The 57,671-nt window shown below is 35.7% G+C and carries 47 protein-coding genes, 4 tRNA genes and 3 rRNA genes (1 of these 54 running past the window's edge); 20 read left to right on the plus strand and 34 right to left on the minus strand.

The window, feature by feature from the left end; translation table 11 throughout:
• Window positions 1-224: 224 nt before the first annotated feature.
• The 10 genes from BXU11_RS00005 to dnaE form a co-directional block, all read right to left on the minus strand.
• Window positions 225-310, minus strand: a tRNA-Leu gene (locus tag BXU11_RS00005).
• A 6-nt stretch (window positions 311-316) separates the two neighbouring features.
• Window positions 317-389, minus strand: a tRNA-Phe gene (locus BXU11_RS00010).
• 57 nt (window positions 390-446) lie between these two features.
• Window positions 447-553: ribosomal RNA gene (gene rrf, locus BXU11_RS00015) — 5S ribosomal RNA — on the minus strand.
• 154 nt (window positions 554-707) lie between these two features.
• Window positions 708-3,572: ribosomal RNA gene (locus BXU11_RS00020) — 23S ribosomal RNA — on the minus strand.
• 191 nt (window positions 3,573-3,763) lie between these two features.
• Window positions 3,764-3,837: transfer RNA gene (locus tag BXU11_RS00025), tRNA-Ala, on the minus strand.
• Between the two features lie 88 nt (window positions 3,838-3,925).
• Window positions 3,926-3,999: transfer RNA gene (locus BXU11_RS00030), tRNA-Ile, on the minus strand.
• Between the two features lie 129 nt (window positions 4,000-4,128).
• Window positions 4,129-5,642 (minus strand): 16S ribosomal RNA (locus tag BXU11_RS00035).
• Together the 16S, 23S and 5S rRNA genes with 4 tRNA genes alongside form the textbook arrangement of a ribosomal RNA operon.
• Before the next feature lie 997 nt (window positions 5,643-6,639).
• The gene (trxA, locus tag BXU11_RS00045) at window positions 6,640-6,957 is read right to left on the minus strand and encodes a thioredoxin (RefSeq protein WP_024980008.1); all 318 of its coding nucleotides are present in this window, start codon (window positions 6,955-6,957) and stop codon (window positions 6,640-6,642) included.
• A 265-nt stretch (window positions 6,958-7,222) separates the two neighbouring features.
• Window positions 7,223-8,125 (minus strand): outer membrane beta-barrel protein, encoded by a 903-nt coding sequence (locus BXU11_RS00050; RefSeq protein WP_078210560.1) that lies wholly within the window; start codon window positions 8,123-8,125, stop codon window positions 7,223-7,225.
• Window positions 8,126-8,300: 175 nt separating this feature from the next.
• Window positions 8,301-12,815, minus strand: a complete 4,515-nt coding sequence (gene dnaE / locus BXU11_RS00055; protein WP_078210561.1) for a DNA polymerase III subunit alpha — start codon at window positions 12,813-12,815, stop codon at window positions 8,301-8,303.
• A 351-nt stretch (window positions 12,816-13,166) separates the two neighbouring features.
• On the opposite strand from dnaE, the gene BXU11_RS00060 reads away from it, so the two are divergent.
• The 11 genes from BXU11_RS00060 to leuB all read left to right on the plus strand — a co-directional run bounded on the left by BXU11_RS00060 (window position 13,167) and on the right by leuB (window position 24,665).
• Window positions 13,167-13,352 (plus strand): hypothetical protein, encoded by a 186-nt coding sequence (locus tag BXU11_RS00060; protein ID WP_078210562.1) that lies wholly within the window; start codon window positions 13,167-13,169, stop codon window positions 13,350-13,352.
• A gap of 66 nt (window positions 13,353-13,418) precedes the next feature.
• On the plus strand, window positions 13,419-14,204 hold the full coding sequence (locus tag BXU11_RS00065; protein ID WP_078210563.1) for a GLPGLI family protein: 786 nt from the start codon (window positions 13,419-13,421) through the stop codon (window positions 14,202-14,204).
• A gap of 1 nt (window position 14,205) precedes the next feature.
• On the plus strand, window positions 14,206-14,535 hold the full coding sequence (locus BXU11_RS00070; protein ID WP_078210564.1) for a carboxypeptidase-like regulatory domain-containing protein: 330 nt from the start codon (window positions 14,206-14,208) through the stop codon (window positions 14,533-14,535).
• A gap of 7 nt (window positions 14,536-14,542) precedes the next feature.
• Window positions 14,543-15,121 carry a hypothetical protein gene (locus BXU11_RS00075; protein ID WP_078210565.1) on the plus strand — a complete coding sequence of 193 codons (579 nt, stop codon included), beginning with the start codon at window positions 14,543-14,545 and terminating at the stop codon, window positions 15,119-15,121.
• Window positions 15,122-15,232: 111 nt separating this feature from the next.
• Window positions 15,233-15,952 (plus strand): GLPGLI family protein, encoded by a 720-nt coding sequence (locus tag BXU11_RS00080; RefSeq protein ID WP_223253702.1) that lies wholly within the window; start codon window positions 15,233-15,235, stop codon window positions 15,950-15,952.
• 1 nt (window position 15,953) lies between these two features.
• Window positions 15,954-18,575 carry a carboxypeptidase-like regulatory domain-containing protein gene (locus BXU11_RS00085; RefSeq protein ID WP_078210567.1) on the plus strand — a complete coding sequence of 874 codons (2,622 nt, stop codon included), beginning with the start codon at window positions 15,954-15,956 and terminating at the stop codon, window positions 18,573-18,575.
• A 588-nt stretch (window positions 18,576-19,163) separates the two neighbouring features.
• Window positions 19,164-20,558, plus strand: coding sequence for a 3-isopropylmalate dehydratase large subunit (gene leuC, locus BXU11_RS00095; protein WP_078210569.1), 1,395 nt, complete (start codon window positions 19,164-19,166; stop codon window positions 20,556-20,558).
• Between the two features lie 92 nt (window positions 20,559-20,650).
• Entirely contained in the window at window positions 20,651-21,037 is a 387-nt protein-coding gene (locus tag BXU11_RS00100) for a GxxExxY protein (RefSeq protein WP_078210570.1), read from the plus strand.
• Window positions 21,038-21,222: 185 nt separating this feature from the next.
• Window positions 21,223-21,819, plus strand: a complete 597-nt coding sequence (gene leuD / locus BXU11_RS00105) for a 3-isopropylmalate dehydratase small subunit (RefSeq protein WP_078210571.1) — start codon at window positions 21,223-21,225, stop codon at window positions 21,817-21,819.
• Between the two features lie 109 nt (window positions 21,820-21,928).
• On the plus strand, window positions 21,929-23,491 hold the full coding sequence (locus tag BXU11_RS00110) for an alpha-isopropylmalate synthase regulatory domain-containing protein (protein WP_078210572.1): 1,563 nt from the start codon (window positions 21,929-21,931) through the stop codon (window positions 23,489-23,491).
• Window positions 23,492-23,603: 112 nt separating this feature from the next.
• The gene (gene leuB, locus BXU11_RS00115) at window positions 23,604-24,665 is read left to right on the plus strand and encodes a 3-isopropylmalate dehydrogenase (protein WP_078210573.1); all 1,062 of its coding nucleotides are present in this window, start codon (window positions 23,604-23,606) and stop codon (window positions 24,663-24,665) included.
• A 275-nt stretch (window positions 24,666-24,940) separates the two neighbouring features.
• Here leuB and BXU11_RS00120 read toward each other — a convergent pair whose 3' ends face one another.
• Both BXU11_RS00120 and BXU11_RS00125 read right to left on the minus strand, forming a co-directional pair.
• The gene (locus BXU11_RS00120; protein ID WP_024979997.1) at window positions 24,941-25,288 is read right to left on the minus strand and encodes an RNA-binding protein; all 348 of its coding nucleotides are present in this window, start codon (window positions 25,286-25,288) and stop codon (window positions 24,941-24,943) included.
• A gap of 148 nt (window positions 25,289-25,436) precedes the next feature.
• Window positions 25,437-25,910 carry a DUF6252 family protein gene (locus tag BXU11_RS00125; RefSeq protein WP_024979996.1) on the minus strand — a complete coding sequence of 158 codons (474 nt, stop codon included), beginning with the start codon at window positions 25,908-25,910 and terminating at the stop codon, window positions 25,437-25,439.
• A gap of 197 nt (window positions 25,911-26,107) precedes the next feature.
• On the opposite strand from BXU11_RS00125, the gene BXU11_RS00130 reads away from it, so the two are divergent.
• The 3 genes from BXU11_RS00130 (at window position 26,108) to BXU11_RS00140 (ending at window position 28,003) form a co-directional block, all read left to right on the plus strand.
• The gene (locus tag BXU11_RS00130) at window positions 26,108-26,662 is read left to right on the plus strand and encodes a 30S ribosomal protein S16 (protein ID WP_024979995.1); all 555 of its coding nucleotides are present in this window, start codon (window positions 26,108-26,110) and stop codon (window positions 26,660-26,662) included.
• Between the two features lie 15 nt (window positions 26,663-26,677).
• On the plus strand, window positions 26,678-27,202 hold the full coding sequence (gene rimM, locus BXU11_RS00135; RefSeq protein ID WP_024979994.1) for a ribosome maturation factor RimM: 525 nt from the start codon (window positions 26,678-26,680) through the stop codon (window positions 27,200-27,202).
• 87 nt (window positions 27,203-27,289) lie between these two features.
• Entirely contained in the window at window positions 27,290-28,003 is a 714-nt protein-coding gene (locus BXU11_RS00140) for a tRNA1(Val) (adenine(37)-N6)-methyltransferase (protein WP_078210574.1), read from the plus strand.
• Window positions 28,004-28,140: 137 nt separating this feature from the next.
• On the opposite strand, the gene BXU11_RS00145 is transcribed toward BXU11_RS00140, so the two are convergent.
• Both BXU11_RS00145 and BXU11_RS00150 read right to left on the minus strand, forming a co-directional pair.
• The gene (locus BXU11_RS00145; RefSeq protein WP_078210575.1) at window positions 28,141-30,627 is read right to left on the minus strand and encodes an erythromycin esterase family protein; all 2,487 of its coding nucleotides are present in this window, start codon (window positions 30,625-30,627) and stop codon (window positions 28,141-28,143) included.
• A 172-nt stretch (window positions 30,628-30,799) separates the two neighbouring features.
• Window positions 30,800-32,503 (minus strand): S41 family peptidase, encoded by a 1,704-nt coding sequence (locus tag BXU11_RS00150; protein ID WP_078210576.1) that lies wholly within the window; start codon window positions 32,501-32,503, stop codon window positions 30,800-30,802.
• Window positions 32,504-32,727: 224 nt separating this feature from the next.
• Here BXU11_RS00150 and BXU11_RS00155 point away from each other — a divergent pair, with 224 nt between their 5' ends.
• The 3 genes from BXU11_RS00155 to BXU11_RS00165 all read left to right on the plus strand — a co-directional run bounded on the left by BXU11_RS00155 (window position 32,728) and on the right by BXU11_RS00165 (window position 35,545).
• The gene (locus tag BXU11_RS00155; protein WP_078210577.1) at window positions 32,728-33,906 is read left to right on the plus strand and encodes an acyl-CoA dehydrogenase family protein; all 1,179 of its coding nucleotides are present in this window, start codon (window positions 32,728-32,730) and stop codon (window positions 33,904-33,906) included.
• 86 nt (window positions 33,907-33,992) lie between these two features.
• Window positions 33,993-34,775: a DUF3050 domain-containing protein gene (locus BXU11_RS00160; RefSeq protein WP_078210578.1), complete on the plus strand. Its 783-nt coding sequence runs from the start codon at window positions 33,993-33,995 to the stop codon at window positions 34,773-34,775.
• Window positions 34,776-34,783: 8 nt separating this feature from the next.
• Window positions 34,784-35,545, plus strand: coding sequence for an SGNH/GDSL hydrolase family protein (locus BXU11_RS00165; RefSeq protein ID WP_078210579.1), 762 nt, complete (start codon window positions 34,784-34,786; stop codon window positions 35,543-35,545).
• A 29-nt stretch (window positions 35,546-35,574) separates the two neighbouring features.
• Here BXU11_RS00165 and BXU11_RS00170 read toward each other — a convergent pair whose 3' ends face one another.
• From BXU11_RS00170 to BXU11_RS00210, 10 genes are all read right to left on the minus strand, one after another.
• The gene (locus tag BXU11_RS00170) at window positions 35,575-35,892 is read right to left on the minus strand and encodes a 2Fe-2S iron-sulfur cluster-binding protein (protein WP_035717200.1); all 318 of its coding nucleotides are present in this window, start codon (window positions 35,890-35,892) and stop codon (window positions 35,575-35,577) included.
• A 21-nt stretch (window positions 35,893-35,913) separates the two neighbouring features.
• Complete coding sequence (locus BXU11_RS00175; RefSeq protein WP_139363418.1) at window positions 35,914-36,384, minus strand: hypothetical protein; 471 nt, start codon at window positions 36,382-36,384, stop codon at window positions 35,914-35,916.
• A gap of 157 nt (window positions 36,385-36,541) precedes the next feature.
• Complete coding sequence (locus BXU11_RS00180) at window positions 36,542-36,781, minus strand: NifU family protein (RefSeq protein ID WP_024979985.1); 240 nt, start codon at window positions 36,779-36,781, stop codon at window positions 36,542-36,544.
• A 56-nt stretch (window positions 36,782-36,837) separates the two neighbouring features.
• On the minus strand, window positions 36,838-37,968 hold the full coding sequence (locus BXU11_RS00185; protein ID WP_024979984.1) for an Mrp/NBP35 family ATP-binding protein: 1,131 nt from the start codon (window positions 37,966-37,968) through the stop codon (window positions 36,838-36,840).
• Between the two features lie 127 nt (window positions 37,969-38,095).
• Complete coding sequence (locus tag BXU11_RS00190; protein ID WP_078210581.1) at window positions 38,096-39,397, minus strand: TolC family protein; 1,302 nt, start codon at window positions 39,395-39,397, stop codon at window positions 38,096-38,098.
• Window positions 39,390-41,813 (minus strand): ABC transporter permease, encoded by a 2,424-nt coding sequence (locus BXU11_RS00195; RefSeq protein ID WP_078210582.1) that lies wholly within the window; start codon window positions 41,811-41,813, stop codon window positions 39,390-39,392. The genes BXU11_RS00190 and BXU11_RS00195 overlap by 8 nt, the downstream gene beginning before the upstream one ends.
• Window positions 41,814-41,815: 2 nt before the next feature.
• Complete coding sequence (locus tag BXU11_RS18565) at window positions 41,816-42,367, minus strand: ABC transporter permease (RefSeq protein WP_369803187.1); 552 nt, start codon at window positions 42,365-42,367, stop codon at window positions 41,816-41,818.
• 14 nt (window positions 42,368-42,381) lie between these two features.
• Window positions 42,382-44,238 (minus strand): ABC transporter permease, encoded by a 1,857-nt coding sequence (locus BXU11_RS00200; protein ID WP_369803188.1) that lies wholly within the window; start codon window positions 44,236-44,238, stop codon window positions 42,382-42,384.
• 34 nt (window positions 44,239-44,272) lie between these two features.
• A complete protein-coding gene (locus BXU11_RS00205; RefSeq protein ID WP_078210583.1) occupies window positions 44,273-44,974 on the minus strand; it encodes an ABC transporter ATP-binding protein in 702 nt (233 codons plus the stop codon).
• 38 nt (window positions 44,975-45,012) lie between these two features.
• The gene (locus BXU11_RS00210; RefSeq protein ID WP_078211986.1) at window positions 45,013-46,254 is read right to left on the minus strand and encodes an efflux RND transporter periplasmic adaptor subunit; all 1,242 of its coding nucleotides are present in this window, start codon (window positions 46,252-46,254) and stop codon (window positions 45,013-45,015) included.
• Between the two features lie 230 nt (window positions 46,255-46,484).
• Between BXU11_RS00210 and BXU11_RS00215 the strand changes: the two genes are divergently transcribed.
• Both BXU11_RS00215 and BXU11_RS00220 read left to right on the plus strand, forming a co-directional pair.
• Window positions 46,485-47,846 (plus strand): sigma-54 dependent transcriptional regulator, encoded by a 1,362-nt coding sequence (locus BXU11_RS00215; protein ID WP_078210584.1) that lies wholly within the window; start codon window positions 46,485-46,487, stop codon window positions 47,844-47,846.
• Between the two features lie 174 nt (window positions 47,847-48,020).
• Window positions 48,021-49,178, plus strand: coding sequence for a PAS domain-containing sensor histidine kinase (locus tag BXU11_RS00220; protein WP_223253636.1), 1,158 nt, complete (start codon window positions 48,021-48,023; stop codon window positions 49,176-49,178).
• 11 nt (window positions 49,179-49,189) lie between these two features.
• Here the strand turns inward: BXU11_RS00220 and BXU11_RS00225 are convergent, their stop codons facing one another.
• The 4 genes from BXU11_RS00225 to BXU11_RS00240 all read right to left on the minus strand — a co-directional run bounded on the left by BXU11_RS00225 (window position 49,190) and on the right by BXU11_RS00240 (window position 51,806).
• The gene (locus BXU11_RS00225) at window positions 49,190-49,516 is read right to left on the minus strand and encodes an MGMT family protein (RefSeq protein ID WP_078210586.1); all 327 of its coding nucleotides are present in this window, start codon (window positions 49,514-49,516) and stop codon (window positions 49,190-49,192) included.
• Between the two features lie 12 nt (window positions 49,517-49,528).
• Complete coding sequence (locus tag BXU11_RS00230) at window positions 49,529-50,167, minus strand: LysE family translocator (protein WP_024979982.1); 639 nt, start codon at window positions 50,165-50,167, stop codon at window positions 49,529-49,531.
• 22 nt (window positions 50,168-50,189) lie between these two features.
• Window positions 50,190-50,867, minus strand: coding sequence for a tRNA (guanosine(46)-N7)-methyltransferase TrmB (gene trmB, locus BXU11_RS00235; RefSeq protein ID WP_024979981.1), 678 nt, complete (start codon window positions 50,865-50,867; stop codon window positions 50,190-50,192).
• Window positions 50,868-51,296: 429 nt separating this feature from the next.
• Window positions 51,297-51,806, minus strand: a complete 510-nt coding sequence (locus BXU11_RS00240) for a nuclear transport factor 2 family protein (protein WP_078210587.1) — start codon at window positions 51,804-51,806, stop codon at window positions 51,297-51,299.
• A gap of 158 nt (window positions 51,807-51,964) precedes the next feature.
• Here BXU11_RS00240 and BXU11_RS00245 point away from each other — a divergent pair, with 158 nt between their 5' ends.
• Window positions 51,965-52,504 (plus strand): porin family protein, encoded by a 540-nt coding sequence (locus tag BXU11_RS00245; RefSeq protein WP_024979979.1) that lies wholly within the window; start codon window positions 51,965-51,967, stop codon window positions 52,502-52,504.
• A 71-nt stretch (window positions 52,505-52,575) separates the two neighbouring features.
• Here the strand turns inward: BXU11_RS00245 and BXU11_RS00250 are convergent, their stop codons facing one another.
• From BXU11_RS00250 to BXU11_RS00275, 6 genes are all read right to left on the minus strand, one after another.
• On the minus strand, window positions 52,576-52,890 hold the full coding sequence (locus BXU11_RS00250; protein WP_024979978.1) for an HPF/RaiA family ribosome-associated protein: 315 nt from the start codon (window positions 52,888-52,890) through the stop codon (window positions 52,576-52,578).
• Between the two features lie 103 nt (window positions 52,891-52,993).
• On the minus strand, window positions 52,994-53,482 hold the full coding sequence (locus BXU11_RS00255) for a threonine/serine exporter family protein (RefSeq protein ID WP_024979977.1): 489 nt from the start codon (window positions 53,480-53,482) through the stop codon (window positions 52,994-52,996).
• Window positions 53,483-53,485: 3 nt separating this feature from the next.
• Window positions 53,486-54,256 (minus strand): threonine/serine exporter ThrE family protein, encoded by a 771-nt coding sequence (locus BXU11_RS00260; RefSeq protein ID WP_024979976.1) that lies wholly within the window; start codon window positions 54,254-54,256, stop codon window positions 53,486-53,488.
• 206 nt (window positions 54,257-54,462) lie between these two features.
• The gene (locus BXU11_RS00265) at window positions 54,463-55,020 is read right to left on the minus strand and encodes a type 1 periplasmic binding fold superfamily protein (RefSeq protein WP_078211990.1); all 558 of its coding nucleotides are present in this window, start codon (window positions 55,018-55,020) and stop codon (window positions 54,463-54,465) included.
• A gap of 10 nt (window positions 55,021-55,030) precedes the next feature.
• Window positions 55,031-57,418: a TonB-dependent receptor domain-containing protein gene (locus tag BXU11_RS00270; protein ID WP_223253637.1), complete on the minus strand. Its 2,388-nt coding sequence runs from the start codon at window positions 57,416-57,418 to the stop codon at window positions 55,031-55,033.
• A 71-nt stretch (window positions 57,419-57,489) separates the two neighbouring features.
• Window positions 57,490-57,671 carry the 3' portion of a hypothetical protein gene (locus BXU11_RS00275; RefSeq protein WP_078210588.1) on the minus strand. 163 nt of this gene lie beyond the right edge of the window, so the window shows 182 of its 345 coding nt (coding positions 164-345); its start codon lies off the right edge, out of view; the stop codon is at window positions 57,490-57,492.

The raw sequence follows: 57,671 nt of genomic DNA on the forward strand, positions 1-57,671 counted from the left end.
GCTGGATTTAATCGAGTATTAATTCTAAAAGTAATAAGTAACCCCCACAAGAGTCATATCATCCCACATGGTTCCCGCTATCCTCTAAATCTTGCTTGGGCTTTTTCGCCCAAGCAAGGATACCGCTGCTATCGGGGTTAAGGAGCTACAATGGGCCTATTTATAGCATTGTTACAACCAAAAAACTCCATTAGATATTCTCTAATGGAGTTTTTTTGTTTTTGTACTCAGAGCGGGACTTGAACCCGCACGAACATTGCTGTTCACTGGATTTTAAGTCCAGCGTGTCTACCAATTTCACCATCCGAGCAATTAGTGGTACCTCCAGGGATCGAACCAGGGACACATGGATTTTCAGTCCATTGCTCTACCATCTGAGCTAAGGTACCCTACTTTTAGGAGTAGTTATAAAAAAACCCTTCACTTTTGATGAAGGGTTTTCTAAAGAAAGGCGGCGACATACTCCCACAAATTGCAGTACCATCTGCGCAGGCGGGCTTAACTTCTCTGTTCGGAATGGGAAGAGGTGAGCCCCGCCGCAATAACCACCTTAAGGTCGTTTTGCAATGGGTAACCAGTTTGTACTGATTAACATTACATAATATCTTAACATACTGAGATAAAGAATATAAAAAGTTTCAACTTGCCTTGAGCGAAGTCGAAAGGAGAAAGTTCTCTCCGAGAGCTTTCGCCTCTCGGGAAAAGGTGTACATAAGCTTACGGGTTATTAGTACTACTCGACTATGACATTACTGCCTTTACATCTATAGCCTATCAACGTGGTCATCTCCCACGACCCTTAAAAGAAATCTCATCTTGTGGTGGGTTTCGCGCTTATATGCTTTCAGCGCTTATCCCTTCCAAACGTAGCTACTCTGCGGTGCCCCTGGCGGGACAACAGATACACTAGAGGTTTGTCCAATTCGGTCCTCTCGTACTAGAATCAGATCCACTCAAATTTCTAACGCCCACAGTAGATAGAGACCGAACTGTCTCACGACGTTCTGAACCCAGCTCGCGTGCCACTTTAATGGGCGAACAGCCCAACCCTTGGGACCTTCTCCAGCCCCAGGATGTGACGAGCCGACATCGAGGTGCCAAACCCCCCCGTCGATATGAGCTCTTGGGGAGATCAGCCTGTTATCCCCGGCGTACCTTTTATCCTTTGAGCGATGGCCCTTCCATGCGGAACCACCGGATCACTATGCTCTACTTTCGTACCTGATCGACCTGTATGTCTCTCAGTCAAGCTCCCTTATGCCATTGCACTCTTCGCACGGTTACAAGCGTACTGAGGGAACCTTTAGAAGCCTCCGTTACTCTTTGGAGGCGACCACCCCAGTCAAACTACCACCAAGCAATGTCCTCTCTATCGAGAGTTAGGCCTCAGATAAACAAAGGGTTGTATTTCAACAATGACTCCACAACGCCTAGCGACGCCACTTCACAGTCTCCAACTATCCTACACATCATTTATCCAAGGTCAATACTAAGCTATAGTAAAGGTGCACAGGTCTTTTTCGTCCCACTGCGGGTAAACGGCATCTTCACCGTTACTACAATTTCACCGAGCTCATGGCTGAGACAGTGTCCAGATCGTTACACCATTCGTGCAGGTCGGAACTTACCCGACAAGGAATTTCGCTACCTTAGGACCGTTATAGTTACGGCCGCCGTTTACTGGGCTTCAATTCAATGCTTCTCCGAAGATAACATCTCCTCTTAACCTTCCAGCACCGGGCAGGTGTCAGGCCTATACTTCATCTTACGATTTTGCAGAGCCCTGTGTTTTTGATAAACAGTCGCCTGGACCTCTTCACTGCGGCCCGATTACTCGGGCGACCCTTCTCCCGAAGTTACGGGTCTATTTTGCCTAATTCCTTAGCCATGAATCTCTCGAGCACCTTAGGATTCTCTCCTCGACTACCTGTGTCGGTTTACGGTACGGGTACTAATTACCTGAAGTTTAGAGGTTTTTCTTGGAAGCCCTTAGGCGCACTATCTCTTTGACCGAAGTCTCGAGTACTATCGTATTTCCCCAAGCCGCGTGGATTTGCCTGCGCAGCTTATAGGTAGGTACTTCAACGAACTATTCCGTCAGTTCGCGGCGCTTTCATCACTCCGTCACCCCATCACAGTAATCAGTAGTACGGGAATATTAACCCGTTGGCCATCGACTGTCCCTTTCGGGTTCGCCTTAGGTCCCGACTAACCCACAGCTGATTAGCATAGCTGTGGAAACCTTAGTCTTTCGGTGTGCGGGTTTCTCGCCCGCATTATCGTTACTTATGCTACATTTTCTTTTCTAACCAGTCCAGCATGCCTTACGACACACCTTCAACCCTGTTAGAATGCTCCCCTACCACTTACAATTGCTTGTAAATCCATAGCTTCGGTAATATGTTTATGCCCGATTATTATCCATGCTCGTCCGCTCGACTAGTGAGCTGTTACGCACTCTTTAAATGAATGGCTGCTTCCAAGCCAACATCCTAGCTGTCTGGGCAGACAAACCTCGTTCTTTCAACTTAACATATATTTGGGGACCTTAGCTGATGGTCTGGGTTCTTTCCCTCTCGGACTTGGACCTTAGCACCAAGCCCTCACTGTTATCAATCATTATATAGCATTCGGAGTTTGTCAGGAATTGGTAGGCGGTGAAGCCCCCGCATCCAATCAGTAGCTCTACCTCTATATAACTAAAATAACGCTGCACCTAAATGCATTTCGGGAGTACGAGCTATTTCCGAGTTTGATTGGCCTTTCACCCCTACCCACAGGTCATCCGAAGACTTTTCAACGTCAACCGGTTCGGACCTCCACACTGTGTTACCAGCGCTTCATCCTGCCATGGGTAGATCACACGGTTTCGCGTCTAACACTACTGACTAAAGCGCCCTATTCAGACTCGCTTTCGCTACGGATCCGTGGCTTAACCACTTATCCTTGCCAGCAACGTTAACTCGTAGGCTCATTATGCAAAAGGCACGCCGTCACCCCACGAAAGGGCTCCGACCGCTTGTAAGCGTATGGTTTCAGGATCTATTTCACTCCGTTATTCACGGTTCTTTTCACCTTTCCCTCACGGTACTGGTTCACTATCGGTCTCTCAGGAGTATTTAGCCTTAGCGGATGGTCCCGCCAAATTCAGACAGGGTTTCACGTGCCCGCCCTACTCAGGATACCACTATCCTTTACATTCATTACTTATACAGGGCTATCACCTTCTTTGGCTCTACTTTCCAGTAGATTCTAATTCTTTATGCAAGAAATCTCGTGGTCCTACAACCCCAACATTGCCGTAACAACATTGGTTTGGGCTAATCCGCGTTCGCTCGCCACTACTTACGGAATCACTTTTGTTTTCTTCTCCTCCGCCTACTTAGATGTTTCAGTTCAGCGGGTTTGCCCACCTATCGGTGTACTATGTCTTCAACATAGTGGGTTGCCCCATTCAGGTATCTACGGATCAATTCGTGTGTGCCAATCCCCGTAGCTTTTCGCAGCTTATCACGCCTTTCTTCGCCTCTGAGAGCCTAGGCATCCCCCATACGCCCTTATTTTGCTTATTGTACCAATCATAAAATTAATTATGACCGTTTTTTTTCGCTTTCTCTAATAAATCAGAGAAAACTGCTTTCTACTTTTTATTATTTCTTATCTCAATATGTCAATGAACTTTAAATAAGTATTAAGTATTCTGTATTAAGTACTAAGACCTTATTGTCTTAATTCTTGATACTATCATCTTGATACTATCTTGTGGAGAATAACGGAGTCGAACCGTTGACCTCCTGCGTGCAAGGCAGGCGCTCTAGCCAGCTGAGCTAATCCCCCATTTTTTGTAAAATTCCAAATTTTTAAATTCCAAATTCCAAAAAAAAAGGATTTCAACCTCTAGAATTTCCTAATTAAGTGTAAATAGTAGTCCCGGGCAGACTCGAACTGCCGACCCCTACATTATCAGTGTAGTACTCTAACCAGCTGAGCTACGAGACTCTGTTTTTTACTTAATTCTTTATTCAATTTCTTTAAATTAACAGCAAGAGTAATATAATCGGTGTCATAGCACCTTTAAAATCTTCTTCTTTTTCCTTAGCGTGCTTTACGCTAACACTAAGGCTCTAGAAAGGAGGTGTTCCAGCCGCACCTTCCGGTACGGCTACCTTGTTACGACTTAGCCCTAGTTACCAGTTTTACCCTAGGCAGCTCCTTGCGGTCACCGACTTCAGGCACCCCCAGCTTCCATGGCTTGACGGGCGGTGTGTACAAGGCCCGGGAACGTATTCACCGGATCATGGCTGATATCCGATTACTAGCGATTCCAGCTTCACGGAGTCGAGTTGCAGACTCCGATCCGAACTGTGACCGGCTTTGTAGATTCGCTCCTGGTCACCCAGTGGCTGCTCTCTGTACCGGCCATTGTAGCACGTGTGTAGCCCAAGGCGTAAGGGCCGTGATGATTTGACGTCATCCCCACCTTCCTCACAGTTTGCACTGGCAGTCTCGTTAGAGTTCCCGACATGACTCGCTGGCAACTAACAACAGGGGTTGCGCTCGTTATAGGACTTAACCTGACACCTCACGGCACGAGCTGACGACAACCATGCAGCACCTTGTAAATTGTCTTGCGAAAAGTCTGTTTCCAAACCGGTCAATCTACATTTAAGCCTTGGTAAGGTTCCTCGCGTATCATCGAATTAAACCACATGCTCCACCGCTTGTGCGGGCCCCCGTCAATTCCTTTGAGTTTCATTCTTGCGAACGTACTCCCCAGGTGGGATACTTATCACTTTCGCTTAGCCACTGAACTTGCGCCCAACAGCTAGTATCCATCGTTTACGGCGTGGACTACCAGGGTATCTAATCCTGTTCGCTACCCACGCTTTCGTCCATCAGCGTCAATCCATTAGTAGTAACCTGCCTTCGCAATTGGTATTCCATGTAATCTCTAAGCATTTCACCGCTACACTACATATTCTAGTTACTTCCTAATAATTCAAGTCTAGCAGTATCAATGGCCGTTCCACCGTTGAGCGATGGGCTTTCACCACTGACTTACTAAACCGCCTACGGACCCTTTAAACCCAATGATTCCGGATAACGCTTGGATCCTCCGTATTACCGCGGCTGCTGGCACGGAGTTAGCCGATCCTTATTCTTACAGTACCGTCAAGCTCCCTCACGAGGGAGTGTTTCTTCCTGTACAAAAGCAGTTTACAATCCATAGGACCGTCATCCTGCACGCGGCATGGCTGGATCAGGCTTGCGCCCATTGTCCAATATTCCTCACTGCTGCCTCCCGTAGGAGTCTGGTCCGTGTCTCAGTACCAGTGTGGGGGATCTCCCTCTCAGGACCCCTACCCATCGTTGCCTTGGTAAGCCGTTACCTTACCAACTAGCTAATGGGACGCATGCTCATCTTTTGCCGTTGTGACTTTAATGTGAAAATGATGCCATTCTCACATACTATGAGGTATTAATCCAAATTTCTCTGGGCTATCCCTCTGCAAAAGGTAGATTGCATACGCGTTACGCACCCGTGCGCCGGTCTCTAGTTCCGAAGAACTATACCCCTCGACTTGCATGTGTTAAGCCTGCCGCTAGCGTTCATCCTGAGCCAGGATCAAACTCTTCATCGTATATTGTGCGCTTAATAAATTAAGCTATTTTTATGCGAATCCAATTCTATCGGTGTTTATTCTAATCTCTCGATTATCTTACTCTTTTTTTCTTTGTCTTATCTTTCAATAAGACGGCTGTCAATTCAATATGTCTAGGAACGTATTCTTCTTGTTTTCTGCGCTTTTCGTTGTCGCGATTAGCGGGTGCAAAAGTAGAAATTCTTTTTTTAACTGGCAAGAAAAAAATGAAGTTTTTTTTGAGATTTTTATCTCGTTTAAATCATTCTCTCTTATCAATCTCTCAAGGAACTTCCCGTGTTTTGCGGGGTGCAAAGGTAAATAACTCTTTTATTTCTCACAAGCTTTTTTTGATTTTTATTTTTGAAAATCTCTTTTCTTTTGTATCAATCGCTTGCCAGTTTTTAAAAGAACGTTGCCGTTGTTGCGGGTGCAAAAGTAGACCCTTTTTTCGTTTAAACAAGGCCTTTTTAAAACTTTTTTTGATTTATTTTTTAATAATTCAATAAAGCTCTGATAATCATTATTTAACCAAAACTTTACGAATTGAAAAAACTTCATTATTCAACAACTAATCCTAAATCACTAGTAAAATACACTTTTCATACTCTATCTATACTTTATCCATACAGTATATATAGTCATAGACTACAGATTACAGAAGGCAGATTATAGAAGGTAGATTATAGAGCAAAACCACTCTTTACTTATCTCTTATACATTTGTAATCAAATTCACGATTGGTTCTTATGAATGACATTGCCCTAGCCCGGATGGGAGCGGCATCCTCTTGGGGCGGGGTTCGCCCTAAGAGATATAGCGGACAGCCGGAAATAGCTCCTGAAAAAGCAAAAGAACGTTATCAACCTCTGATCTACTAGAAATACAAACAAATCTTCCTCGAAAGCACGAGAACTTAACTGGAGCATAAATACATAAACAAAAAAAAGAGGCTTGACACAAGATCAAACCTCTTTTAATTCATTTTCTACAATGATTATAATAAAGCATCTAAGCTATCGGCATACGTTTGTTTTGGTGCTACACCTACTTGCTTTCCAACTACTTCTCCGTTATGAAAAACTAATACGGTTGGAATATTACGCACTCCGTATTTGGCAGCAAATTCTTGGTTAGCGTCTACATCTACTTTTCCTACCACTACTTTACCTTCATACTCATTACTCAATTCGTCGATGATTGGTCCTACCATTCGACATGGTCCACACCATGCTGCCCAAAAATCAACCATTACTGGTTTGTCTGATTTCAAAACTACTTCTTCAAAAGTAGCATCTGTAATTGCTAATGCCATTTTTTATTTGTTTAAATCCATCCTACTAAAAATGTTTTGGATGGTGATTGATATTTATTTTAATAAAGGACAAATTTAGGAATTAAATATTAATACTAGAGCTTCTTGAAATTAGTTTTGATTATACTTCTATTGCAATGCCCTATATGGCCAGACAACTGCACAAATTAAACTACTCGATTTCAAAAGATTCAGAAAACGATACGGCAAAAAAAAGAGTTACCACAATAGTAACTCTTTTTCAAACCTCTAATAAAAAAATGATTTACAAGCTGTATTTTAATCCTAACGTCAAGCCTATCCCGCTTATTCCTACGTATGAACTTAGTTCATCCATAGCTTTAGTAGCATCCAATCCATTCGGATTAGTCAAAGCATTGTTTGATTTAGTATCTAACTTACTCACATAATTGGTGTGGATTTGCGCTTTTGTTCTAGTTGCTAAAGCATCCACTCCATTCACTGTATATTCAGTAGTTTCTTTAGTTTTACCATGAACTGTAAAATTACGATACTCTAATTCAGCAAAAGCCGAAAGTTTTTTTCCGATTTTATATGAAGTTCCTACAATAGCTGAAAAACCTAAAGTAGGATTTGGTTTTACTACATCAACCATACGAACACTAGCTGTTCCAGCACCTGCAGGAACTACAGCATTGGTAGTTATTTCCAAATCACCATGTACTGGCAATAAAACTCCAACTTTTGTGTAAGGTTCAAATCCTTTGTGCTCCCCTAAAAACAACACCAAAGCAGGCGCTAAATCAAAAGCAGTAATTTGGCCCACAGCTTTAAAATTATAAATAGGCTTTCCTCCAGAGATAAAAATCTGATCTGTTACAGTCTGCGCCATTGTTTTGTCAGTACTGCTATAGTAATTGATTCCCATCTCGACACCTAATCTTGCATTAAAACGGTATCCTACTGTACCACTTGCTCTAAATCCTTGTCCAAAAGACCCAGTAACACTTTCTTCAGATATTAACTTTCCGCCTTGATATACTTTACTTAATGCATCATTACCTCCAACTGTTGGGAATTCTGTAGATGCTGTTTGATTAAAATAAGATCCTCCTAATTTGAAATACCAACTTTCTTTGTTTTCTGTTTGAGCAAATAATGTTGTTGTAACCAACACTAAACCTAATGCTAATAATTTTTTCTTCATAGTAATTTTAAAATTGTGAGACAAAAGTAGAATTAAAAACTATTGTTTATTTTTTACTATGCATGCATACTATTCGTAATTATGAAATTGTAGCGAAAATTTAGAATAAAATAAACATATACAGGATGTCGACTACATACTTTACATTATTATGCATTTTTTTAACCTTAAAAAATTAATTTAACTTGAAATTCAATTGCATTTTTTCCAATTCAAAAAGGAGTTCATTGGTAATTTTTATTTTTAACTTTCGGCTTGGCATGGCTAATTTGGTTACAATTTTAATTTCTTCTACTTCCTCGATTTTAGCATTAGATGTTGTAGATAAACTCTCGTCTTCATCAATATCATTGCTTTCATCAAACTCAGGTTGCGGCACTGTAATGGCTTTTCTCACTCGTTCCAACTCCATTACTTCAAAATTAACCGTATGTTCTCCTTTGTTTTGCTGAAACAATTCGTTCAATTTATAGATAAACTCAGGTTCGATATCTGTAATATTCAACAACAAAACCAATTTCTTAGCATACGCTTCTAACACATCTTGTAGTTGTTTCACCTCAACAAACTGAATTCTAGGCTCGGCTCGTTTGCCTGTTTCTTGATTTACCCATCCTTCTTTGACCATTATTTTAATGTACGTAAAATTGTTTTGAATAAAGAAATGACGGAATTTTAGGTATTCTTCGCCAAAAATTCGAAATTCAAAATTCTCGTCATAGCCTTCGAGTGTAAACATCCCCCAACCTTTTCCGTTTTTGGCTACTCGATGTTGTACGTTATTGATTATACCTGCAAAAGAAAGTGTCTTGGTAACATGTTGCTCTAAATTTTTAAGTGCTTCTAGTCGGGCATTGCAGAAATATTTCATTTCAAACTTATAGTCATCTAAAGGGTGCCCTGAAATATAAATCCCGACAACTTCTTTTTCTTTGGCGAGTTTTTCCATCGTACTCCAATCTTCGCAGGGAGGAACTACAGGCTCTGCGATTTGAACTTCGCTCGCTTCGCCAAACAAACTCACTTGAGAGGAATTTTCGTTTTCTTGGTATTTCGCTCCATAACGCATGGCTTTTTCATAAAAAGTAATACCATCGCCATCATCATGAAAATATTGCGCTCGCGTAGTACCTTCAAACGAATCGAATCCACCTGCCAAAGCCAAGTTTTCGATTGCCTTTTTATTGGCCGCTCTCAAATCGATGCGTTTGGCCAAATCAAAAATGGATTTGTATTTACCGTCTTTTCTGTTTTCTACAATCGTAGCCACCGCACCAGAACCTACTCCTTTAATAGCTCCCATTCCAAAACGAACGGCATAGTCTTCATTTACAGTAAATTTATAGAAAGACTCATTAACATCAGGACCCAAAACCTGCAATCCCATACGCTTACATTCTTCCATAAAAAACGATACCTGCTTGATATCATTCATATTATTTGAAAGTACCGCAGCCATATATTCTGCAGGGTAATGCGCTTTCAAATAAGCCGTTTGATAGGCAATCCAAGCATAACAAGTGGAGTGGGATTTATTAAATGCATAACTCGCAAAAGCTTCCCAGTCTTTCCAAATCTTCTCTAAAACCGTTGCGTCATGACCTTTGGCCGCCGCTTGCTCCACAAACTTCGGCTTCATTTTGTCCAATACGTCTTTTTGCTTTTTACCCATTGCTTTACGCAAAACGTCGGCCTCACCTTTGGTAAAACCAGCCAACGATTGAGACAAAAGCATTACCTGCTCTTGGTATACGGTAATTCCATAGGTTTCAGATAAATATTCCGCACAAGCCTCTAAATCGTATTTGATTTCTTCTTCGCCATTTTTTCTTCGAACGAAAGACGGAATATACTCTAACGGCCCCGGACGATACAAGGCATTCATCGCAATCAAATCCCCAAAAACAGTGGGTTTCAAGTCCTTCATATACTTTTGCATACCAGGTGACTCGTATTGGAATATCCCTACTGTTTCACCTCTTTGAAAGAGCTCATAAGTTTTAACATCATCAATAGGAAAAGTATCGGGGTCGAGCTGAATTCCTGTTCGGTATTTGACCAACTTAACCGTATCCTTTATCAATGTTAGGGTTTTCAACCCCAAGAAGTCCATTTTCAACAATCCTGCACTTTCAGCTACCGAGTTATCGAATTGTGTAACATACAAATCCGAATCTTTGGCTGTAGTTACCGGAACATAATTGGTAATATCTGATGGCGTAATAATCACCCCACAAGCGTGAATCCCAGTATTTCGCATCGAGCCTTCCAATATCTTGGCTTGCTGAATCGTCTCTCCAGCTAAATCTCCGCCATTGGCAATTGCAATCAATTCTTTTACAGCATCGAACTCGTCTGAACGCAATGCTTTTTTTACATCCTCTTCTTTTTCAGAAATAAAACGCGCCAAGTTCCATTTTGACGGCATCATCCCGGGAATTAACTTCGCGATTCTATCGGCTTCAAACAAAGGCAAATCCAGCACACGAGCGGTATCACGAATAGCCGACTTCGTAGCCATCTTACCATAAGTAATGATTTGCGCTACTTGATTGGCACCATATTTATTGATTACATAATCCATTACACGACCTCGACCTTCGTCATCAAAATCGATATCAATATCGGGCATCGACACACGGTCCGGATTTAGGAAACGCTCAAAAAGCAAATCGTATTTAATAGGGTCAATATTGGTAATCCCTAAACAATAGGCTACCGCCGAACCCGCTGCCGAACCACGCCCAGGTCCCACAGAAACATCCATTTTTCTAGCTTCGGCGATAAAATCTTGTACAATCAAGAAATAACCAGGATAACCCGAATTGGAAATGGTTAGTAATTCAAAATCCAATCGTTCTTGAATCGACTCCGTGATTTCACCATAACGTCGCTTTGCTCCTTCCATCGTAAGGTGTCGCAAATAGGCATTTTCACCACGAACTCCGCCATCAGCTTCATCTTCTGGCACTACAAATTCTTGTGGAATGTCGTATTTAGGTAACAATACATCACGATACAAGGAGTAAATTTCAACTTTATCTACAATTTCTTGAATGTTGATAATCGCATCAGGCAAATCGGCAAAGAGTTTTTTCATCTCCTCACCCGACTTATAATAATATTCCTGATTTGGTAATCCATAACGATAGCCTCGTCCTCTACCAATAGGTGTGGCTTGTTTTTCACCATCTTTTACACACAACAAAATATCGTGTGCATTGGCATCTTCTTTATTTAAATAATAGGTATTGTTCGTGGCAATGAGTTTAACCTTGTGCTTCTGAGAAAATTCAATGAGTGTTTTATTTACCCTATTTTCATCTTCTTGATTGTGGCGCATAATTTCGAGATACAAATCGTCTCCAAATTGTGCTTTCCACCAAAGTAAAGCTTCCTCTGCCTGGTTCTCTCCAACGTTCAGAATTTTACTTGGAATTTCTCCGTATAAATTCCCAGACAAAACCATTATGTCTTCTTTGTACTGTTCGACTATAGTTCTATCAATTCTAGGCACATAATAAAAACCAGCCGTGTAAGCTATAGAAGCCATTTTGGCCAGATTGTGATAGCCTTTTTTATTCTTCGCCAATAAAACTACTTGATAACCATTGTCTTTCTTGGTTTTATCCAAATGATTATCACAGATATTAAACTCACAACCAACAATAGGTTTTATCTCGATTTCAGTAGGTTCTTCTCCACTTTCTACCAATGCTTTGTTTTTTGCCGATGCCGTTTTGTTGTGATTCATAACGGCGCTCACAAAATGGAAAGCACCCATCATATTACCCGTATCCGTCATCGCAACCGCAGGGAAATTATTTTTGGCTGTAGCCGCCACCAAACCACCAATCGCAATGGTGGATTGTAAGACCGAAAACTGCGTATGATTATGCAAATGAGCAAAAGCTGCAGCGGAAAAATCTTTCTTTTCTGTTTCAGTTAAAATTGGCGCATCAGTAACAACACCCGAGGCTTTAAGTTGCTCCCGAATCGCATCAGAAGCCTTCTTAAGATTAATGTGCTTTAATCCAATTAGCGGAAAAGGTTCTGGATTTTTACTTTGGAATTCCTTGAAGTAAATAGGCTCTACCTCCAACTCTTCTTTGGTAAAAACTTCTTTTCTAATTAATTCCAGAAAACATCTTGTGGTTGCCTCAACGTCGGCAGTAGCGTTGTGTGCTTCCGCGAAAGGTTGGTCAAACAAATACTGATGCAACTCGGTAAGCGTTGGCAATTTAAATTTACCTCCTCTACCCCCAGGCAATTTCAGCAAAGAAGCCGTTACTTCTGTACAAGTATCTAGAATCGGCATTTCACCCATAGGCGAAGCAACACCCAAACGATAGAACTCGCAACCCATAATGTTGACATCAAAACCTACATTTTGACCGACAATAAATTTGGCTTTGCCCAAAGCAATATTGAACTTCTCCAATACTTCCGCCAACGGAATTCCCTCTGCTTGCGCCAATTCGGTAGAAATACCGTGAATTCGCTCCGCATCATAAGGAATATTGAACCCCTCTGGCTGCACCAAATAATCTTGATGCTCCACCAAATTCCCCATATCATCGTGCAACTGCCAAGCGATTTGTATACATCTTGGCCAGTTATCTGTGTCAGATAATGGTGCGCCCCAACGCTTGGGTAATCCAGTAGTTTCGGTATCGAATATTAAGTACATAAGTTAAAATAACAAAGATTAAAATTCCAAAATCCAATTTTGAAACTCCTTAAAACATTGGTTTTATGGAGTATAAAAAACAGTACAATACAAATTGGCGGAAGTTCAAATTTAGGTTTTTTTTAAAGAAACTAGAGGCAATTAGTTTTTTTATTCCCAAATGAATAATGACTAGTAGTTTGGTAAACTTATACCCCATTATTCAAAATTGTATCTAGCAAAAACATAAGAATTTTATTAAATATCACTAAAAGTGGGTATTGTAATATCGTTTTATTATCTATTATTTTGTAGGACTTTATGCTGTTTTAGAAATTATCGTGTTAAAAAACCTATTTAAAACAAAAAATTATGAAAAAAACAATTTTATTTATGGCGCTTGTAATGATGTCCTTAACTGTATTAGCAAATTCTCCAGATAGAGGTAGACAAGAATGGACTTATAGATGTTCAGACGGAACAGTTGTGCAATATGAATGTGGCGGTACTCAAAAACAAGCAACCGCAATGGGAAGAGCTTGGTGTAATAACAGATAAAAATTATAACTAATTAATTAACAAACAAAAAAAACAGCATAAAGTATTTTTAAACAAAATAGATATATGAAAAAAATAATTTCAATTACAATTCTTTTACTTTTTAATACTAGTTTTTCACAAAAAAAAGGGCTTGTCTATTACGGTTTTATAGAGTCTTTTAATTTAGGTAATGGTCGAGGGCAAGATGCTAATGCTTATATTGTATTCAATGATAAAATGTCTTATTATGTAACAGCAAAAGATAGCTTGGAAAACGGGGAGTCTAAATATTCTGAAAAAGTTATCCAAAGAGAAGATGGAGAGGGCGGGGCAATATATAATGGAATAAAAGTTAGTAAAGACGGAGACCAAGTTATTTATCATCCTTCAAAAAAAACAATGTGGTCGAGTCTTCTTTATGGCCAAGAAGTATATGTAAAAGAAACAACTCCAAATTTTAAATGGATAATTCAAAAAGAAACAAAAAAAATCGGGAAGTTCATTTGTAGAAAAGCAACAACATCTTTCCGAGGAAGAACCTATACAGCTTGGTTTGCACCTGATGTTCCTTTGCCTTATGGCCCTTGGAAATTTTGCGCTTTGCCAGGTCTAATTTTAGAAGTATATGATACAAACAAATATTTATACTGGTATTTTAAAAGTATTGAATTCCCATCGCAGAGCAAAGAAAGTGTTAAATATTTAAGAGTCCCTAAAGGAAAAAAAATAATGAATTATGAAGAGTTCTTAGTTTTTAAAGAAAATGCAAAACAAAAAAGTATTGAAAAAAGTATTATTTTAAAGAAACAATTTCCCGACGCAACGTTCAAGGAACCTACACTGAATAAAATGTTTATTGAATGTGAATAAAATGACTTCTAAACTCTTACTATTACTGCTTTTTCCAGTTGCACTTTTCTCACAAGAATTAAAAATTACAGGTACAATAAAAGACAACCAGAACAGAGGCATCGAAAGTGCTTCTGTTCTGGTTTTGGATGATTCTGAAAACACATTAGCCTTCACTTTCAGTGAGGAAAATGGAACTTTTACTATAGCTTTTGAAAAACCTACCCATAATACAATCACAATTGTTGTTTCAGGTTTGGGTTATGCTAAAAAAGAAATAAAAGTAGATTGCTCTTCAAAAAAAAAACCTAACTCAATTTTTTACACTAGAAGAAAAATCAGAATCTCTTAATGAAGTAGTGATTGAATCCAACCAGAAAATAAAAATTGAACGAGATACCACAACAATAAAAATAGCATCATTCATCAACAAAACCGAGCAAACTATCGAAGACATTCTAAAAAAAATAACTGGTATCGAAGTACAAAAAGATGGCTCTATCAAAGCGCACGGCAAAGACATTGACAAATTATTGGTTGAAGGAGAAGATCTCTTTGACAAAAACTACAAATATTTATCCAAAAATCTAGATGCTAAAGTACTCGATGCTGTACAAATTATTGATGGATTTGAAGACAATCCTATTTTGAAGAAAATGAATAATTCAGATAAAGTAGCACTCAACCTAAAGTTAAAAAAAGACAAACAAAATATATGGTTTGGCAATGTCACGGCTGGAGTTGGAATCGTTTCTGAAAACCGATGGAAAGAAGGAATTAATCTGGGATTGTTAAAAAAGAAAATAAAATTTTTCTATTTGGCAGATTATAATAATTCTGGAGAAAAAGCCACAGAACAAATTAGTGAAACCAGCATCAGCAATGCCTTGTTTGATGAAGACAGATTGCAAATGCACTTTGCCTTTAAAATAAAGTAATTAACCAAAAACAGCATAAGGTTGTAAATAATTTACTTCTATGAAAAAAATCATTTTACTAATCACATTTTTATCAACAATAAATTCATTTGCCAATTAAAGAAAGGTATAATACACTATGGTTATATAGAAGCACTCGCTAATGGAGATGCGAATGGACCAGACAGTAACGCTTATATGGTTTTCAACAAAGAACAGTCCTATTATGTCACGGCTAAGGATAGCCTTGAAAAAGACGAACAAAAATACGGACAAAAAATATATACAGACAAGAATGGAAAAGGAGGTGCGATTGATGTTAATGGCATAAAAGTCAGTAAGCAAGGCGATCAAGTGGTTTACAACATCAAAAAAAATACTATGTGGTCAAGTTTATTGTATGGTCAACAAATTTACGTTAAGGAAGTCTGCCCAAAAATGAACTGGAAAATCGAAAAAGAAACCAAAAAAATTGGTTCTTTATTATGCAAAAAAGCAACTACAACTTTTAGAGGACGAACCTATACTGCTTGGTTTGCACCAGATATTGCTTTACCCTATGGACCATGGAAATTAACCGGATTACCAGGATTAATTGTAGAGGCTTATGATACCGATAAATATGTTTTTTGGTATTTTAAAAACATCGAACACCCTACCACAAACAAGGCAAATGTAAAATATCTCAGCATCCCAAAAGGCAGCACCTTTAAAACCTATGAGGAGTTCAAAAAAATTCAAAAAGAAGAACAAAATATAACCAATGACAAACAAAGAATGGTGCAAAAAAAAATTCCCAATGTAATTTTTGCTGATCCAGAAATATCAAAAATGTTTGTTGAAATAGAATAAAATGACTTCTAAACTCTTACTATTACTACTTTTTCCAGTTATACTTTTCTCACAAGAATTAAAAATTACAGGAACAATAAAAGACAATCATAACAGAGGCATAGAAAGTGCTTCTGTTGTGGTTTTGGATGATTCTGAAAACACTTTAGCCTTCACTTTCAGCGAGGAAAATGGAACTTTTACTATAGCTTTTGAAAAACCTACCCATAATACAATCACAATTGTTGTTTCGGGTTTGGGTTATGCTAAAAAAGAAATAAAAGTAGATTGCTCTTCAAAAAAAAACCTGACTCATTTTTTTATACTAGAAGAAAAATCAGAATCTCTTAAAGAAGTAGTGATTGAATCTAACCAGAAAATAAAAATTGATCGAGATACCACAACAATAAAAATAGCATCCTTCATCAACAAAACCGAGCAAACTATCGAAGACATTCTAAAAAAAATACCTGGTATTGAAGTACAAAAAGATGGTTCTATCAAAGCGCACGGCAAAGACATTGACAAATTATTGGTTGAAGGAGAAGATCTCTTTGACAAAAACTACAAATTTTTATCCAAAAATCTAGATGCTAAAGTACTCGATGCTGTACAAATTATTGATGGATTTGAAGACAATCCTATTTTGAAGAAAATGAATAATTCAGATAAAGTAGCACTCAACCTAAAGTTAAAAAAAGACAAACAAAATATATGGTTTGGCAATGTCACGGCTGGAGTTGGAATCGTTTCTGAAAACCGATGGAAAGAGGGAATTAATCTGGGATTGTTAAAAAAGAAAATAAAATTTTTCTATTTGGCAGATTATAATAATTCTGGAGAAAAAGCCACAGAACAAATAAGTGAATCGAGCATCAGCAATGCCTTGTTTGATGAAGACAGAATAGAAAAAAAAAGTTCCAATCAGTTTAACATTAATAGCAACGAAAATAGTTCATTTAGCAAATCTCAAAGTGTTTTCAACAAGGCTTTTTTCAATTCCTTGAGTTTTACAAAAAAAATCAAACCTAACTTAACCCTTCGAGGAGTAGGCTATTTTGCAAATGACAATCAAATACAAAATTCCATTTCAAACATCGTGTACAATGTTGGCGGAATGCCAATTGTAAATTCAGAACTAAGCGATTATTCCAGTAAAAAAACACTAGCCTCGGGTGAACTAGAATTAAAATATTCTGCCAATCAAAACAATTATATCACAAACTTATTTATTTACAAAAACAATCCTAGCAACATAAACGCCAACTTACTATTTAATGAAAGTAAGATTTATCAAAATTCAAAAATTGAAAATCACACGTTTTACAACCACTTAAACCATAGTTACAACCTTTCAGAGAACATAATATTACATAATTATATCTATTTTGGAAACGACAAAATCAATGAAAAAAACAAAATAAATTCTCCTTTTCTAAATGCTTTTTTGAATGCAAATCCCAATGCTTTGATAGCACAGATTGGAAACAATTCAAATCAGTATTTTGGAGTAAGAAGCAAGTTAATTACAAAATACAAGAAATTAGAAAACGTATTATCGCTTCAATACGAAAACAATTCGGAGACAATAGATACTAAATTTCTTTTAGATGATATTTCGAAAACAACATACGAAAATAACACAAGATTGAAGCAATCCCTTTTTGGAATTGAAAATGGGATTCGATATACTATTTCTCCTAAAATAGATGTGACAGCAAGCATAAATTATACTCAAAACCATTTCGAGAGAAATTTATATAAAAATGATTTTGCAATATTTAATCCAAAAGCTTCAATAAACACAAAGAAAACCAGTCTTGGAAATTTTAGTTTATCTTATTCAGAAAACAATACTCTCCCAAAAATAAACTACTTAACAACTAACTATCAATTGAATGATTACAGGAGCTTTATAAAAGGAACTGATTCAATCGGTCTCCTGAAAAACAAAATGATTTCATTTGAGCATACTCTGTTTAATGATCAAAAACGTTTTTCTATTAACACTACTTTATTGCATATCAAATCGAAAATAGTAGTAAATAGTGAAAATAGAATAACTGATAATTTTAACTTTGAAAACTACATCCTAAATCAAGGCGGAGATCGCTATAGTGGTACATTTAATCTCATAAATTATTTTAGAAAGTTAAAACTAGCCACCAAGCTAGAAACTTCCCAAAACTGGAGTAACACCATAACAAAGGTAAATAGCCAAGATTTTAGTATGCTAAAAAGCTATTTTAGCTCTTATGTTTTTTCAGCAACCACTTATTTCAATTTACCAATTAATTTGGACTTTGGATTCAATTATAATTATTATCAAACTTTATTCAAAGGAAACCTAAATACAAACGAAACAAAGGATGCTTTTATTAATTGCAACTATAAAATTTCTAAAACATGGCTAGCCGAATTAAACAGTACGTTTTATCAAATGAACCACAACAATTATTCATTTATTAATACCATTATAAGTTACAACCCAGAAGAAAGCAGATTTTCTTATAGAATAATGCTCAATAATTTAACCAATGAAAATGAATTCACTTTGGTTTCCTTAGATAATTATACTTCTTATACCTCCACTATTAACCTAGTGCCAAGATATTTGTTACTTACCGTAAAATACAGATTTTAAATTCGTTTTTAAAGAAACTAGAGGCTATTTTTTTTTATTCCCAAATGAATAATGACAGTAAAGATTACAGTACCAAAGCCAAAGAAATTCATACTCTTTTCATTAAAAAAACGCTAAATCTCATTTTTGGATGTCGTAGTTTCCGACCAAAAAGAAAGTGCATTTAAGAACCTATTCCACCGATTTTAAACCTTATCATTCCGCTAATTACTAGAGACAAAAACACCTCTATGTTGACTATTTTTAATCAAAAAACAAGATTTAGTTAGAAGAAATGCAGTGAAATAATTAAAAAAATAGCTTGTTTTAAAAATAACTCAACAAAAAGCCAGTATCTAAAAAGGATTTTAATTTTAAAAAAAGAGGCTCGCTTTTTTCTGAATGCTAGCAAAACCAAACAAACTTTCTGCTAAGAAAATATTTTTTTTTAATTCTAATCTACCATAGAAAAAGAATTTGGGTATCGTATATAATGAAATTTCAAAATTGACACTTTTTATTCGTTTGCTACATTTGCCTTCCAAGTTATACTTTTTGGGCAGCAACCCAACAAAAAAGACCAATACACTTAAAAAAAAATAGTTAACAATGAGTACTACATTATTCGACAAAGTATGGGATTCGCACGTGGTGCGTAAAATTGAGGATGGACCAGATGTGTTTTTTATTGACCGTCATTTCATTCACGAAGTGACTAGTCCTGTTGCTTTTTTAGGTTTAAAAGCTAGAGGCGTTAAGGTGTTATATCCAGAGCGCACTTTTGCCACTGCCGATCACAACACCCCAACAATAAACCAACATTTACCAGTAGAAGACCCGCTATCTGCTAATCAATTGAAAGCATTAGAAGATAACGCTACAGAATATGGTATTTCCCACTGGGGCTTAGGACACCAAAAAAATGGAATTGTTCACGTGGTAGGACCTGAAAACGGAATTACTTTACCAGGTGCTACTATTGTTTGTGGTGACTCACATACTTCAACTCACGGTGCATTTGGAGCCATTGCTTTTGGTATCGGAACTTCGGAGGTAGAAATGGTGCTTTCTACACAATGCATTATGCAACCGAAACCTAAAAAAATGCGTATCAACGTAAATGGAAAATTGAGCAAAGGTGTAGGACCAAAAGACGTGGCTTTGTACATCATTTCAAAACTAACAACTTCTGGAGGAACAGGCTACTTTGTTGAATATGCTGGAAATGTTTTTGAAGAAATGTCAATGGAAGGCCGAATGACAGTTTGTAATTTAAGTATCGAAATGGGTGCTCGTGGAGGTATGATTGCTCCAGACCAAACTACTTTTGATTTTCTTGAAGGCAGACTATATGCTCCAAAAGGAGAAGCTTGGACGAAAGCAGTTGAATACTGGAAAACATTGAAAACGGATGCTGATGCAGTTTTCGATGCGGAATTAACAATTGATGCCGCTGATATCGAACCAATGATTACCTACGGAACCAATCCTGGAATGGGAATTGGAATTTCTGCATCTATTCCAAGCGCAGACCAAGTAGAAGGTGGTGAGGAAACCTACAAAAAATCTTTGGCCTATATGGGCTTCAATGAAGCTGATACTATGATTGGCAAAACAATCGATTATGTTTTCTTAGGAAGCTGTACTAATGGTCGTATAGAAGATTTTAGAGCTTTTACAGAAATTGTTAAAGGCCGCAAAAAAGCAGATAATGTTACGGCTTGGTTAGTACCTGGCTCACATGTTGTTGAAGCACAAATCAAAGAAGAAGGACTTTTAGATATTTTAACCGAAGCAGGTTTTGTATTGCGTCAGCCAGGCTGTTCGGCTTGTTTGGCTATGAACGACGATAAAGTTCCAGCTGGAAAATATGCCGTAAGTACTTCTAACAGAAACTTTGAAGGCCGTCAGGGTCCTGGATCAAGAACAATGTTAGCTTCTCCAATAATGGCCGCTGCTGCTGCTGTGACAGGAAAACTAACAGATCCAAGGGAATTAATGTAATTTTTTCACCGCAAGGACACTAAGGCGCAAAGAAATATGGATATAAATAAATATGAAGATTCACCGAAAGGACACTAAGGCGCTAAGAAAATATGGATATAAATAAATATGAAGAATTAGCCAAACAAATATTTACAGCTAGTCTTGAGGTTCACAAAATTATGGGGCCAGGTTTATTGGAATCAGTTTATGAAATGTGTCTTTTAAAAGAATTGAAGTTGAGAAAAATTTCAGCAGAAAGTCAAGTCGGCATTCCTTTACAATTTAAAGGTTTTGATTTATCAAAAGAATTTAGAATTGATATTTTAGTTGAAAACGAAATCATAATAGAATTAAAATCTGTAGATACACTATTACCAGTACATCAAGCACAGATAATATCATATCTAAAGTTAGCCGATAAAAGGATGGGATTTCTAATTAATTTTAACGTCCCGATCATCAAAAACGGCTTCAAAAGATTTGTAAATAACTATTAAAAAAAAATACCGCAATGACGGAAAGTCGCAAAAAATAGAATCCACAAACTATCCTTGCACCTTTGCTTCTTTGCTTTAACAAATAAATATTATAGCATTGCGCCTTTGGGTCCTTGCGGTAAAAAAACAAATAAATAATTAATATAGCATCGTGCCTTTGCGCCTTTGCGGTTAAATTTAATACTATGGCATACGATAAATTTACCATCCTTACCAGTAGTGCAGTGCCACTACCGATAGAAAACGTAGACACCGATCAAATCATACCCGCTCGTTTCTTGAAAGCTACAAAACGTGAAGGTTTTGGCGACAATCTTTTCCGTGACTGGAGATATAATGGAGACGACACACCAAAAGCCGATTTCGTTTTAAATGATTCTACTTATTCTGGAAAGATCTTAATTGGAGGAAAAAACTTCGGTTCTGGGTCTTCAAGAGAGCACGCTGCTTGGGCAGTTTACGATTACGGATTTAGAGCGGTCGTTTCAAGTTTCTTTGCAGACATTTTCAAGGGAAACTGCTTAAATATTGGAGTTTTACCAGTGCAAGTAAGTCCAGAATTTGCGGATACTATTTTTAAAGCAATAGAAGCAAATCCAAAAACTGAACTAGAAATCAATTTACTTGAACAAACCATTACTTTATTGGCTACTGGTCAAAAAGAATCTTTTGACATTAACGGATACAAAAAGAACAACATGATTAATGGTTTTGATGACATCGATTATCTAAACAATATCAAAGAAGAAATTGTTGATTTTGCGAGTAAACAATTGATATAGAACCTTAAGTTACTTACAACCCAATAGTGCTGTCCTATATCGTTTCTAAAATGATATAGGATTCGCTTTAAATAAAAAAAGGATACTTTAATCCGAAAATAATTCCCCAATGGAACAGAAAAAGATTGAAATAATGGACACTACTTTACGCGACGGAGAACAAACTTCGGGCGTATCGTTTTCGGCTGCAGAAAAACTAACCATTGCTCAATTATTATTAGAAGAATTACACATTGACCGCATCGAAATTGCTTCGGCACGTGTAAGTGAAGGAGAATTTCAAGGGGTAAAAGGCATTATGGACTGGGCGATTACCAAGGGATATACTGACAGAATAGAAGTTTTATCATTTGTTGATGGAGGAATTTCTATTGAATGGATGAAAAAAGCCGGAGCCAAAGTACAAAATCTTTTAACGAAAGGTTCTCTAAATCACCTGACCCACCAATTAAAAAAAACACCTGAACAACATTTTGCAGAAATTGCACAAGCAATCGAACTCGCAAATCAAAACGGAATTGCCACCAATGTCTATCTCGAAGATTGGAGCAACGGCATGCTCAATTCTCCCGATTATGTATTTCAATATTTGGATTTCATCACCCAACAACCCGTTAAAAGAATTTTATTACCGGATACATTAGGTGTTTTAATTCCTTCGGATACTTTTGAATTCATTTCTAAAATAACACAAAAATACCCTAACGTTCACTTTGATTTTCATGCACACAATGATTATGACCTTAGTGTAGCCAATGTTATGGAAGCCATAAAAGCAGGAATCAGCGGTTTACACGTAACTGTAAATGGAATGGGAGAACGCGCCGGAAATGCTCCTTTGGAGAGTACCGTTGCCGTTATCAATGATTTTTTACCACAAGTAAAAATCAATATCAAAGAAACTTCTCTGTACTCAGTTAGCAAACTTGTAGAAACTTTTACTGGATATAGAATTCCGGCGAACAAACCCATAGTTGGAGATAATGTTTTTACTCAAACCGCTGGTATTCATGCTGATGGAGACAACAAGAATAATCTTTATTTTAACAACTTATTACCCGAGCGTTTTGGAAGAAAACGAAAATATGCGCTTGGAAAAACATCAGGCAAAGCCAATATTGAAAAAAACCTTCAAGAGCTAGGGCTACAACTTAATGCAGAGGATTTAAAACTCGTTACGCAACGCATCATTGAATTGGGCGACAAAAAAGAAACAGTAACCAAAGAAGATTTGCCTTATATCATTTCTGATGTTTTGGACAGTCAGTCGTATCAAGAACGTGTGGTGGTTCAATCCTATGTTTTGGTTCACGCCAAAGGAATGCGCCCTTCAACTACACTTTGTCTTAAAATTGATGGAGAAATAATCGAAGAAAACGCACAAGGCGATGGACAATTTGATGCTTTTATGAATGCACTGAACAAAATTTACAAAAGCAAAAAAATGCCTTTACCTAAGCTCGTTGATTACGCCGTTAGAATCCCTCCAGGAAGTAGCTCCGATGCTTTATGCGAAACGGTTATCACTTGGACAGCAAACGGAAAAGAATTCAAAACCCGAGGATTAGACTCTGACCAAACTGTGGCAGCCATTGTTGCTACGCAAAAAATGTTGAATGTAATCCCCTCCCCGACCCTCCCCGAAGGGGCGGGAGATAAAACGGAAACGTAAAAATCAAACAATAATACCAAAATTAAGAAACATAAAACAATAAACCCAATCCATCAACATCCAGTCTCCCCCTCCTTCGGAGGGGGTTGGGGGGAGGAAAAAACTTTACTATATGAAATTAAATATTGCCCTTTTAGCCGGAGACGGCATCGGACCAGAAGTCATCAACGAAGCCGTAAAAGTAGCTGATGCTATTGCGAAAAAATTCAATCACGACATCACTTGGACGCCAGCCTTAACAGGTGCTTGTGCCATTGATGCTGTTGGTGTGCCTTACCCAGACGAAACACACGAAATATGCATGAAAGCCGATGCGGTTTTGTTTGGAGCCATCGGACATCCAAAATATGATAACGACCCAAGCGCACCCGTTCGCCCTGAACAAGGTTTGCTTTTAATGCGTAAAAAACTAGGATTGTTTGCCAATGTACGTCCAACGTTTACTTTTCCTTCATTGATTGACAATTCTCCTTTAAAAAGAGAGCGTATCGAAGGAACAGATTTAGTTTTCTTAAGAGAACTTACTGGTGGAATTTATTTTGGTGAAAAAGGAAGAAGAGATGATGGTGAAACTGCTTTTGACAATTGTGTGTACACCAGAGCCGAAGTACAACGATTGGCCAAAAAAGGTTTTGAATTAGCGATGACACGTTCTAAGAAATTATGCTGTGTAGACAAAGCTAATGTACTAGAAACCTCTCGTCTTTGGAGAGAAACGGTTCAAGCTATGGCCAAAGACTATCCAGAAGTAGAAGTGAGTTATGAATTTGTAGATGCTGTCGCTATGCGTTTGGTGCAATGGCCTAACTCTTACGATGTATTGATTACCGAAAATTTATTTGGAGACATTTTAACTGATGAAGCTTCTGTAATTTCAGGTTCTATGGGATTAATGCCTTCAGCTTCTGTTGGAGAGCACACCTCATTATACGAACCCATTCACGGGTCGTATCCACAAGCAACTGGACTAAACATTGCAAATCCATTGGCTACTATTTTATCTGCCGCAATGATGTTTGAAGATGCTTTTGGATTAAAAGAAGAAGCGCAAGCCATAAGATCTGTAGTCAACAAATCCCTAGAAGAAGGCGTTGTTACCGAAGACTTAGCTGCCAAAGGAAGTAAAGCCTATAAAACAAGCGAAATTGGTGACTGGTTGGTCGCTAATCTGTAAACTAAACCACTCTGCACTGAAAGTGCAGAGGTTTGTTTGACGAGAGACTGAAAGTCTCTCAATTTTGAAAACTTTTTATCTATACTAAAAAGTCAAAGATTATATTTTTTCGCATTACTAAAGTACTGCAATAAATTGCAGGGTTTTAAACCCTAATCTGAGACCAATAAAAAACCATTCTTCAGCTCCCTCTCCTTAGTAGAGGGCGGGGGGTGAGGAAACAAAAAAGGTGTCAATTTTCATTGACACCTTTTTTTATAGCTTGAAAAAAAATATTAATATCTTCCTCCTCTATCGCTTCCACCACGGCTGTTTCCGCCTCCGTAACCTCCGCGTGAATCACCACCACGGTTGTTGTTGAAACTTCTTCTTTCGCCTTCTGGTTTTGGCTCAGATTTGTTTACAACAATTGCACGTCCTTGAACGGTAGCACCGTTTAATTCGTCAATTGCTTTTTGAGCTTCCGCGTCGTTTGGCATCTCTACGAAACCAAAACCTTTACTTCTACCAGTAAATTTATCCGTTATAATTTTAACTGAATCTACTGCTCCGTAAGCTTCGAAAGACTCTCTTAAATCTGCTTCCTCAATACTGAATGGAAGACTTCCAACAAAAATGTTCATATGTACTTATTTATAATAATGAGACAAATGTAGTCTTATTTTATTCTAATCTACTATATATTAGAATATTTATACAATAATTGTGAAAAAACAACAATGTCAACAATAAAGTAACCCGCTCAAAATTAAGCGATTTAATCCAAGTTGCCTACTCTTTGCTCACTGGCACTTTGTAAAAAACTCCTTGCGAAAAATACAATTCTTGAGCAACTCCTCCGACAGAGACTGGTTTACGCATCACAAATTTAAAAGTTCCTGTAATCGTTTTATTTACAGCATCATACTCCGTAATGCTAATTGTACCGCTAGTCTCCTCCACTTTAGAAGAAAAAACTAGCGAAGGACTAGTCGCTTTAGACTCGAAGATAACATATGCTGTAGCGGCATTATCCAATGCAACTTCTTGCATTTGTGTTGAAGGAAAATGCAATTGTAAGGTTTCATTCAAGGTTACAGCCTCTATTACAACGCTTCCATCTGTAGACAAAACGGCTTTGTTTTTAAGGGCACGCCAAAAAACATTGTCCTTCAAACCTTGAACAGAAGGATTATTGAAAACCACATCGTCTGAGCAAGAACTCATAACTAAAGCTAAAGCAACAAAAAAAAGTATTTTTTTCATTCTATTAAATTAGATGAATTTGATTCACTACAAATCTATAGTTTTTTTAATTCAAACAATAAAAAAAGGCATAAGTAGTCGTTATTAAAAATCCAAATATGAATATTATAGACCAGTATAGTTTTTTTAAATAAAAAATGTATCTTTGCACCCTTAATTAATCGAGGTCGAGTACCTCAAAATTTAATCACAAGATTATGTCAGTAAAAATTAGATTACAAAGACACGGTAAAAAACAAAAACCTTTTTACTGGGTTGTAGCAGCAGACGCTCGCTCAAAAAGAGATGGTAAATACTTAGAGAAAATCGGTACTTACAATCCAAACACTAACCCAGCAACTATCGAATTAAATTTGGATAGTGCAGTGAAATGGTTGCACAATGGTGCTCAACCAACTGATACTGCAAGAGCAATTCTTTCTTACAAAGGTGCTTTATTGAAACACCACCTTGATGGAGGTATTCGTAAAGGAGCTTTAACTCAAGAACAAGCTGATGCTAAATTAGCTGCTTGGTTAGAAGCTAAAGCTGGAAAAGTTGACGCTAAAAAAGAAGGTTTGACTAAAGCACAAGCTGCTGAAAGAACTAAAGCTTTAAAAGCAGAACAAGAAGTTAATGCAAAACGTTTAGCTGCTCAAGCGCAAGCTGAGGCGGACGCTATTGCTGCTGCAACTCCTGCTGAAGAAGTTGCTGAAGTTGAAGCTGAAGAAGCTCCAGCTGCAGAAGAGAATAACGAAACAACTGAAGCATAATTTTACAAGGCGACAATGCGTAAAGAAGATTGTTTCTATTTAGGCAAAATAGCCAAAAAATTTAGTTTCAAAGGGGAGCTCCTAGCTTATTTAGACACGGATGAACCTGAGTTATACGAAAACTTGGAATCAGTGTTTGTTGATCACAACAAACACTTGGTTCCTTTTTTTATTGAAAGTAGTTCACTGCACAAAAACGACTTTCTACGCATCCGTTTTGAGGACATAACTACCGAAGAACAAGCTGATGCACTCATTGGAAGTGACCTTTATCTTCCTTTAAAAATGCTTCCAAAACTAAGCGGAAACAAATTCTATTTTCACGAAGTAATTGGTTTTGAAGTAGAAGACAAACGTTTAGGATACGTTGGAGAAATTCAATCTATCAACGACACTACAGCACAACCTTTATTCGAAGTACTTAAGGGCGACGCCGAAATCTTAATCCCAATGATTGACCATTTCTTGGTAAAAGTAGACCGCGAAAACAAAAAAATCATCATGGATTTGCCAGAAGGCTTAATTGAAATGTACCTTTAATTTATTGAACCATTAAGAAATTAAGGTTCATTAAGTTTTATTCTTAATTCCCTTATTTTCTTAATGGTTTAATTTTTATTATTTTTCATGTCTAAATTCCAATTCAAACAATTCGCTATTGAACAAGACCGTTGTGCTATGAAAATTGGTACCGATGGCGTACTATTGGGCGCTTGGGCTCCAATACACAATCATCCTTTCAGCGTTTTAGACATTGGCACTGGAACCGGAATTATCGCTTTGATGTTGGCACAAAGAAGCACAGCACAGCAAATTGACGCTTTAGAAATTGACGAAGCTGCTTACGAGCAAGCAACCGATAATTTCGAAAATTCACCTTGGAACGATAGATTGTTCTGTTTTCATGCCGGTTTGGACGAATTTATAGAAGAGCCCGAAGACGAATATGATTTGATTGTTTCCAACCCACCTTTCTATTCTGAAGATTACAAAACTGAAAATGAATCACGCGACTTGGCCCGATTTCAAGACGCTATGCCCTTTGAACAATTACTCGAAGCTGCAGATTTACTACTTTCTGAACACGGGATTATTGCAATCATTATTCCCTTCAAAGAAGAAGAAAATTTTATTGCTTTGGCCAACGAATTCGAATTGTATCCTTTAAAAATTACTCGAGTAAAAGGAACACCTACTACAGAAATCAAACGTAGCTTACTGGCTTTTAGCCGAAATGAAACTACTGACTTGGCAATTGACGAGTTGGTTATCGAAACCGCAAGACACGTCTATACTCCAGAATATATTGAATTAACTAAGGGTTTTTATTTGAAGATGTAGTTATTCCTTTTTACAAGTCAACTGTATATGCTTACTTATTGGCCGTAATTCTTTTTTAAAGACCTCCAAAAGGTTTTGCTAATTTTTCCTTATCCAATTTTAAAAGCCATTCCTTGTTTTTACTACTAATGAAACAACTAAAAATCCAATATACCGTCCTCTAAAATAAAGTTATTATTTCTCCAATATTCTGGATCTTCTTTGAGTTCAACTCCTAACTTTAATCGGTCTATTGGGCGATTGATAATCTCTACATTATTAGTATTTATATCTATAGACATCAAATCATAATTTGCATAAGACTGACTCAAGAATTTCTTATCCCTTATTGCAAAATACTTACTCTCTACCTTTACATTACAATAATTTATAAAATATTTGCCCTCTACTAACTTAAACGTTTCTGTAATCTTATGTGTCGATTCTATTTTTACATTCTCATCATCATTGGGTCTGTCAGGATGTAAAACCACATAATGTTCGAATTTTAATACCGCAAAAGAAGTTGCATCTATATAAATGTATCCTGATGCAGATTTAGGAGTCGGGTTCCCAAAGCCTGTTGTAAAAACATCTGGAGCAATGTTTGTAAAACTAATCACATATACAGTTCTGCCATTATATTCAACGCTTTTTTCCTTTTTTAGGTCAAAAGACTTCGTTTTATAAAGTACGTTTTGATTACTTAACAAGATGTTTCTAAAAATAATTACACCTAAAAAACCTACACCTTCCCAATTCCCTTTTGATGTACTGTTTACCGTATTCCGGTATTGCAGTATTTCTCCAAAATAATTACTTGCCGCATCCTGTGAAACCACAATTCCATTTGGACTATAGGTATTTACAAATGCTTCCTCACTATTTGTAATAGCATCATCTTTACTTGCTTTAGCTCTAAAAAAGAATTTTTGATTAAAAGGCTTCTGATAATAATTGTCTTCTATTTTTTCTTTGACCTTTTTTAAAATTGCTTTGGCAGATAATGAGCTCATTCTCTTTTTTGCTGATGAAATAGTGACTTCACTTAACGGAACATCCACAGCTGTTTCTTTTTTTAGCTTAATTTCCATCAAGGTGTTTTTGGCTTTTTCCAGTTGTGAAACCGTTAGAGTATCTGAGTAATAGCCCATCGCAGCAATAATCAATTTATCATTAAAACTACTTCGCGGAATAGTAAACTGAAACGTTCCTTTATCGTTAGCCACAACGCTTTTATTACAATTGACAAGATATAAGTCCGCATTAGGAATAAACGTATCCCTTTCAGCATCTTTAATTACACCAGATACTGTAAAAGTTCCGCTATCACTAGTGGAACCATCCGTTCTTATGTATTTACTATATATGGGAGCATATGATGTTTTGATAAATAACAACCCATCAAAAACAGAATTCCAATTTGCCTTTATTGGCATATTCCCTAATGCTGAACAATAATAACTCCTCGTATCCTTTTTGTCAAAATCTAAAAAAACTTTGACATTGTTATCTTCTGCCAGTTTCTTTTCAATGCTATTCAATGGAGGTGATAAAATAGTGAAAGGTTTGTCTCCAACAATTCCATATTCTCCTTCATAGGAAGAAAAAGCAAGACTGTATATTTTATTTTTAAAATGATTTTTTAAAATTTCGCCCATTGGAACAGCATTCTTTAAAGATTTCACTTCCTCAATGGATACATCACGATTCTTTGAAATTCCATTCTCTAAAGCAATCTGATCAACCAGATAACGCTCTGTAATATCGGTATATTCAAAATCTCTAATGCGATTTGAAAAATGATAGGATGCTCCCCAACAAATCATCTTATCATTCGGATACAATTCCGTCAAAAATATCAGATTTTTAGCCATTTGTAAATCTCTAGGATTTTGCACAGCTATTCTCTGTTTTTGCAAAATCTTTATTTCAAAATCCACTTGAGCAATTTGACTCAAGAATACTTGCTTAATCATCTTATCGTCTTTACTGAGACCATGCATTTTCTTAAACAAACCTAGAACCAAATCATACTGTCGATACAAATCAGTAGAATCCTTTTTATTTGTTGCAAATCCCTTTAAATCCTTTGCAATAAAAGCTTTTTCTATTGCTGTATAAGTAGTATCTCCTATAACAATTTGATGATTTTGGAATGTTTTTCTAAGGTCAGTCATAAAATATTTTTCAAATAACTGCCCTTTCTCTTTAGAATCAAAACCAAGAATTTTAATAGTATCCTTCAAAATTGCTCTTCTATCAATATGATCTAATAATCTTTGAAATGATTGTGTGTTAGACCATAAAGAATATATACTTCCATTATAAATAGATGAATAGGTTTTCTTCGTAGAATATAATTTCCAGGCTTTATAGTTTTCATACAAGCCACTTTCGAAAATAATTGTATTAAACCCTAATGTATTACTCAAATGTTGCACAATATTTACTTTTTCATCAAAAGTAGCTCCATCACCATGGGTTTGTTCTCCTAATAAAACAACATTCTTGTCTTTTAGAACTTCTCCCAAAAAAGAATAATTGTTTATGTTATTTACTACATAGGATTTTGCACCTATAGCTTGCTGTGAGAAAATGAAATAAGGACTAATAAAAAAAAAACAAAGTGCAAAAAATCTCATATAAACATATAATGGTTAAAGCTGAGTTTGAGTTTTCTTTAAAAAAAAAATCAAACTAGCAAACAAATTGACGAATTGAATTGCTTATCAAAACCGCAAGATACATATACACCCGAGAATATATTGAATTAACTAAGGATTTTTATTTGAAGATGTAATTTGTATTCTTATTTCAAATACTTGATTTCTCTATTAAACGTATCGCTTCCTTTATATACAATTCCGGATCATAATTTTTAGCACTCTCGTTAATATAATGGTCTATATGCAAACCATTTCTTTGCACACCTTCCCCGCTAGGATAAAAACCTCCAAGACCTGTAAAATTAACATTAGTCTTATCAGACATCATATAATTAACTATATTAAGTGGCGAACCGGCGGTTTGTTCCCCTAACGTTGTACAGTCTGGAGCTTGCTGAATTGCCATTCCAATATATTCTGCTTTACTCTGTGTTGTTCTATCCACAAGCAAAACAACTTTGCCTTTATAATAATTTGAATTACTGCTTCCTGCATTAAAAGGATTCATTATCAATTTTAAAGGAGCTTCGCCATCATATTCTCCATAAGAAGGATTGTTTTCAATGGGAAAAAGAACTTTTATAAACTCTTTTCTCTCAGGGTAAAGATATTTAGCCAAATCATTATTAGAAACACTTTTAGGGTAATTTCTTAAATCTAAAATCAATCCTTTGGTATTCGCTACTTGTTTAAAAACAAGATCTAGTTCTTTTTTGGTTATTTGTTCTAGATTCACATAGGCAATATTAGGTTGCACATAAAACCATTTCTCCTTTTTCAGACTACCAAGTGTCTCAAAATCAGTAAAATGATTACCCTTATGAAGATGAATATATTTATTCTCACGTATTCCTTTTCTTGTCACAACATCTACATTAATTGAATCTTTATTATTACTTAAAAGCAAATTATATACAAACCAAACCTCATCATGACTTCCCCGTCGCTTCAAATAATTTAAGTTAGAAACTGAAAATAAATTGGTACATTTTTCATTTAAATAAGTTGAAATATTCTTATTTTCAATTTTTACAATAACATCACCTAATTCAATTCCATCTTTTTTGGCTAAATTTTTATTCTTTATTTTATCAATCACTATGGAATCATTCAATATTTTTCCTGAAAAAACAGGTTTATAACTAAAAAATGAATTGCCAACATCTACCGACAAAGTAACTGAATGAGAATCGTCTAATTTCGAAATCAGTTTTAACTTCACTAACTCAAATTTTAATTTGGTATCAGCACTCAAAAACTCTTGAGTCAGCGCATCTAAATTATCAGACCATTTGGTATCCATTAAATATTTATTAACATCCCAATATTGTATGGCATTCCAGAAATTAAACAACAAGAGCATTCTATGACTTTTCATAGCATAATCGAAATCTTTAAATCCTTTTTCGTTTTCAAAAGACAGCATTCTCGACATCTTGCTAGTCGAAACATAATAGTTATTTATATTTCTATTATTTTTTATTTCAATAAAATTTTTTACGAGTTCAGCACCAAAAACTGCTGAATCAATCCAATCATAATCTACATTTTTCAGAAAAACCTTTTCAGAATTCAGGATCTTTGGTTTCAATTTATCCGTTTTGTATTTCGAAATAAAACCCAACAATAAGTCATTCATTTCATCTTGATTTTTAACAGCCACAACTTTGTCAAATAATGTAATGAATTCTAGATCCCAATTATATTTACCTTTACTAATCTCTGGATGATGGTATTTTAGTAAACCCCACACCAAACCTGCTTGTTTGTATTTCTGAACTTCGGGAAGATTTGTTTGTGAAAATAGGTTTACAGACACCAAAAAGAACAAGCAAAAAAATATTCTTCTCATAATTAGGCTTTACTTAAGACAGCAAATATATACCGACTTTACTTACACTAATTATTTTTAACAAAATTTTATCCTCTATAATTACACTACTACTACTATTCGTTGCTACATTGAAAATCTAATAAAACACCAATAACGTCATGTATTTCTATAAAAATACAACAATTTACATTAGTTTTGTTATATTTCTTTATGTAGATTTGTTCCCATAAAATTTTCGAACCATGAAACCAGACTTATTTCAATCTCCTGATTATTATAATCTTGACGATTTATTAACCGAAGAACACAAGTTAGTGCGTGACGCCGCAAGAGCTTGGGTAAAAAGAGAAGTATCCCCAATTATAGAAGACTATGCTCAAAAAGCAGAATTTCCAAAACAAATCATCAAAGGTTTGGGAGAAATTGGCGGTTTTGGACCCTACATTCCTGTTGAATATGGAGGCGCTGGATTGGATCAAATATCTTACGGATTGATCATGCAAGAAATTGAACGTGGTGACTCTGGCGTGCGTTCTACTTCATCTGTACAATCTTCTTTGGTAATGTATCCTATTTGGAAATACGGTAACGAAGAACAACGTATGAAGTACCTACCCAAACTAGCTACCGGAGAATTCATGGGCTGTTTTGGATTGACGGAACCTGACCACGGCTCTAATCCTGGCGGAATGACCACCAACTTCAAAGACAAAGGCGATCACTATTTATTAAATGGTGCGAAAATGTGGATTTCTAACGCTCCTTTTGCTGATATTGCTGTAGTTTGGGCAAAGAATGAAGAAGGACGTATTCACGGTTTAATCGTAGAACGCGGTATGGAAGGATTTACCACTCCTGAAACCCACAACAAATGGTCTTTGAGAGCTTCGGCTACTGGAGAATTGATTTTTGACAATGTAAAAGTCCCAAAAGAAAACCTTTTGCCTAACAAATCTGGATTAGGCGCACCACTAGGTTGTCTAGATTCTGCTCGTTACGGAATTGCATGGGGCGCCATTGGAGCTGCTATGGATTGTTATGATACTGCTTTGCGTTATGCCAAAGAGCGTATTCAATTTGACAAACCTATCGCAGGCACCCAATTACAACAGAAAAAATTAGCCGAAATGATTACTGAAATCACCAAAGCGCAATTGCTTACATGGAGATTAGGCGTCTTGAGAAATGAAGGCAGAGCGACTTCTGCTCAAATCTCAATGGCCAAAAGAAATAATGTCGATATGGCGATTCATATTGCTCGTGAAGCAAGACAAATGCTAGGCGGAATGGGAATCACAGGCGAATATTCTATCATGCGCCATATGATGAACTTAGAATCAGTGATTACTTACGAAGGTACCCACGATATTCATTTATTAATTACAGGAATGGATATCACTGGAATATCCGCATTTAAATAAATAAACAACTATTAAAGTATTTATAAAATCAATCACATAAGCTTCTTGGAAACAGGAAGCTTTTTTAATTTTACAAAAAAAAACCAATGGACATTACCTACATCAATTCAAAGATAGCTTCTCAAAAAGAACAACTTTTAAACCATAGCCTATATCAGAAAGTACAAAATCTAGAAGATTTACATAGTTTTCTAGAAACGCATGTGTATGCAGTATGGGACTTTATGTCCCTTTTGAAAGCTTTACAAGCCAAATTAACCTGTACATCAACTCCGTGGTTTGCGACTCCTAATCCAGAAACGCGCTATTTAATCAACGAAATTGTTTTGGCTGAAGAAACCGACCTTAGTATGGACGGAAGACACTTAAGCCACTTCGAAATGTACCTAGAAGCCATGGAAGCATGCGGCGCAGACACATCAGGAATTACTAATTTCCTTGACGAAGTGCAATCCTTTCAGAATATTTTTGTGGCTATTAAAAAAAGTCCGTTACACACGAATATCAAATCATTTTTGGACTTCACTTTTCAAGTGATTGAACATGGTAAAGCGCACGAAATAGCCGCTTCTTTTACATTCGGAAGAGAAGATTTGATTCCAAGTATGTTCACAGAAATCCTGCAAAATTTCCAAAAGAACTTCCCTGAAACAGATTTAAAACAATTGATTTACTATTTCGAAAGACATATCGAATTGGATGCTGACGAGCACGGACCAATGGCCATGCAAATGATAACTGAACTTTGCGGAAATGATGCTAAAAAATGGGAAGAGGTAGAAAATATTTCCATTTTAGCCTTAGAAAAAAGAATAGGACTTTGGAATGCGATTGAAGAACAACTGAGTTTGACGATGGAAACTGCTTAAAAACAGAAATGGAACACTTTTCAAAACATATAAAAACAGCATTACAACTTTTCATTTTGATAGTTGTGGTGCTTTTTTTCAACCAATGTTCTAGCGAAAACACAACTCTCGTTCCCCAACCCGAAAGCAGCCCAGCACCTCAGCTACAACCTGTTAACAAAAAAGTATCTTATATCGCACTAGGGGACAGTTATACTATTGGTCAAAGCGTTTGTCTCACTTGTCGTTTCCCAGAGCAATTAAAGAAAAAACTAGAGACTACGATTCCTGGCTTAACGGTAGACTTAAAAATCATTGCACAAACAGGCTGGACGACTTCTAATTTAATCAATGCCATTAAAGAACAGCAACCAACTACCGATTACAACTTAGTAACCCTACTTATTGGAGTAAACAATCAATACCAAAATAGGGAATTTAGCCTTTATGAAAGAGAGTTTCCGCAATTAACACAAACAGCCATCGCATTAGCAAAAGGCAATAAAGACAATGTTATCGTGATTTCGATTCCTGACTATGCTTACACTCCATTTGGTCAACAATTTGGAACTCCAACCAAAATCTCAACAGAAATCGATAGGTATAATGCATTCGCTAAAAGTTACTGCGATGCCAATGGCATTACTTTTATCAACATCACCGACATCACAAGACAAGGCCTAAAAGAGACTTATTTGGTAGCTACAGATGGGCTTCATCCCTCAGAAAAAGCCTATTCGTTATTTGTTGACAGAATAGCTCCAAAGGCTAAAGTAGTAGTTCAAAAATAAAACCCCATCTTATCGACAGGGCTTAACTATTAATTTTCTGGAGCCAATTCTAACTCAAGACCTTCAAGGCTTTCCGTTATTGGAATTTGACAACCTAAACGGCTATTGGATTTTACATAAAAAGCTTCAGATAGCATAGCTTCTTCATCATCACCCATAGGTGGTAATTCGACATCATTGAGCACATAACACTGGCAAGAAGCACACATGGCCATACCGCCACAAGTTCCTTCAACTGGCAACTCATAGGCTTTGCACAATTCCATAATGTTCATAGCCATATCTGTTGGCGCTTGTAATTCGTGAACAACCCCTTCTCTATCTTTAATCTTTATTAAAACATCCATTATTTAAAATTCCTTAATTATTTATTTGATCTCGAGATCTAAAATATATTCTTTACTATTTTTATTATTACTTATTTTCAAACGAAGTATGTCCGCTTGATTTATGGTAAATACTACAGAAACGTCTGGTGTGTAGACTCCATCAATAGTTTTGTAAACTAATTTTCCTTTATAGGTAGAACTTACCAAACCATTTTTCTCATTTTTGGTATTCACTAATTCTTGAGAAGTTAATTCTGCAGAATCATACGCCGTGTTTTCTTCCATTTTAGCTTTATCACCACTGAGTTTGATTAAAAAATCGGCACCAGAAATTTTTAAAAAACCTAACCGATTCGAGTGGACAATTACTGGTGTTTTAAATGAAGTATTTTGCCATTCTCCATCATACCCAACATACGATTTGCTAACTACTGCCTCTTGAATCATTTCTTGTGCATGACTCTTGAAAAGAGACAATATCAAGATAAAAAAAAAGTAATGCTTTTTCATAACTGTCCATTTAAAGATATAACTCAAATATAGTTTTTTCTTAAAACAAACAAAAAACAATCTACACTATTCTTAATAATTTTACTAAAAATATATTAAAAAATCACCTAAAAACTCAAAAATAAGACTATTTTATAAAAAACACAGCACGGAATATTTACATGACATTTACCACTGTTTCTATCTGAGGGGCAAATTTCTTTATTGTAGTTTCTACACCCGCACGCAATGTCATTTGATTAACACTGCAGCTAGTGCAAGCGCCTTCGAGTCTAACCTTTACATGTTTATCTTCTTCGATTGAAATTAGAGAAATATCCCCTCCATCTGATTTAAGAAAAGGTCTTATTTCATCTAATGCTCTCATTACATTTTCGGTTAATTCTTCTGTTGTCATAGTATTGTATTTACTACCACCATCATAGTATATTTCTGATGGTGGTATTGTAATTATTATTTCTTTTTTACTTCAGAACAGCCTGCCATTGTGGTTATTTTAATGGCCTCGGTAGCTGGCAAATGTTCATTTCTATTTACCGTTTCTTGCACCACATTTCGTGTAATACTTTCAAAAACAGCCCCAACAACTGAGTCGGTTTGTAAAGCTGCTGGACGCCCATAATCACCTGATTCACGAATAGATTGAACGATAGGCACTTCTCCCAAGAAAGGCACCCCTAAATCAGTTGCTAAGTCACGTGCACCTGCTTCACCAAAGATATAATATTTATTATCAGGAAGCTCTGCTGGTGTGAAATAAGCCATATTCTCAATAATTCCTAAAACTGGAACATTAATAGCTTCTGACATAAACATAGCTACTCCTTTTCTAGCATCTGCCAAAGCAACCGCTTGAGGCGTACTCACCACCACAGCACCAGTTACTGGTAAAGACTGCATGATGGACAAATGAATATCACCTGTTCCAGGAGGCAAGTCAATTAACATAAAGTCTAATTCTCCCCAATCCGCATCAAAAATCATTTGATTTAACGCTTTAGAAGCCATAGGACCTCTCCAAATCACTGCTTGACTTGGTGAAGTAAAAAAACCAATGGAAAGTATTTTTATTTCATAACTTTCTACCGGTTTCATTTTAGATTTTCCATCTACTTCAACCGAGAGCGGTTTTTCGTTTTCAACATCAAACATAATAGGCATAGAAGGCCCATAAATATCAGCATCTAAAACCCCAACACTAAAGCCCATTTTGGCCAAAGAAACTGCAAGATTTGCAGTAACTGTTGATTTTCCAACACCTCCTTTTCCCGAAGCAACAGCAATAATATTTTTTATTCCAGGAATCGCTTTACCTTTAATTTCGGGCTTGTCTGGTACTTCAACTTTAGTATTAATTTTAACTTTAGCTTCTGCAGCTATTTTTTCTAAAATAACTTTTTTAATATCATCTTCCGCTCTTTTTTTAATGTGCATTGCAGGAGTGTGTAATACTAAATCGACTATTACTTCGTCTCCAAAAGTAACTACATTGGCAATAGCGCCGCTTTCCACCATGTTTTTTCCTTCTCCAGCTATTGTAATGGTCTCTAATGCTTTTAATATTTCTTTTCTATCTAGTTTCATGAATTAAATGTTTATCTGAATTGATCTTAAACAAGATGTTTTTTTCGAGACACAAAGATAATGGTTAATTCTTGTATTCAATTAGTAAAAAATTGAAATAATTGATAGAAAAATAAGAGAAATCACTTTAAAACATTTCGCCTTTAAGAAGGGCAATTTTTTGATCAACATACTTTACTTGCAACTGATTTTTTAACCAATCATAAGCTGTGGCAAGCAATTGATTTTTAACTGTCGAAAAAACTACTGCATCAATGATACCACTTGAAAACTTGGCTTGCGAGGACCGAAAAGAAGTTTCGGCAAAACCTTTCATCTCTTGCAACTTTTCTGAGAGTTTGATATAATTTTGTTTATTTTGATTTTCAAGATCAATTTGATTTTTAACTTTTAAAGTTTCTTGTTCGATTACTAATTTCGTTTTTTCAGCTTCAATTTTCAAGGCAGAAAATCTTTTCGATGAACGAAAACCATTAAATACAGGAACATTAAGCTGTATTCCAAGCTGTTGATTTTTATTATCCTTAATTTGTTTACCAAAATCCACGGTTTGAACATTGAGTTGATTAAGGGTTTTGAAATAAAAAGTTGAAAAACCATAAAAGGAAATCAAAGAAGGCAAATTATTAGCTCTTTCCATTTTAGCGTCAGCTAAACTACTTTCGTAATTTAACTTCGCATATCTCAACTTTGGGTTATTATCAATAGTCATTGTTTGGCTAAAAGCTGTTTCACTCAAAACATTCAAGACCACAGCTTCTATGGCTGTATTTTCAATATTAATTAACTGAAAAAGTTGCTTCTTTTGAAACCCCAACAATTGTTTTGTCTCTAATATCCTTTTCTCTTCCTGAGCGAAACTTAATTGCATATCATACCAATCACTTTTTGATTTGGAACCGATAGCCACCTCTTTTTTCACTCTTTCCAAATTAAATTCAGCATTCTTGAATTGTTCTTCTTGAATTTTAAGTAATTCTTGGGTAAAAAGTGTTTGATAATAGCTCTCCAAGATTTGAAGTTGGTATTCGTTCTCCAAAATTTTTAAAGTTTCTTTTGACAGTTCAATGGCGATTTTGCTCTTTTGAGCATTCGCAATAGCTTTAAAATCAAGCAAACTCATTTGTGCATTCAAATTAAAATTATCATTTTGGATATTTGAACTTTCCCTTCCATTGGTGGAAGGATTAATGGTTGAACCAAAATTATAACTTTGATTTCCAGTAAAAGAAACTGTAGGCAAGAATTGATTTGCAACAGAATTATACTCCTTTTGTGCTTTTTTAATATCCAATTGCTGAATTTTAATGGCGATAGCATTTTTCTTTCCTGCTTCAATACATTGCTGCAATGACCAATGCTGCTCTTGCCCCAAAAGAGAAAAACAGTAAAAAAAGAAAGCTATTAATAAAAAGATTATTTTATTCATATTTCAAATATTTCAGTACATCTAATCGGGTGGCGTGATAGGCTCTTGAAAGCACTACAATCAACGTTAAGCTTAACAGCATTACAAAACCTACTATAAAAGGTAACACTGAAATGGTTATTCTAAAAGCAAAATTTTCTAGCCACCTATTGAGCAAATAATACACTGGAAATAGCGCCAGTAAAAAACCAATCATACAGTAAATGATGTATTGTTTAGATAATTCTTTTAGTAAAACATTGGTTTCTGCACCAAGTGTTTTTCGGATGGCGATTTCTTTCATTCGATTTTGAATTGAAAATGATGCCAAAGCAAATAATCCGAAAAGCGCAATTAAGATTACTACAATATTCAAAACAGAAAAAAGATTTCTCTGACTGATGTAATCGCTATAAGTTCGGACAAAATTTTTATCGACAAAATCATACGAAAACGGATAACGTGTATCGATTTTTGTAGTCCAAAACTTTTCTATTTCTGAAACCGTTTCTAAACTGTTTTCTGGATTTATTTTTATGTAAATTCTACTTAAAAAACTACTTTCTGAAATGGTTTTCAAGTGATAAAACAGCATTGGCGGAATATCTTTTTGTGGTCCTAAAACATTGAAATCTTCAACAACTCCAACAATTTTTAATCTTCGAATTCCTGGATTTTCACCATCATCTCTAACTTCAAATTCTTTTCCTATCGGATTTTTTTCACCCATCATTTTTACCGTTGCCTGATTTACAAGCACTGAACTTATTGTATCTGAAGCGAATTTCGGCGAAATATCTCGTCCTTGCATCACTTTAATCTTCATCAAATCTAGCAGTCCAAATTCCATTGACATATTATCAACCTCAACATCTTTTCCTTTGTAGGTAAAAACAGAAGAGAAATAACCGCCAAATCCAAAAGAGAAATTACCAGCAGAAACCTTTTCGATACCTTTAATTTTGAGTAATTCATTCTGAATCATTGCAAAATCTTTAGGTTTTTTGGGTTCATTTAAATTGATATTCAAAACTTGATTTCCGCTAAAACCAATGTCTTTATTCATCATAAAATTGACTTGTTGAAAAACGATATAAGATCCAATTATAAAAAAAGAAGCTATAGCGAATTGCAGAATAAGCATTGAATTTCTAAGCCATATTCCTTTTTTGCTCCGGCTGAAATTTCCTTTCAAAACATTGAGAACTTCAAAATTTGAAATGTAAATCGCAGGAAAAACTCCGGCAAAAATGATTATAATTACAAAGACCAAGAACAATTGAATGTAAAACTGACCGTTATTCATAACCAAATCTTTCGATAAAAACTGATTGTAATACGGAAGAAAAAGCTCTACAAGTACCAAGGCAAAAAGTACTGCAAACAAAGTGATGAGCACCGTTTCCATTACAAACTGAAAAACAATTTGTGTTTTTGTTGCGCCAATAATTTTGCGAACTCCAACTTCTTTAGCACGTTTTATAGCATTTGCAGTAGCAAGATTGATATAATTTACGACAGAAAGAATTAAAATTAGTACAGATAAGCCCACCATAATTAACAAGAATTGATGATTTCCGCTTCCTTCTGGATAACCATTTACAACTTTTGAATGCAATCTTGCGGTTACTAAAGATTCTAAATAAGGTTTATCCAAACCAAAATTCTTGATGTACTCTTCTGAAGAAGTTCCTTTCTCTTTGGCAAATTTTCTCGCTTGCTTTTCTACATAAATGTTCCAGATTTGTTTCTCAACGGCTTCTTTACTATTGGGATTTTTTAATTTTAATACTAAATAACAAGTATGACTTTGCCAATTATCAGCATTTTTTTTGACATTTTCTTCAAATTCTTCACGCAAAACAACAGCTGGCGCAACTGACGACTTTTCAGAAATTTTATAAACGCCACCAACAACACAATTTTTATCTCCAATTTTTAGCGATTGATTTATTGGATTTTCATCACCAAAAATAAGTTGTGCTGTTTGTTCAGAAATTGCTACATTATTTTTATTTTTAAGGGCGTTTTTTGCATTTCCTTTTGTAAATTGAAATGGAAAAAAAGTAAAGAAATTACCTTCCGATTTTAGGATTTTCTGTACCATTTCTTTCTTGTCGTTGTACTCAATTAGCGCGCCGTTGTAACCTGGCTGAAAATTGCAATAGGATTCCACTTCAGATGAATTTCGCTTTAAAGTTTCACCAAGCGGAATTACATTATAAGCTAAAAAACCCGATCGTGGCTGATCATTTACAACTTGAAAAACTCTTTCTTTCTCTGGATTCCAATCGTTATAACTATGTTCGTCATTCCAATAGAGAATCGCAAAAATTAATCCTGCGATACCAATGCTCAATCCTAAAACATTCAACGCTGTGAAAAGCTTGTTGTTTTTGATGTGATATAAAAATATGTTGATCCAATTTTTTAGCATAACTATTCGTATTTTAAGTATTTCAAAACGTCAACTTTTGTGGCGCCATAAGCTTTAGAAAGCACCACTATCAATGTTAAAGCCAGCAAAACGAAGAACCCTACAATAAATGGCATAATTGAAATAGCAATTCTAAAAGCAAAATTTTCTAACCACATATTGAGCAAATAATACACTGGAAATAGCGCCAGTAAAAACCCCAGGATACAGTAAATGATGTATTGTTTAGATAATTCTTTTAACAGCACATTGGTTTCTGCTCCAAGTGTTTTTCGGATCGCAATTTCTTTCATGCGTCTTTCTATTGAAAAAGAAGCCAAAGCAAACAATCCGAAAAGCGCAATTAAAATAACAACTACATTCAACAAGGAGAATAAATTCTTTTGTTTGACATAGTCCTCAAAAGTTCTTGCAAACGTTTTATCTACAAAATTAAACTCAAAAGGAAACTCAGTATCGACTTTCTTTTTCCAAAAATTCTCAAGGTTTGAAATGGTTTTTTCTGATTTCTCACTGTCAATTTTAACATACAAATCGCTGATATTTTCTATCAACCAATCCACCGTTTTTAGATGAAAAAACACCATTGGGGCACTTTCCCTTGTGGGCTAAATAGATTAAAATCTTTTACGACACCTATCACTTTAAACTTGTTATCATTCCAATCAATAGTTTTTCCTAACGGATTTTTTTCATTCATCATTTTCAAAGCTGTCTCATTTACTAAAATCGAATTAATAGTGTCCGAAGCTAACTTTTCAGATAAAGCTCTGCCCTTTACAATTTTAATCTGCATAACAGAAAGCATATCATAATCGATGGCCATATTCTGAGCTTGAATGCTGTTCCCATTATAAGAAAAACTACTACTTGAATCATTACCTCCACCAAATCGGAACGTCCCGGTTGATACTTTCTGTACTCCTTCAATATTTTCTAACTCGTTTTTTAGTGTTTTATATTTATTATAAATAATTGTATTTGTTACAATTCCATTTACGGCTAGATTTGACTTATTCCAATACACCGTTCCAACTTGATCTCCTTTGAAACCCAACTCTTTATTCGAAAGATAATTTACTTGTTGATAAACAATGTAGGAGCCTATTATAAAGAATGATGCGATTGAAAATTGAAAAATCAACATTCCGTTGCGCAACCAAATACCACTTTTACTTCGTCCAAAATTTCCTTTCAGCACTTTTAGCGCTTCAAAATTGGACACATAAACAGCAGGAAAAACCCCTGCTACAACAATTACAATAACAAAAATTAATAGTAATTGTAAATAAAATTGATCTCCAAAAATAACTAACTTCTTACCTAAAAATTCATTATAATAAGGCAACGACAGTTCTACAATTACCAAAGAAAGGAGAATAGAAAATAAGGTTATTACTACGGTTTCAAAAATAAATTGTTTTATAATATCCATTTTTGAAGCACCAATAATTTTACGAACTCCTACTTCTTTGGCACGTTTTATTGCATTGGCAGTAGCCAGATTAACATAGTTTACTATAGAAAGCAACAAAATCAATATTGACAATCCTACCATTATCAACAAAAACTGATAATTACCTTTTCCTTCAGGCGCTCCTGGTGCAACAGCATGTAATCTTAAAGTGCTTAATGGATTCAATATGGTCTTTATTACACCGTAATTTTTTTCGTACTCATCCATAGTCATTCCTTCCTCCTTTGCCTCCTTTACCGCTTTGTGATTGTAATACAGATCGTTTATTTTTTTTGTGATCACTTCTTTATCTTTTGAGTCTTTTAGCTTAATCATTAATGAATGATTGAAAGCCCCCCAATTATTATTTTCAAGTAATCTTTCTTTCATCTGATTGATTACAATTGCTGGATTGATAGACGAATTACCTGGAACATTATAAACACAGGTTACGGTTAACAGTTTAGTACCATAAAGAATTTGTTTTCCAATAGGATTTTCTTTTCCAAATAATAGTGTTGCCGTATTTTCATTCATCGCAACACTATTCTCTTTTGATAAAGCGGTAGTAATACTCCCTAACTTATTTTCAAAAGGAAATAGTTTGAAAAAATCATTTTGAGTGTTGAAACTTTTATTTATTGTATGTACTTTACCATTATATTTAAAAGTTTCTGTTTGATACCAATCATGGTAAACAAAACTTTCAATACGTGAATCCTTTTTTAAATAGGTTTCTAATGTACCAGGATTTGAAGTCCAAATAACCTCTTTTCCGAGGTCTGAAAAAACCTTAAATACTTTTTCCCTTTCAGGATTCCAAGCATCATAACTATGTTCATCATTCCAATAGAGAATCGCAAAAATTAATCCTGCGATACCAATGCTCAATCCTAAAACATTCAACGCTGTGAAAAGCTTGTTGTTTTTGATGTGATGTAAAAATATGTTGATCCAATTTTTTAGCATGATGTATTCGTTTTTTGATTGATGATTGATGATTTTAGGAAGTAAAAACAGCTACATTTTTGTGATTTACTTTTTCAGAAAGTACCATTCCGTCTTTCATTAAAATCGTTCTTTGCGAAAAAGAAGCATCATAATCTGAGTGGGTTACCATTACTATTGTCGCTCCCTGAGCGTGTAAATCAGTAAGCAACTCCATTACTTCGTTACCATTCTTACTGTCTAAATTTCCTGTTGGTTCATCGGCCAAAATAATTTTTGGATCATTAATTAGCGCCCGTGCAACAGCTACTCTTTGCTGCTGTCCTCCAGAAAGTTGTTGTGGATAGTGCTTTAAACGATGTGAAATATTTAAGCGCTCAGCAATCGCGGCTACTTTTTTCTTTCTTTCAGCTGCCGAAACATTATTGTAAATCAATGGTAATTCGATATTATCAAAAACGGTTAGTTCATCTATCAAATTAAAATTTTGAAAAATGAAACCAATGTTCTGTTTTCTCACTTTAGATTTTTCTTGTTCTTTTAGCCCTATCATTTGTTGATTAAGCAACTCATAACTACCACTTGTGGCACTATCCAATAGACCTACAATATTCAACAATGTTGATTTGCCACTTCCAGATGCTCCCATTATGGTGACAAATTCGCCTTGATTGATTGTCATTGAAATGTCGCTCAACGCTTTGGTTTCTAATTCTTCTGTTCGGAATATTTTTGAAAGATTTGTAATGTGTATCATAGTATTTTTGATTAGTGATTTATATTTTTTATTGACTACTATTGTTCTATATTTAATATTTCGGCTTCAAGATAATCTTTATACGACGATGTAATTACTTGCTCACCAGGCTGGAGTCCATTTAGAATTTCAAAATACAAAGGATTTTCTCTACCCATTGTAATCTTTCTTCGCTCTGCTTTATTACCGTTGACAACAAAGATCCATTTTCCTGCGGTTTCTTGGTTAAAACTTCCTTTTGAAAGTACCATAGATTTTTTCTTTTCAGAAAGCGTTAATCGCACGCCAAAACTCAATCCTTGTCGTAAATCCATTTTCTCCGCTTGTGCAAAATTTAACTCCACCAAAAATTGTCCGCCTTTTATTTCTGGTATCACTTTATTAATGACAACTTCAACCTCTTTCCCGTTACAATCGACTTTCCCTTTTTGCCCTTGATTTATTTTCGGGAGATAGAACTCATCCACTTGCGCCATGAGTTTGTATCCTTTCATAACATCAATTTTGGCTAACGTTTGCCCTTGCTGATAGGTTTGTCCTAAAACAGGTTCAAACGAAGACAATCGTCCAGAGACTGGTGCAATTATTAAAAAGTTTTTCTTGTTGGATCGCAAAACAGCTAGACTTTTTTCCATAATTCCTATGGACTGATTAAGGTGTACAATCTGTATTTGATTGGCTTGTTTCTCTTTGGTCATACTTTGCTTTATAATATTTATCCGCTCTTTTTGAAAACGGTAATTCTCTTGTGTTTTATCCCATTCATTTTGAGACAAAATATCTTGTTCGAATAACTTTTTATTCAAATCGTACAAGTTTTTTGCATCTTGAAAATCATGACTTATAGCGACCAAATCTTTGGCAAAATTTAATTCTTGATTTCTCAAATCTAATTTGGCTTTATTCAAATTATTGATTTGTTCAATAATTGCCGTTTCTTGCTGCATATAATTCAGTTCTGTATTGGGATTATACAATCGGGCTAAAGCTTGTCCCTTTGTAACATGGTCTCCATTACTCACGAATATTTCTTGAACCGAACCTCCTTCTACTATATTTACCAACATAGAATTCATAGGCTCCACCCGAGCCTGAAAAACCAAAAAATCTTCAAAAAAATCTTGTGTCACAGTCTTAATCGTTATCTCTTGTTTTTTTACATTCAGACTTCTTTTTTTATTGATCATTGAAAAAGCGACAAAACTCAAAATTACAATTCCAATTACTGCAAGGGTTAGATACTTTTTTTTGTTATTTTTACGAGTGATGATTGTGTCCATTATAATTTTCTTTGTCCAGTACATTAACAATTTCATGCCGTTTTTTTAAAAATAGTCAAAGCGTTGATTGTAGTGGTTTTTGAAAAAACTTAAAAACAAGTAGTGTTCAATAACGAACAGTGTTCGGTCGGAAATGAACACCTGCACCATATCAATTTTTATAAAATTGGAACTAAAAACTTTGAAACAGTAGCGTTTTTAACTGTCAAAAATGCTAATAGTAGCTTAAAATGAAAAAAACAACTGCCCGAATTTTGGTTATCGATGACCAAGAAGATATACTTTTCGCTGCAAAAATGCTTTTGAAAAAACATTTCGAAACCATTTACACGGCCAATAATCCAAAAAACATTCTAAAACTACTTGCCGAAAATGAAATAGAAGTGGTGCTTCTAGACATGAATTATCGGATTGGTTTTGAAGATGGTCGTGAAGGAATCTATTTCTTAAAGGAAATAAAAAAAATTTCACCTCATACTATTGTAATTCTAATGACCGCGTTTGGCAAAGTCGAGACCGCTGTGGAGGGCTTAAAATCGGGTGCTTTTGATTATGTTTTGAAGCCATGGGAAAATGAAAAATTAGTACAAACTGTAAAACAAGCCGTTGAAACCTCACGCATTGAAGCCCGAAAAAACAAAAAGAAATTAGTAAGTGACGTGACTAATGATCGCTTTTTTATTGGCCATTCAACGCTTATTAAAAAAGCCTATTCCTTGGCCGAAAAAGTAGCAAAAACGGATGCTAATGTTTTAATCCTTGGCGAAAACGGCACTGGAAAATTCGTTTTAGCACAGTACATCCACCAACAATCCGACAGAAGGAACAATGCCTTTGTTCATGTTGATCTAGGTTCGCTCAATGATAATTTATTTGAAAGTGAACTTTTTGGCTATGCCAAAGGCGCTTTTACCGATGCTAAAATCGATACCGCTGGTCGGTTTGAAAAAGCACAAAACGGAACCCTCTTTCTTGATGAAATTGGGAATGTTCCCAGTCATTTACAAGCAAAATTACTACAAATCATTCAGACCAAAACCGTCACCCGACTAGGAGAATCAAAACCAAGAGCACTTGATGTTCGAATAATTACAGCTACTAATTTAGATTTAAAACAAGAAGTGCTTAGCAAACAGTTTCGGGAAGATTTATACTATCGTATTAATACTATGGAAATCAAGCTACCTCCTTTACGCGAACGTTTAGAAGATAAAATTCCGTTAGCTGAATTTTTACTAAATAAAATGATTCTTAAATACGAGAAAGGAAAAATCACTTTTGACGAAAAATCACTTCATCAAATCAAAGAACATGCTTGGAATGGAAACATCCGAGAAATGGAAAACCGAATTGAGCGCGCCATTATTCTTTGTGAAAACGAAACCATCAAAATCTCCGATTTAGACCTGGAGATCATTACTCGTTATGAAGAAAATCAGGAGGATTTACACTTATCGGAAATTGAAAAAATAACCATCGAAAAAGTATTATCCAAAAACGAATGTAATATAAGTAAATCAGCAGAAGAATTAGGTTTATCAAGAGCCGCTTTATATCGAAGAATGGAAAAATATAATATTAATCAATCGTAAATGTTCAAAACGCAAAAAACACATCACTTTTTATTCTTACGAGTACTCCTGCTTTTTTGTGGAGTAGTTCTGAGTTTTTTTCTTTTTTCAAAAAACTTAATCTATTCTTGTTTTTTGTCCTCTCTTCTTAGCTTTTTACTCCTGATAGAACTGTTTTTTTTTCTGAAAAATACCATGCAATTTTATGACAGGATCATTTCCTTGATCCTGAATAATGATTTCACTTCAGATTTCTCCAAACTATCCACCAACGCCAACTATACTGCAATCTATCAATTATATGAAAAACTAAAAAACAAAGAAAACGACACTTTCTCCAAAGACATAGTATATAGCAGCATTTTGAACAATATAGAAAGTGGTATCCTGATCTTGGAAAAAAACGAAAGTGATTGGAACATTTTCTTGATGAATAACTATTTTTCCAAGCATTTTATGGCGCCTAAAGTTACCAAATGGCACTATCTAAAAACGTTATTACCATCTCTTTGTGAGTTTATCGAAGACCAAGAATTTAAGGAGATGAAAAGTCCGATACAAATACAAGTTGACAAAAAAGAAACCCAAACTTTTGTCATTCAAACTTCTGTAACCAAAACCCTAAACAAAGAATACTATGTCATTTTACTAGATAGCATACAAAAAGTAGTCGATAAGAAAGAGAAAGAAGCTTGGATCAACCTAATGAAAGTCATTTCACACGAGCTCTTAAATTCACTCACTCCCATACGCTCACTTTCTCAAAATTTACATGAACTCATTCAGCAAGATAGTTTATCTAACGAGGATTTAGAAGATATCAAACAGAGTGTAATCACAATGCATAATCGGAGCAATCACCTTCAAGAATTCGTGGAAAGCTATAGAATATTGGCCATGTTACCCACACCTAAAAAAGAAAAAGCAGAACTCTCAAAACTAATAAACGACGCCCTACAAATCATGCTTCCTTTATTCAAAAAAGAGAACATAACAGTAAACAATTCGCTAAATCAAACCCTTTGGATCCTAATTGACAAAAACCAAATAGATCAAGTTTTTATCAATTTGCTAACCAATTGCATGTATGCGTTAGAAAAAAAAGAGGATAAACAAATAAATATTAGTGTTGAGAGGCATGAGCAACGATTGTATATCATTATAGCAGATAATGGTAACGGAATAGAACCAGAGATTCAAGATAAAATTTTCCTTCCCTTCTTTACTACACGAAAAAAAGGCGCAGGAATTGGGCTTACCTTATCTAAAAGTATCATTGAAGCTCATGGTGGTTATTTATCCTTTGAAAGTGAAGAAAACAAAACTCAATTTAAAATTTGCCTCTTAGTATAAAAGCGTATCTTTTACTTTCTTACTTCAGGCTCCCAAAAATGCGCTTCGAAATTCACTATCTGATTGTCTTTAACTACAATGCCTTCATTCTCCAGCAATTGTTGCATCAAATTTGTTCCATCAAAATGAAGCTTGCCCGTAAGAAGTCCTTTTCGATTCACGACACGATGCGCTGGAACATCTTCTAGATGATGTGATGCATTCATCGCCCAACCTACCATTCTTGCCGAACGAGCAGTGCCTAAAGCTTTTGCAATAGCCCCATAAGAGGTCACTTTTCCGTGGGGAATTTGACGTACAATAACGTATACTCTTTCGAAAAAACTTGGCTCAAGCATTACGTACAATTTTTAAAATAAACCGTAAGAATCCATAATATTATACAAGGTGAGTAGCGTCATGATCCCTGTAACACTTCCGATTAGAGTGTTCATGTTTTGCAGGAAAAAACCAGCTTTAGCTTCTATTTTATTAAAAAAAAACACATAGCCATAAAAAACCATAAAAGCTCCAGAAACCACACCCAATACAAAAATCAGAATGGAAGTAATGTCAAAAGAAAACAAATGATAGGAAGCAAAAGTTATTCCTAACAAAACATAGTAAGGAATAGGGAAAAAATTTAGCGCAGATAGTAAAATCCCTAAAAAGAAACGAGATTTTTTACTGTACTTTTTAATATTACCCTCTTTGATTTTTGGCTTTTTGGCCACCAAAAGAAAATAAACAGTGAGTAAAGCAAAAATTACACAGCCAATTTCACGAAACAACAATAGCAAGGCCGGACTCTTATCCAAAACTCGTGCAAATAAAAGCGCCAAAAAGGTTTGTATAAAAATAACCAGAACGGCACCTAGCACAAACCACATCGCTGTTCGTTTCCCTTCTTTTAGATTCACTTTAACGGCCGTCATATTGATTAATCCCGGAGGAGAAATCCCTACAAAAGCGCTAATAAATCCTAAAAAAAAGAGTCCGACTATATGCATATACTTTGAAAACGATAATTGACTAAGGTTTAATTTTGAACCTGATAAAAGTGATGGCTTTGTTAACCGCTAAATACTGTTTTTCATAAAAGGTTTGAAAGGCCGTAACCTCCTCAGGACTTCCTTCGTTTTTATACACGTTATGATTCGCATACAACACTTCATGTCCTTCTCCATGCAAAAGTCCTAAAGTATAACCATGCATGAATTCTGAATCGGTTTTTAGATTAACGATACCTTCTTTTTTCAGGATTTTTTTATACAATTGTAAGAACTCTGAGTTCGTCATACGATGCTTCGTTCTCTTGTATTTGATTTGTGGGTCAGGAAAAGTAATCCAAATTTCATCTACTTCATTTTCGGCAAAAATATGATTGATTAATTCAATTTGGGTTCTAACAAAAGCTACATTATGCATGCCTGAGTCGACAGCGGTCTTGGCTCCACGCCAAAAGCGCGCACCTTTGATATCGATACCAATAAAATTTTTGTTGGGATAACGTTCGGCTAAACCTACAGAATACTCTCCTTTTCCGCAACCTAATTCTAGTACTAATGGATTGTCGTTTTTGAAAAATTCAGTATTCCATTTTCCTTTCAGAGGAAACAATTCTCCTACTACTTCTTCTCTTGTTGGTTGAAATACGTTCTCGAACGTTTCGTTTTCCTTAAATCGTTTTAATTTATTTTTACTTCCCACTTTATAATTGCTATTTTGTGCAAAAATAAGCAATTAAATTCGATGGCTCGCTTTGCTTTACAAAAAACAAGGACGTTCGCTTATAAAATTTCCGCCACGAATTCACTACTAAATCAATAATTACAATCTGTTTTAATAACACGAATTATTATAGTTAAGGGTATTCATGTCATTCAGTATCAATTTCAATGACAATTAGTGACAAATTGTGCTATTGCTTCGCCTATGCGCTATCAATGTCATTAAGTTAGAAATTACTCTTTTTGTTTTCACGCAGATTTCGCAGATTTACACAGAAAAATCAGTTAAAACCCGTTGAATCTGCGTGCTATTTTTTTCTTTTTCATCTTAACTTAAGGACATTGTATTCGCTATCATTCGGGTCGTGGCTAACTTATTTTTAAATGCTAATGCGCTGACAAAACCGTTTTATTCTTTAACGGTTAGTTGCTTCATAACCCCATCTTCTATAGGTGTTTTGATTTTTACCACTTCGTCTACGTTCTCATTTGGGACGGTCATTGATAGTACATAGTGTTGAATTTTCCAAGAATCCCCTACTTTCACCAACACACCCGAACCGCGGCAAATTTTCATTTGTGTACTAAGCAGCTCATCAAACCACGCTAGGGTTCCGCTTTTATCTATGTAAACATGTCGCTCTATGGCCGTAAAATTCCATGCATTTCCTTTATCGAAATAAGGCTTTGCAAAAGCTTGAAAAGCGGTTTTGTTCCAATTCTCATTCGCGTCGGTACCAATAAAGATGGCATCATTGGTCATTAATCCAAAATAAGCATCAAATTGTGCTTGAGCGGCTGCTTTGTGCCATGAATCTAAAACAGAAGTGACTTGTTGCTGTGCTGTTGCTTCCGTTTGCGCATAAGATGAAACAACTCCTAGGACTAAAATCAGTATTGATAAACTAAATTTTTTCATGACATACAACAATTTATTGTTACTTTGATTACAAAAATAAACACTTTAAGACAAGTTTAATCAAAACGTTATAAAATTCTAAAAAAACAGCTCCACAAATTAAGTTCGCCTTTTTTACTATAAATTTGGCCTGTAAAACAATTAAAAATATATTAATTATGAAAACGATTCAATCTTTATTTGCAGCCTTCCTTTTACTTGGACTGACTCAATCTGCTTTCGCACAAGGAATTGGCGTTCGCGCAGGATATAACTTCTCGAATGTAAGCGAGGGAAAATTAGGTAATACCTCTAATAGAGACGGATACTACGTAGGGCTTTACAAAGAAGTACCTCTTTTGGACAAATTGTTATATATCCAACCCGAGGTACAGTTTTCTAAGCAAGGTTTTAGTACTGCGGTATCTGACATTGATTTAAGCTACATTCAAGTACCTATTTTGGCAAAATTGTATGCTTTAAAAATTGTAAGCATTGAAACTGGCCCTCAATTTGGGTTCAAAGTAAGTGATGACATAAAAGGATTGGGCAATCCTGATTTTAAAACATTTGATGCCGCATGGGCTTTTGGAGCTTCGATCAATCTTCCTTTTGGGCTATCTGTCAACGCTAGATATATTAGTAGTTTTAATGAAGTTATTAAAAACAGTGATGCTAAAAATCAAGTATTTCAATTAGGTGCTGCTTTAACATTCTAATCACAAGTTTAAACATAAAAAAAGGCAATGTTCTACAAATAGAACATTGCCTTTTTTTATGCGTTTACTTATTAATATGCTTTTTGTTTTTCGAAAGTAGTCGTTAAGGAACGTTTTACTTTATCTATGGCTCCGTGAAAAGCTTTTTCAATAGTACTTGAGTGTTCGGTTACAGCAATGGGTTGACTATTAACTGGGCGTACTTCAATCAAGCAACGTTTATCATCGATTCCTGATTTGTTACTGTTTTCATCCCCAAAATGAACCTCAACTCGTGTTATTTTGTCTTCAAAACGACCAAGTGTTTTAGTAATTTCTCCAGAAAAATAAGCTTCTACTCTTTCGTGTCCTTCGATATGTTTGTCGGTGTTAATTTGAACTTTCATCGTTACTATATTTTTTGTTAGTACTCAAATATACCAAATAGAGAAGAAAAAAGCTACTGAATTAGCAAAAATTTAGGACATAAAAAACCAGAAAAAAACATTTCTATTTATCGTTAGCTTGTAGTCTTTTCACTGTTGCCTTTCGTGAAACCAATAAAGGTACCGCAACTCCTGTGGCTAAAACGATTAAAACAAATAAAGCAGTCAAACCATTATTTAATGCTTCAAAAAAAACTTTCGTGTACTCCGTTGGATCTTTCTCAGAAGTAAGTTTAATTACACCAATCATAGATTTATAAGCAAACAACCCAGGAATCATTGGGATAACCGCTGGAATTGAAAAAGTAACGGGAGGACATTTGAAATTATGGGCTGCAAAAACACTTAAAAAACCAATCAAGCTTGCGCCACAAAGTACCGCTAAGACTATACCGATTTCAAACTCTAACATAAAAAACTTCATCAGTCCACCTAAAGCTCCTATTAAATAAATGGGAAACAAAGCTCTTTTGGGCACATTGAACAACATACCAAAACCAAGTGCAGCACAACCCAACCAAATCCCTTTCTCTAATAATGCAAGTATATCCATGATTTAGAAATTATAAATTAACAATCCCATTAACAACCCTAATGCTATAGCAAACGCTATAATCAACACATTCATCCCTCTGGTAATTCCATTCAAAATATTCCCATCAATTAAATCTGCGACAGCATTCATCATAGGTACTCCGGGAATTAAAAATAAAACAGAAGTAGAAAATGCGTGTATATAAGTAAGCTGCGGATTAAAATAAAAATAAAACCCAGAGACAATTGCGGCCGTAGCTGCTCCAAAAAACACACATAAATAGAAATTAAATTTCATTTTCATGGCTTCTTGTCTAACATAAAGCCCAGAGAACGAAGCCGTAAAGCAAGCTATCATCTCAATAAAATCTCCTCCGGATAGACGACAAAAAGAAGCTCCTGCTAAAGCTACCATTGTCAACACTAAAAATCTAGGATAAAGAGGCTTTCGATTTAAAGTGGTTAATTCTTGATTAACCCGTTCCACACTCCATTTTTCCAAAACAATACGCCAACTCATAATACTTATGTCTGAAATCAAATTGAAATTCAGATGCATGTTTGGCACCCATTTTACATTGGTAAACGTTTTATGCTTATCCTGATAATTCAAGGTGATCATCAAAGCATGATTGGTGATTAAAAGTTCTGAATCGCATCCAAAGGCACGTGCAATTCTACTAATAGTAACCTTAATTCGTTCGGTGTTGGCACCTGAGACCATTAACATCGACCCAATTTCTAGGAGCATCTCTCCCAACTCATATTTACTTACTTTTACTACTTCGTCCATGATTATTTAAATATAGAGTATCAAAATTACCTTATTTTGAAAGTCCTTTAAATAAACTTGCCTTTTATTTCACAAAATTAACAACCGCAATCGATAGAACATGAAAAACACAAGGAATTTATTAGTAAGATTTTAGTATATTTTTAACAATCAAAAAGGCACTACAATTACTTGCAGCGCCTTTTTGAATCATTAATAGCTTGTACTTATTTCACTTCAACAGGAAATCGCACCTCAGCATCGGTTGCTCCACCAGCATTGGTAATATCGCCTGTAGCTACTCCAGCAGCATTTTTATTAGGTTCGTGTTTCAAAGTAACCACGATAGTTCCAGTTGTTGGAGTAGTTCCCGTTTTTAAGGTAAAAACTAAACCAATCGGCTTTCCATCCTCATCTAGATCACCATAGGCAAAGGTACCGATAGCCGTTGGTGCTTGATAAAACAATTGATGCTCATCACCTTCTTCTTGTACCTCAGCAGTAATATCATCAGCTGGGCTTACGCTTTCGTTCAAGATTGTAGTCCTACCATTATAGGTTGTATTGGCCGTTAAATTTCCAGACACCGTGACCACTGGCTTATTAGGCCCATCTCCATCCAGATCTACCGATTTTAAGGTTATTACACTGCTACCAGCCGTAAGTGTTGTGGTTACTGTGGTGATTAATTCTTCTTCATTCACTACTTCGGGATCGTCGTTGTTACAAGAAGAAAAAGAAAGGATTGTTACTATTGCTAAGGCTAAAAGTTTTAAATTTTTCATTGGCTTGAATTTAATAATTGAATTTGATTTGAATTTGAAAATTTCGCCCAACTTCATCTGCAAAGAAGCGTTGGCGATTCAGATAATCTCTATACTTTGTATTGAATATATTTTGCACGGAAAAAGCAAGGGTCGTTTGGGTTTTAGGAAACCATTGCAGTTGCATTTCTGAATAAAAATGGAGCAAATGATAACCTGGAGGCGGTGTACTTATATCTAATATCGCTGGCTGTGAATTGTTATTAGCATCAATCAGATTGACCTCAAAATTATTGTTAGGAAATTGAGATTGTCTAAAAACCACTTCGCTTTTTAACTCTAGAACTAACTGGTTCCATTCTTTTTTTCTCCATTCGATAGTATTAGTAAAATGAAAAGGAGGAATATCAATTAGTGCCTCGTTGTTATCAAGATCGTTACCCTTAATGTAGGCCATAGTCAAACGATGTTGCCATTGCGGCGACAATGTCCAATTGGTTTGCACATCTACACCGCCCAAAAGAGCTTGCGTTTGCTGGTATTCCCAAACTGGGAAAGCGCCTCTAATAGTAGTCTCCGCACCGATGGGACGCAAAAAAATATAATTTTTCACTGTATGTACAAACGGATTGATGGATAATGAAAAGTCTTGCCATGATTTCTGTACCGTCGACGACAATTTAAGGGATTCTTCTTTTTTTAAAGACAAATCGCCTAATTCAATAACACCTGTTGAATGATGCAAACCATCGCTAAAAAACTCTGAAGGATTTGGGTTTCTAATTGCCAAACTTAAGTTCGTGTACCATTCCAAATTTGCAGCAAAGGTCTTTTTAAACCCTACGCTGGCGGAGAAATTATGAAAAGTAAAACTTGGCTTAGCCAAAATTTGATTACCCTCTTCTTTGACTTCAAATTCAGGAAAAAGCGTATCATAGCCTCTTTCTTCCCATCTGGATTTAAGATAAAACTTAGCGGCATTGACACTTGAAAAATCATATCGTAAACCTGCATCCAAAACCAAACCATCAGACAAATCTACACTAGCCACACTGTATACTCCAGCATCTAGCTTCTCGTAATTCGGAATCAACGGACGAATACCTGTAGCTGGACTGGCAAAATTATTTTGAAATCCAGCACTTAGTCCTGACTTCAATTGCCAATCGTGATACGCTTTTTTGAAATCAACCGATAAATTATGGCTACTCAATTCCAAATCCAAGGCTGCGACATTTTTAAAATCGCCTCTACGCACATCAAACTCTAAACGCTTATTGAACTGAAAAGCATATTGAGCTGCCAATGATGCTGTTTCGTCAAAATAATAGTTATAATTTATTTTGGCCAAATGATGTTGAACTTGTTGTTTTGGATTATCAATAGCATAGGTAAAATCGTTGATTACCGACGGCCGTAAATTATTGATGGAAGTATACAAATCATTGACACTTCCGGTATGAGACGCACTCAAAATTCCAATAGTGGTTTGATACAAACTATAATAGGCCGACACAAAATACTTATCGGCTGTGTATTTTATTTCTCCCGTGAAATTACCTTCTCTGTTACCTGTATTTGACAAAACATAATTTGGTGCCTGACGATCTCCCATGTATTTGAAGGTTGCCAATGCGTTCCAACTCCATCCCAACTCATTGCCTTTGTGAACGCTAGTCGTTACTGATCCGCTACGACCGTTCGAAGCAAAATTGAACATGGTTCTACCAAATAAGGTGTCTTTTTTGACTTGCATAGGTTCAAGAATGACCAATCCACCCACGGCATCGCCTCCATATTGCAAACCCGAAGCGCCTTTAATGACACTAATTTTTGCTGCCGCATTCACATCAAAATTAGGGGCATGCTCCGCTCCCCATTCTTGATCTTGCATCCGAACATTATTATTGATAATAGGGACTCTACTTCCAAACATACCGTTAACTATAGGTTTAACCACAGTACTTCCGGTTTTTAGTCCGGAGACTCCAGCTACTTCTTGTAACACATCGCCCAATGATTGGTTGCTAAACTTTTCAATCGTAGCACTTTTTACTTTTTGTTCAACCGATGATGCGTTGGCGCCACTATTCTTTTGTTGTACCAATACTTCATACAAAGCCTCGGTATTTTGTTTCATTACAAAATTAAATTGCGCATCGGCAGTAACATTGATCAAAGTATCTATCGTTTGATAGCCGACATAGGACACTGAAACTTTCAACTTACCCGAAGGCAAATTTTTAATTTCATACAATCCTTTTTTGTTGGTGTTTACCGTTTTATTACCAATATGTACGTGACAGCCCTCAAGGCTTTTTTTCGTTTCAGTAGTAATGGTACCGCTGACTTTGTTTTGTGAAAAAACAACAGCAGTAAACCAAAAGAACATGAAAACGCTATAGCTTTTTGCTTGCATTTTTATATCCAAAAAATTAAAATAAGAGAGATTAAAATCATTTTCAAGAACTGAAAATGACGCAATAAAAACTATGCTTGCGGGGGCGCGCGTAAAGCAAATAGACTTCCCGAATAGCAAACTACTTTGGAAGCTACATAAAACGACACCTCATTCGGTATCGTTATGATGGTATCCGTATCCCAAAAAAGAATGGAAACTGGCAAAAAACTACTAATAGAAAAGGCGCATACCGTACAAGACTCCGTATAAT

Origin of the sequence: Flavobacterium sp. LM5, from assembly GCF_002017945.1 — a bacterium.
GTDB classification, from domain to species: domain Bacteria; phylum Bacteroidota; class Bacteroidia; order Flavobacteriales; family Flavobacteriaceae; genus Flavobacterium; species Flavobacterium succinicans.

Excerpts from the sequence above, each read along its gene's own strand:
- trxA (WP_024980008.1), bottom strand. The coding sequence starts at position 6,957 with ATGGCATTAGCAATTACAGATGCTACTTTTGAAGAAGTAGTTTTGAAA.
- BXU11_RS00050 (WP_078210560.1), bottom strand. The coding sequence starts at position 8,125 with ATGAAGAAAAAATTATTAGCATTAGGTTTAGTGTTGGTTACAACAACA.
- dnaE (WP_078210561.1), bottom strand. The coding sequence starts at position 12,815 with ATGTACTTAATATTCGATACCGAAACTACTGGATTACCCAAGCGTTGG.
- BXU11_RS00060 (WP_078210562.1), top strand. The coding sequence starts at position 13,167 with ATGAAAAAAACAATTTTATTTATGGCGCTTGTAATGATGTCCTTAACT.
- BXU11_RS00065 (WP_078210563.1), top strand. The coding sequence starts at position 13,419 with ATGAAAAAAATAATTTCAATTACAATTCTTTTACTTTTTAATACTAGT.
- BXU11_RS00070 (WP_078210564.1), top strand. The coding sequence starts at position 14,206 with ATGACTTCTAAACTCTTACTATTACTGCTTTTTCCAGTTGCACTTTTC.
- BXU11_RS00085 (WP_078210567.1), top strand. The coding sequence starts at position 15,954 with ATGACTTCTAAACTCTTACTATTACTACTTTTTCCAGTTATACTTTTC.
- leuC (WP_078210569.1), top strand. The coding sequence starts at position 19,164 with ATGAGTACTACATTATTCGACAAAGTATGGGATTCGCACGTGGTGCGT.
- BXU11_RS00100 (WP_078210570.1), top strand. The coding sequence starts at position 20,651 with ATGGATATAAATAAATATGAAGAATTAGCCAAACAAATATTTACAGCT.
- leuD (WP_078210571.1), top strand. The coding sequence starts at position 21,223 with ATGGCATACGATAAATTTACCATCCTTACCAGTAGTGCAGTGCCACTA.
- BXU11_RS00110 (WP_078210572.1), top strand. The coding sequence starts at position 21,929 with ATGGAACAGAAAAAGATTGAAATAATGGACACTACTTTACGCGACGGA.
- leuB (WP_078210573.1), top strand. The coding sequence starts at position 23,604 with ATGAAATTAAATATTGCCCTTTTAGCCGGAGACGGCATCGGACCAGAA.
- BXU11_RS00120 (WP_024979997.1), bottom strand. The coding sequence starts at position 25,288 with ATGAACATTTTTGTTGGAAGTCTTCCATTCAGTATTGAGGAAGCAGAT.
- BXU11_RS00125 (WP_024979996.1), bottom strand. The coding sequence starts at position 25,910 with ATGAAAAAAATACTTTTTTTTGTTGCTTTAGCTTTAGTTATGAGTTCT.
- BXU11_RS00130 (WP_024979995.1), top strand. The coding sequence starts at position 26,108 with ATGTCAGTAAAAATTAGATTACAAAGACACGGTAAAAAACAAAAACCT.
- rimM (WP_024979994.1), top strand. The coding sequence starts at position 26,678 with ATGCGTAAAGAAGATTGTTTCTATTTAGGCAAAATAGCCAAAAAATTT.
- BXU11_RS00140 (WP_078210574.1), top strand. The coding sequence starts at position 27,290 with ATGTCTAAATTCCAATTCAAACAATTCGCTATTGAACAAGACCGTTGT.
- BXU11_RS00145 (WP_078210575.1), bottom strand. The coding sequence starts at position 30,627 with ATGAGATTTTTTGCACTTTGTTTTTTTTTTATTAGTCCTTATTTCATT.
- BXU11_RS00150 (WP_078210576.1), bottom strand. The coding sequence starts at position 32,503 with ATGAGAAGAATATTTTTTTGCTTGTTCTTTTTGGTGTCTGTAAACCTA.
- BXU11_RS00155 (WP_078210577.1), top strand. The coding sequence starts at position 32,728 with ATGAAACCAGACTTATTTCAATCTCCTGATTATTATAATCTTGACGAT.
- BXU11_RS00160 (WP_078210578.1), top strand. The coding sequence starts at position 33,993 with ATGGACATTACCTACATCAATTCAAAGATAGCTTCTCAAAAAGAACAA.
- BXU11_RS00165 (WP_078210579.1), top strand. The coding sequence starts at position 34,784 with ATGGAACACTTTTCAAAACATATAAAAACAGCATTACAACTTTTCATT.
- BXU11_RS00170 (WP_035717200.1), bottom strand. The coding sequence starts at position 35,892 with ATGGATGTTTTAATAAAGATTAAAGATAGAGAAGGGGTTGTTCACGAA.
- BXU11_RS00175 (WP_139363418.1), bottom strand. The coding sequence starts at position 36,384 with ATGAAAAAGCATTACTTTTTTTTTATCTTGATATTGTCTCTTTTCAAG.
- BXU11_RS00180 (WP_024979985.1), bottom strand. The coding sequence starts at position 36,781 with ATGACAACAGAAGAATTAACCGAAAATGTAATGAGAGCATTAGATGAA.
- BXU11_RS00185 (WP_024979984.1), bottom strand. The coding sequence starts at position 37,968 with ATGAAACTAGATAGAAAAGAAATATTAAAAGCATTAGAGACCATTACA.
- BXU11_RS00190 (WP_078210581.1), bottom strand. The coding sequence starts at position 39,397 with ATGAATAAAATAATCTTTTTATTAATAGCTTTCTTTTTTTACTGTTTT.
- BXU11_RS00195 (WP_078210582.1), bottom strand. The coding sequence starts at position 41,813 with ATGCTAAAAAATTGGATCAACATATTTTTATATCACATCAAAAACAAC.
- BXU11_RS00200 (WP_369803188.1), bottom strand. The coding sequence starts at position 44,238 with ATGCTAAAAAATTGGATCAACATATTTTTACATCACATCAAAAACAAC.
- BXU11_RS00205 (WP_078210583.1), bottom strand. The coding sequence starts at position 44,974 with ATGATACACATTACAAATCTTTCAAAAATATTCCGAACAGAAGAATTA.
- BXU11_RS00210 (WP_078211986.1), bottom strand. The coding sequence starts at position 46,254 with ATGGACACAATCATCACTCGTAAAAATAACAAAAAAAAGTATCTAACC.
- BXU11_RS00215 (WP_078210584.1), top strand. The coding sequence starts at position 46,485 with ATGAAAAAAACAACTGCCCGAATTTTGGTTATCGATGACCAAGAAGAT.
- BXU11_RS00220 (WP_223253636.1), top strand. The coding sequence starts at position 48,021 with ATGCAATTTTATGACAGGATCATTTCCTTGATCCTGAATAATGATTTC.
- BXU11_RS00225 (WP_078210586.1), bottom strand. The coding sequence starts at position 49,516 with ATGCTTGAGCCAAGTTTTTTCGAAAGAGTATACGTTATTGTACGTCAA.
- BXU11_RS00230 (WP_024979982.1), bottom strand. The coding sequence starts at position 50,167 with ATGCATATAGTCGGACTCTTTTTTTTAGGATTTATTAGCGCTTTTGTA.
- BXU11_RS00240 (WP_078210587.1), bottom strand. The coding sequence starts at position 51,806 with ATGAAAAAATTTAGTTTATCAATACTGATTTTAGTCCTAGGAGTTGTT.
- BXU11_RS00245 (WP_024979979.1), top strand. The coding sequence starts at position 51,965 with ATGAAAACGATTCAATCTTTATTTGCAGCCTTCCTTTTACTTGGACTG.
- BXU11_RS00250 (WP_024979978.1), bottom strand. The coding sequence starts at position 52,890 with ATGAAAGTTCAAATTAACACCGACAAACATATCGAAGGACACGAAAGA.
- BXU11_RS00255 (WP_024979977.1), bottom strand. The coding sequence starts at position 53,482 with ATGGATATACTTGCATTATTAGAGAAAGGGATTTGGTTGGGTTGTGCT.
- BXU11_RS00260 (WP_024979976.1), bottom strand. The coding sequence starts at position 54,256 with ATGGACGAAGTAGTAAAAGTAAGTAAATATGAGTTGGGAGAGATGCTC.
- BXU11_RS00265 (WP_078211990.1), bottom strand. The coding sequence starts at position 55,020 with ATGAAAAATTTAAAACTTTTAGCCTTAGCAATAGTAACAATCCTTTCT.
- BXU11_RS00270 (WP_223253637.1), bottom strand. The coding sequence starts at position 57,418 with ATGCAAGCAAAAAGCTATAGCGTTTTCATGTTCTTTTGGTTTACTGCT.